Origin of the sequence: Rhodothermus bifroesti (assembly GCF_017908595.1) — a bacterium.
GTDB classification, from domain to species: Bacteria; Bacteroidota; Rhodothermia; order Rhodothermales; family Rhodothermaceae; genus Rhodothermus; species Rhodothermus bifroesti.
This window is the reverse complement of record NZ_JAGKTL010000004.1, coordinates 342284-399706: the sequence shown is the minus strand read 5'-3', so window position 1 is coordinate 399706 and position 57423 is coordinate 342284. Positions and strand designations below refer to the sequence as shown.

Genomic DNA, 57423 nt, shown 5'->3' with positions numbered 1-57423 from the left:
GCGAGAGATTCTCGGCCGCGTAGGGGTAGATCCCAACACACGTCCCAAAGATTGGACGGAAGAGCAGACGCGGGAGATTCGGCGTTTGATTGAACAGGAATATGTCGTCGAAGGGCAGCTTCGAGCCGAAGTGCAGATGAACATTAAGCGGCTGATGGATATCGGCTGCTACCGCGGCATTCGACATCGGTTGGGGTTGCCTGTGCGTGGGCAGCGCACGCGCACCAATGCCCGCACACGGAAAGGGCCGCGCAAAACCGTGGCCGGGAAGAAGAAGGCTCCGAAGAAGTAATCCCGTAGCACAGCCATGGCCAAAAAACAGCGAACATCGACGCGTAAGAAAAACGTCATTGTTGAACAGAACGGGCAGGCGCACATTCAGTCGACGTTTAACAATACGATTGTCACGATCACGGATCAATACGGCAACACCATTGCCTGGTCCAGTGGCGGTAAAGAAGGTTTTAAGGGGAGTCGCAAAGGCACACCGTTTGCCGCCCAGATGGCCGCAACTTCTGCCGCTAAGGAAGCCTACGATTTGGGCCTGCGGCGTGTGGATGTGTTTGTTAAAGGCCCTGGTTCTGGCCGGGAGTCGGCGATTCGTGCGCTTGCCGCAGCAGGGTTGGAGTTGCTCACGATCCGTGATGTTACCCCTGTGCCGCACAACGGCTGCCGGCCGCCCAAACGTCGCCGTGTGTAAGACTTGGGCATAAGTCCGGTCACGGCAACGCAACAGGCGTTGCACGTGCGTTTGTCCTTCATCCATTAACCTGACAAACGAGACCTGAACACCTATGGCCCGTTATCGCGGTCCCAAACAGAAAGTGGCCCGCCGTTTTGGCGAGCCAATCTTTGGGCCTAGTAAAGCCTTAGAGCGTAAGCCATATCCCCCGGGACAACATGGGCGCACCCGGCGCACTAAGGACAGCGAGTATGCCGTCCAGCTAAAAGAAAAGCAAAAGGTCAAACATATTTACGGCCTGCTGGAGCGGCAATTCCGCAACCTTTTTGAAAAGGCGACGCGCAAAAAGGGCGTTACAGGCGAAACGCTGCTCAAAATGCTGGAAGCGCGTCTGGACAATACGGTCTACCGCATGGGATTTGCCCGGACGCGCCGCCAGGCGCGACAGCTTGTCGTGCATCGCCACATTCTGGTTAATGGCCAAGTGGTGAATGTGCCTTCCTACCAGCTTCGGCCGGGCGATGTGGTGGCTGTGCGTCCCAAGAGCCGGCAACTCGCCGTGATTCAAGAAAACCTTAGGCGTTTGCGCCGGAACTTCCCTTGGCTTGAGATCGATCGTAAGGAAATGCAGGGGAAGTTTCTGGACTACCCCAACCGGGAAGACATACCTGAAAACATTCGTGAACATCTAATCGTCGAGCTCTACTCCAAGTAGTCGACGAAAACGCTGGCGTGCACCGAAGCGCTCGAGGCTTCGGGCTTTCACGACCGCAAATAAACCATCTGACTAACCATGAGCAACTACATGGTTCAACTGCCCGAAGGTGTACGGGTGGAAGAGGCAAGCGAAACGTTCGGGCGTTTTGTGATTCAGCCGCTTGAGCGGGGTTACGGTGTTACGATCGGCAATGCCCTGCGGCGCGTGCTGCTTTCTTCATTGCCGGGAGTGGCCATCACAGCGGTGAAAATCGATGGGGTGCAGCACGAGTTTTCGACCATTCCGGGCGTTACCGAGGACGTCTCTGAGATCATCCTGAACCTCAAAGGCGTCCGCTTCAAGGCGAAAGAAAGCATCGACGCCAACATTCGGCTTTCGCTTAAAGGTCCAGGCACGTGGACGGCGCGCGACATCGGCGAAGCCACCAGCCATTACGAAGTACTCAATCCAGATCATTATATTGCCACCCTGGCAGAGAATGCCCAGCTCAATGTCGAGCTGCGTATGGGGCGCGGTCGCGGCTATGTTCCGGCCGAGGAAAACAAGCTACCGGAGGATCCGATTGGCGTTATTGCCATCGACGCGATCTTTACACCGATCAAAAACGTGCGCTACACGATCAAACCTACCCGTGTAGGCCAGAAGATCGAATACGAACGGCTGGAGCTGGAAATCACCACCGATGGCTCCATCTCTCCAGAAGATGCGCTCGTGCAGGCCGCTACCATCCTGCGCGACCACATCAATCTCTTCATTAAAATGGAGAGCGAGCCGCAGCCTGAAGTGGTCAAAAAAGAAGTCGACGCCGAAGTGCAGCGCATTCGGGAGCTGCTTTCGCAGCCAGTTGACGAGCTTGACCTTTCGGTGCGTGCACACAACTGCCTTAAGGCGGCCAACATTCGCACGATCGGCGACCTGGTGCGGCGGCAAGAATCGGAAATGCTCAAGTTCCGGAACTTCGGCCGTAAGTCGCTCCAAGAGCTCATTCAGGTCCTCGAAGAGCGTGGCCTGCACTTTGGCATGGACGTGGACAAATATCTGGAAGAAGCGAAGAGCTAAACCGGCGCTGGCCGAAATAAGCGCGTAAGGCCATGAGACATCATAAGAAAGGATTTAAACTAGGGCGGACCTACGGGCACCGACGGGCGACGTTGGCGGCCCTTTCTTGCGCCTTGATTCGTCACAAGCGCATCCGTACCACGCTGGCCAAGGCCAAAGCCTTACGCCAGTTTATAGAGCCGCTCATTACGCGGGCCAAGGAAGATACCACGCACAACCGCCGAGAAGTCTTCCGCTACTTGCAGGATAAGGAAGCCGTTAAAGAACTCTTTGGCGAGATTGCCGAGAAAGTGGGCGATCGGCCAGGCGGCTACACAAGGGTGGTACGCGTCGGATACCGTCCAGGCGACGGAGCTGAAATGGCCATTATCGAACTGGTCGACTACAATGACCTTAAGCCTGCCGATGCGCGCAAAGCACGCAAGCGCACGCGTCGCGGGCGCGGTCGTAGCCAGCGCGTCACGCAAGCGGAACCCGCAACAGCGGCTTCGGAAACTGCTGATAAATCTGCGGCACAGACGCCCCAAGAAGACGAACCTGATAAAAAAGACGAGGCCTAAAGGCTATAGGCAGCACCTCCTCACGCCTAAAGCGCCATTCCGTAGGGATGGCGCTTTTTTTGTTACCGGAACTGGTAGCCAGCCCCGTACTTTAACTTAATAAAAAGAATGCCTCGGGGATGGGAACCCAAGCCTACAATGCCCATGATTCAAACGTCGACCGTCCTAAAGGGGGCTGACCTGAATATCCCGCCGGAGTATCAGGAACGCCTAGAAGCCCTACTAGAAACTTGCCGGGCCCATCTTCCCCGCGTTGATGAAGACCTGATTCGCCGGGCTTTTCGCGTGAGCTTCTGGGCACACCGAGATCACCGACGCATTACAGGCGAACCTTATATTCTCCATCCCCTTGCCGTTGCGCAGATTGTTGCAGAAGACATCAGCTTTGATGACGTCAGCGTTGCGGCAGCACTGCTGCACGACGTTGTGGAAGACTCCGACCTCTCGCTGGAATTCATCCGCGAGGAGTTCGGCGAAACCATGGGGACTATCATCGACGGATTGACCAAGATCCAGGGTGTTTTTGCCTCACGCGAGCTTGGCCAGGCCGAAAACGTCCGCAAATTGATGCTTTCTATGGCCGAAGACATTCGCGTAATTCTGGTCAAGTTCGCCGACCGGCTTCACAATATGCGCACCATTGAAGTGCTGCCACCACCTAAACGCTTAAAGATTGCCACGGAGACCTTAGAGCTGTTTGCTCCCCTGGCCCATCGCTTTGGCCTTTTTAAGCTCAAAAGTGAGCTAGAAGACCTCGCGCTCAAGGTGCTTCAGCCTGAAGAGTATTATGCTATTGTACGCGGCTTAAACGAATCAAAGCGCGAGCGGGAAGCCTATATTCAGCGCTTTATTGAGCCACTCAAGCAGCGCCTACAAGAGGCTGGGCTGGAGTTTGACATTTACGGCCGGCCCAAGAATATCTACTCGATCTACCGTAAAATGAAGCGGCAAAACAAGCCGCTTGAGGAAATCTACGATTTGTTTGCCATCCGCATCGTACTCAAAACGACAGGCCGAAAAGGTAAAGAAGACTGCTGGCGGGCTTATTCGATCGTAACCGACCTGTACAAACCCCTTCCGGAACGGTTTCGCGACTTTATCTCGGTCCCCAAGTCTAACGGCTACCAGAGCTTGCATACCACCGTGCTGGGGCCAGAAGGTCGCAAGGTAGAGGTGCAGATCCGCACGCAAGAAATGCACGAAGTCGCCGAACGCGGCGTGGCCGCGCACTGGCGCTACAAGGAAGGGATCGAAGAAGTTGATCCTAAAATGGACCAATGGCTGCGCTGGGTGCAGGAGATCCTTGAAAACCCTAAACCAGATCAGGCTACCGAGTTTGTTAATGAATTTCGATTGAACCTGTACGATGAGGAGATTTACGTCTTTACTCCTAAAGGCGATGTGCTCAGCCTTCCTCAAGGAGCTACGCCGGTCGATTTTGCCTTTCGGGTGCACACAGAAGTAGGGTTGCACTGCATTGGGGCCAAGGTCAATGGCAAACTGGTGCCGCTGTCCTACAAGCTCAAAAGCGGGGACCAAGTGGAAATTATCACCTCGAAAAAACAGACGCCCAATCCCGATTGGATGAAGTTTGTCGTTACCCAAAAGGCGCGCAGCCATATTCGCCACTGGATCAACGAACAGCGCCGCAAGGCGATCGAATTGGGCAAGGAACTCTGGGAGAAGAAAATCAAACGGCTTGGCTTAGAGGTTGACGAGCGGCAACTGCAGCGTGCTGCTCACCGGCTCAAGTTCCCCTCGCTGCAACAGTTGTTCTATGAGTTGGGCACTGGTCTGTTTGAGGCAGATGAGCTGGTCAAGGTGTTGCGCTCTGGAGAATCCACTGCTGAGGATAGCACGGTTCAAGAGCCTGCTTTGCGCCTGCAGTATGAAAGCTTTCTAGATACCGCCAAGGAGGCTGGGCAGCCTGCCCTGAAAATCGACGGAGAGCTGCATACCGATATCGTTACGTCGTATGCTTCTTGCTGCAATCCTATCCCGGGAGATGAGGTCTTTGGTTACGTCAGCCGCAGTGGGGCTATCAAGATTCATCGCGTAAACTGCAAAAATGCCCCCTACCTGCTTTTGCATCACGCAGACCGCATTGTGCCTGTAGAGTGGAGCCGGCAGAAGGACGTGCAGTTTTTGGCTGCGCTGCGCGTCATGGGTGAAGATCGGGTGGGTATTGTCAGCGATATCACCACCGTGATTTCTAAAAGCCTAAAAACCAACATTCGCTCGATTACGGTGGATTCCGAAGATGGGGTATTTGAAGGAACGATTGTGCTCTACGTCAGCGACCTAGAGCATTTGCGCCGTCTCATTGAACGGATTAAGCGTATCGAGGGCATCTATGGGGTTTACCGATTCGAAGAATAGACCAAGTCCTTAAAAAATTCGATGATGCCCTATCGTTTTCTTTTGCAAAAGCCTTCGTGATTTAATAAAATGCCCCCACGGATCAGGGCAGCCTGCCAATTGCAGAGGAATCGCTGAAAGGCAGGTGTGTTTGAGAAAAGATCTGTTCACCTTAAGGAGTTGCTGGCTATGACACAACGCATGCCGACATTGACCAAGAAAGATGTTGCGCGTCGGGTCGCTCAGCTGATGGGAGAGCCCATCTATAAGTGCGAGCCGTGGGTAAATACCGTCATTGAAGCTGTAGCGCAGTTGCTGGAAGAGGCTGATCCAGAAGTGCGCATTGAACTGCGGGACTTTGGGGTGTTTGAGGTCAAAAAGACCCGTGCCAAGCCGAAAGCACGGAATCCCAAAACAAACGAGACCGTCTTTATTCCTAGCCGGCGTAAGACGCACTTTAAGCCAAGCAAACGCCTAAAGCAGGTACTTCAGCGGCCGCTGGTAGAGCTCAACTACGAGATCCCAGAAGGTAGTGCCGATAAGTTGTTGGCAAGCCAAGCGGCCGAAAAAAACGGCGCGCGTCGCTAGGTGATGGCGCGATCTTGTCCCTGTGCACGCGGACGGACCCTAGGCCCGTCCGCGCTTTGTTTTTAAAAGCTACTAGCCATGCTGCACCCAACGCCCCCACGAATTGTAGCGGTTGACTATGGCCGTAAGCGGGTTGGATTGGCTGTGTCGGATCCGCTGCGTCTGTTTGCTCAGCCCTATGGTACCTATCCGCCAGAAGAGGCATTGCGGGTGCTTCAAGCGCTGCATGACCGTGAAGGCATTGCTACGCTGGTTATCGGTTGGCCACTAACGGCTCAAGGAACGGAGGGCGAAGCTACCGCGGAAGTGGCTCGATTTATTCGGCGTCTTGAACGCCTGCTGCCGGACGTGCCTATTGTGCGCTGGGATGAGCGTTACACCTCAGAACTAGCTCGTGTGCGTTTGCGCGAAGTAGGCAGCTCCGGTAAAAAGCGCCGCGATCGGGGGCGCATCGACCAGATGGCTGCTGCGCTGCTTTTGCAAGAGTATCTGGCTCGGCAGGAACCCAACGCGCCTTTGGCCGAATAACCCCCATGCGTTAATCCAACAAAAGCGCTATGGTGTTGCCGATTCATATTTACGGCGATCCTATCCTTAGAGAACGCACGCAGCCAGTTCAGGCCGATTCGCCGGAATTGCAGCAGTTACTCGACGACATGGTGGAAACCATGCATGCGGCTTCAGGCATTGGCTTGGCTGCCCCACAGGTAGGTCGTCGTGAACGCGTATTTGTGGTCGACCTCACGCCTATGCAAGAGGAGCTAGAGGCTTCCGGGGAAGTACTGGCCCCAATGCCGATGTTCTTTATCAATCCGGAAATTGTGGAAGCTACGCCGACGCGTTGCAGCATGGAAGAAGGCTGCTTATCGATTCCAGACGTTAGAGAGCTGGTTGAACGTCCTGAAGGCGTAGTCATCCGCTATTTGGATCGTCAGTTTCGGCCTCAGGTGCTCGAAGCTCATGGCATGCTGGCGCGGGTGATTCAGCACGAGTACGATCACCTGGAAGGTATTCTGTTTATCGACCGTCTGAGTGCGTTTCGGCGTCAACTTTTGAAGCGCCGGCTGCGTGACATCGCTCGGGGCCAGGTATCGGCTGAATATCCGCTAGCGCTGAGTCGGGTATAAGTTGGGCTTGAAGCAAAGGGGCTGTTGCGCTATTTTTAAAACGTATCCGCCAATTGCAGATCTTCATGCTGCCGCGCATGCGGAAACGGGCTTGGGGCTTGCTGCTGGCCTTTGGCATAAGCACGATCGGGCTTCCGGTGGTGCACCAGGTGCAGCATGCCCGATGGGCCGCTACAGATAAGCCGGTAACCGTTGCCTGGCAGCAGTTGGCTGAGCGCTACCGGGTGCCTGATCCGTGCAGCCTCTATGCCAGCTTGCATTCCTTGGCACCGGTTGGCTGCAGCGTCGGGGTGAAACAACCCTGGTGGGTTGATCTGCCCATACGCTCTCCGCTATCGCCGGCGCTTCCCACGCTTCGCCACCAGTCCATTCGCGCACCTCCAGCTTGGGGCTAACCCCTAGATGCCCTTTCCGTGGTTAGTCCTATTCACCTATTATGGAGGATTGTGCGATGCAGTACGTCAAGCGTTTACTGCTGCTTTTGAGTTTGTTTTTGCTGGTGAACGTTCACGTCTATGGCCAAGCCTTAGAAGGGCGTGTAACCGACGCCGCTACTGGAGAGCCGCTGGCAGGGACTACGGTGCTCGTTACTGCCCTTCAGCTGGGTACCACGACAAATGCAGAAGGCTATTACCGGCTTTCCTTGCCGCGTCCTGGTCGCTACCGTGTACTTTTTAGCTTTGTGGGTTACCGGTCACAAGTTCAGGAGGTTGTGCTGGGTGCCGAAGCTCAAAGGCTTGACGTGGCTTTGTCCGCTACCACCTTGGAGGCTCCTGAGGTGACCATTACAGCGAAAACCCAGGCTACGGATATTCTGGCAACACCTCAGTCTGTTGCTGTGCTCGAGGGCGATCTGCTGCGCCTTGGGCGAGGGGTAACGGTGGCGGACGCGTTGGCGCAAACGCCAGGAGTACATCTGCTGCATACGGGCCCTGGCGTAGCCAAACCGGTTGTCCGCGGGCTTTCTTCGCAACGCGTGCTCGTGGTACAAGATGGCGTGCGCCAGGAAGGCCAGCAGTGGGGAGACGAGCACGGCGTAGAGATCGATGGCGCAGCAGCCGAGCGTCTCGAAGTTGTCAAAGGACCAGCAAGCCTGCTTTACGGATCCGATGCCCTAGGCGGGGTGGTGCAGATCACTACCAGGAGTCCTTTCGCCTACGAACGCCCACTGCACAGCGAAATTACCCTGGAAGGCGCCAGCAACACCCGTATGGGGAGCGCCCACCTTGAGCTGGGTGGACGCCAGGATAGCTGGGCCTATGCTGGTCGCTTGGCGCTTCGCCAGGGCGGTGCCTATAGCACGCCACGCGGGTTGGTGCCCAACACAGCGCTAGAAGTTGCAGATGGGGCACTTCAGCTGGGTTACCAGAAGCAGGACCAGCAATGGCTGCTAAGCTATGGTCGATACCAGGCAAAGCTGGGGTTTTTTGAGCCTGAGACAGATCAGGATGAAGTGCCGCAGGCGCATGAGGACCGCTACGACATCGGTGAACCTTACCAGCGCCTCGTGCATGATCGCTTGCAGCTTCGCGGGCGCTGGCCGTGGGGCTTAGAGCGACTGGAACTCAACCTCGCCTGGCAGCAAAACGACCGCCGGGAATTTGGTCACGCTCACGACGGAGCAGGGCACGGGCCAGAAGAAGAACCAACATTACACTTACGTCTACGTACCCTGACGAGCGACCTGCGCATGCACCACCGTCCGCTGGGTCCACTTTTTGGTACAGTTGGCCTGAGTGGTTTTTTCCAGCGAAACGAGACGCTTGCCGAAGAAGCGCTGATTCCAGGCGCTCGGGTTTGGAACGGGGCCATTTATGTGTTTGAAGAGGTGTATTTGCCCCAATTGACGCTTAGTGGCGGTCTGCGATGGGACGTGCGACGGCTTTCGGTAGAGGATAACGAGGAGCTGGGCGTGCTTGCGCAGAAGCGCACCTATCGGGCACTAACGGGTGCGATTGGGCTTGCCTGGCAAGTGCGCTCGGACCTTTCGCTGGCAGTGAACCTGGGACGTGCCTGGCGGGCACCTACGCTGAACGAGCTCTTTTCGCGCGGTGTGCATGAAGGCACCAGTCGCTTTGAGATCGGCAAACCTACGCTTGAGCCCGAGCAGAGCCTTAGCCTCGACGGTACGCTTCGCTGGTTGCGGGAGGCCGTGTATCTGGAAATGAGTGCCTTTGTTAATCACGTCGACCGGTTCATCTTTCCGCGGCCTACGGGACAACGTGATCCAGACTCAGGTCTTTGGATCTATGCCTTTGATCAGGCTGAGGCCCGGCTTTGGGGAGGGGAGGTGCTGCTTAACGTTGGGCTATGGCCCTGGTTGCACTTGCACCTTGGGGGTGATCTGGTGCGAACACGTAACCTGGAAACCAGAGAACCATTGCCGCTTACGCCGCCACCGCGGCTTGTGACCGCAGTGGAGCTGCACTGGGAGCAGTGGGGCGCTGCACGTGAAGTAATGCTTCGGGTAGGTCCTACCTGGGTAGCTGCGCAGCGGCGGGTAGCCCCCGAAGAGCTGCCTACGGATCGCTATGTGCTCTGGAACGCAGCCGTTTCAGCCCAATGGCAACTGGGGGCCTGGAGGCTCACAACAGACCTGGCCGTGGACAACTTGCTAAACCGCGCTTACGCCAGTCATTTAAGCCGTTTGCGGCCGTATGGCGTTTTGGATCCTGGGCGAAACGTGCGGCTGCGCGTCGAGGTGCAATTACCTTAAAGGTAAGGGGCCCCAGGGGCCCCTTACCTTTAGGTTATCGCGGCCAGCGAATCACAATGGTGTCGACACGGCGCTGCACTTGGCATCCAGGGCGGTCTTCTTGGGGACAAGGTGGGGGAAGCTCGCCCAAACCGCGAAAGATCAGGCGCTCGGGCTCAATGCCCTGGCTTTGATAGTAGTTATAGACCGTTAGGGCGCGTCGTAGCGAAAGCAATGCGTTGAACGCCTCACCGCCTACGTAGTCGGCGTAGCCAACCAGTTGCACTACTAGATCTGGACAGCTTTGCAGTACGCGGACGTTTTGGTCCAGGGCTGCCTGTGCCGCTTCACTGAGCGTGCTTTGGCCAAAGGCGAAGCTTACCGATTCCAGCTGGGTGATTAAGTCGCACGTATTCGGCTCAACGACGATGCGAACAGAGGCAGAATCTTGCCCTAAGTCGTTGCTTGCTGTGAGCGCAACGGTGTATGTCCCTGCTTTGTTAAACCGACGGCTTGTGCGGGCCTGCACGGCCATGAGGCCCATTGCCTGGCCTTCTTCAAACTGGTACTGGTTTTCTGCAGCAAAGCTGCCTTCCCCATCGCCGAAGTTCCAGCTGTAGCGGATGTTAGGGCTACCCTCCACCAGGGCTTCGAAGCTTACTGTGGTGCCTCGGGATATGGTGTCGGCACTGGCCTCAAGCGATAGGATGCGCACAGGCTGCGGCATCTCGCCGACCTGTACCAGGTGGGTAGCGGTTCGCACAACCCCAGCAGCATTCTGGGCTTGCACCTGGATTTCGTAGCGGCCTGGCAAACGGTAGCGATGCTCGACAACAGGCCCGGTGTACTGGCTACCATCGCCCATGAGCCAGAAAAACGACACCGGCCGTGAAGCGGCCTCATCGACCCGGGCAGTGAACGTACCGTACTGGCGCCGTTCTAACTGGCTTGGCCCTTCAATCAAGAGCGTTTGAATAGGAATCGGCAGCGGCCTCAGCGTTACCCGAAAACCGATGCCGAAAAATCCCAAGCCATCAAAAGCAGCTCGCCCACTTCGGAGGTTGTCGGCTGCTCGGTCAGGGAAAACCCCGTTCGCACTGGCCTCCACAAAAAAAGCCACATTCCGGGTCAAAACGTAATCGGCACCTAAGGCTGCGTTTAACCCAAAACCCGTCTTATAGCCTCCCAGGGTGATATGAGGGCCAATGTTGAAATAATGGCTTAGTCGCCGATAGGGAAAAACACGCCAGCGCAGCTGCCCTTGAATAAGGTGAAACTGGTGATAATCTCGGCTCACTTTGGGGTAGTTCCCCCCTTCGTATCCGATGCCAATGCTTAGACCCGAAAGAAACTGATACCCAATATTTCCTTTGAGTGCATATGGCTCGACGGCATAGGTCGAATGATCTGTTTCACTCAGCGAAGGGCCTATGCCAAAGCGCAGATAAGGCCCTGGGGTAATCCAAATGCGCTGGGCTACTGCCGGACAGGTGGCCCCTAAACTTCCAAGCAAGAGCAAGGTCCTTAGCAGTCGCGATGGGTTCATATGCATACCAATTGGTCTTTTAGAAGGCCAAGGATGACGGTTAGGGGGCCCGACCGCTTTTTGCGTAAATAGGGAGTATACAAAAACTATCACGCGAAAAACAGGTAGAAGACGCGCTTTCGTGAATCCGAGCGTTAAGTTCTGGCGTTTCCGCCTATGGTGTTTTGACGTAGGGTGATGGTTATGAGCTCAGCACGTTCTGCGAAGCAAGGGGGATGGTTATGGGATCGGTTAGGCATATGGCTTTCAGGCATCTGTCTTGTGCATTGTCTGCTGCTGCCGATAACCTTGTTTTTGCTCCCTTTGGGCGCTATGCTGCTTACTTGGCATGAAGACGTGCACCTTGCATTTGCGTTACTGCTCGTGCCTACAACGCTGTTGGCGTTTTACCAGGGTTACCGGTGTCATCATCAGAAACGGGTGTTGGGATGGTTTGGCGTGGGGTTGAGTTTGGTGCTGCTGGCAAGCTTTCCAGGGCACGACGTGCTGGGCGTTATCGGAGGTACAGCAGTGACCATGCTGGGTAGTGGCTTGCTCATTTGGGGCCATTGGCAAAACTGGCGACTTCGCGCCCATTGCGATGTAGTGCTGGCTCGAGAAGAAGACCCCTAGATCCAAAAGCCCCGCCCTAAAAGGACGGGGCTTGGCGTGAAAGACAGGTTTAGGCCCCGTCAGGACGCAGTGTTACGGTTTCAATTTCGGGCGTTACGGCTCCATTGCTGCTTTCCGTAGCTGTCGACGCGCGGCCTATAAAACGCTGCACGTGTGTAGCTAGGGAATCGAACGAGGAGTACAGCACTGGCATGATCACAAGCGTCAGAAACGTGCCAAACGTCAGCCCGCTAATGATCGCTGTACCCATGGGGCCCCAAAACTGCGTGTTTTCAGATCCGATTTGAAAGGCAGGATCCCAGTTGGCCAGTAAGCCCACGAAGTCTACGTTAATTCCAAGCGTAAGCGGCACCAACCCGATCACTGTGGTTAGCGCGGTTAGGATCACTGGGCGCAAGCGGGTTGCTCCCGCTTCGATGATCGCCTCACGCTTGCTGTAGCCGCGCGCGCGCAGCTGCATGATGTAGTCAACCAGCACAATGTTGTTGTTGACCACAATGCCCGCTAGCGAAATCAGGCCAATAAACGTCATCAAGCCAAAGGCTGTGCGCGTGAGCAGCAAGCCCAGCAGGACCCCAATTAGGCTAAGTCCTACAGCAACCATAATCAAAAATGGGCCACTGACCCGATTAAACTGGGCGATCATGATCAAAAAAATCAGCGCCGATCCAATCAGCAGGGCTGTGGTTAGAAAGCTAAACGATTCCTGTTGCTCTTGATTTTCGCCGGTATAGGCTAAGTGGTAGTTTGGAGGGAGCGATTGCTCGTAGTCGGCTAGGTATTGGCGTACTTGCTGCAGCACGACCTGGGCATTGTAGCCAGGAGCAACGTCGCCGGTAACGGTAGCTACGCGTTGCAGGTCTAGCCGCGTAATGGCGCCTAGCCCGTTGCCTAATTCGAATGTGGCCACCGCTGTAAGGGGAATTTGCTGTCCTTCGTGCAAGATGGTCAGGCTGCGCAGGCTTTCCAGTGAGCGGCGGTCAGCTTCTTTAAGGCGTACGGTGATGTCATATTCGTCTTTGCCTGCGCGATACTGGCTGGCTTCAATGCCGTTGATGGCTGCGCGCACAGTAGAGGCAATTTGCTGGGTATTGAGCCCAAAGCGTCCTGCCCGCTCGCGGTCAATGCGCACGCGCAGTTCAGGCCGTCCCGTGTTTAGGTTGTCAGCAATGTCGACCAGTCCGGGAATGCGGCCGGTCTCAGCAGCCTCAATGAGGCGCTGCTTGACTTCTTGCGTAATGCGTACAATTTCCTGGAAATCAGGTCCAGAGATTTCGATGTTGACCGGCGGGCCGGTGGGTGGTCCAGGGTTGTCCTGGTCGATTTCCAAGGTTACCCCAGGGAGCCCCTGGAGTTGCTGGCGCAGCCGGTCCATTGTTTCCCGGCTCGAAACGGCACGCTTTTCATAGTCAACCAAGTCCAGCGTGATCGTGGCTACTTCGGGGCGTGTCGATCCGCCCCCAAAGAGGCGGTCGCCACCGACACCCACATTGACCTGGATATGCTTAACATTGGCGCGATCTTGTGGATTTTCGGCCAGGAGCTGTTCGATGCGGGCAAGTGCCTCGCGGGCAATCTGGTCCGTGGTTTCTACGTTCGTGCCTAAGGGAGCCGTTAGCCGAACTTGGATCTGGTTGGGATCTGTTTTGGGAAAGAACTCGACCCCAGTAGGGGTGATGGCAAACATGGCCAAAATGGCCAAAAGTGCGCCGAGTACACTGTTGAGCAGACGTGCCCGGTTGTCGGTCAAAATCAAGTAGCGACGTCTGTTTCGGTTAAAAAGTGCGCCTAGGAGGCCTGCCCCAATCACAACAGCTGGCAGCAACAAAAGCTCAACAAGGGTCGTGAGGGCTACTTCACGGGAGCTCAGGTACATGAGGCCGGTAACGACCAGAACTACAGCACCAAATCCTAGGCCTCCACGCACCGTCGCCCACCCGCCTAAGAAAAGCGTCTCTAGCGTATGCAACACCACGCCCAGTAGACCCACGATAGCTAAAAGCGCACCAGGGATTAGGAGTACCATGCCTGCCGGACCACCTAGTAGGGCAGCGATGCCCCCGCCCAGTGCCAGCAAAATGACTCCCAACGTCAGACTACCCAGCGTAAACGTGTTGCGCAGCAGGGCATGGGGTACCGAATAGTCACGTTCTAGCATCCAGTTTAAAAAGGTGCGATAGCGGCGGATGAGTCCCGGCAGGCCATTGCGAATAAACCGGTTGCCAAGCGGCTTAAAGATGAATCGGTGTAGCCCATAGATGGTCGGTATAGCTACAACCAGCACCACCAGCGTTTTCCAGTTGGCTAAAGCCAATATCAGGCCAAGTGCCAAAATCACACCGGCTAGTACCATCCGTACCCGGCGTGGCATTGGGGCAGAGGCTTCGCCCTCCAGTCGCATAAAGTAGGCCGTGAGCACTGGATTGATGACCAGTGCGACAAAAAGCGAGGCGGTCAACGTGATGATGAGCGTAAGCGGCAAGAAGCTCATGAATTCCCCAATGATGCCTGGCCAAAAGAGCATGGGAACAAAGGCGGCCACCGTAGTAGCGGTTGAAGATACCACGGGCATGCCAACCTCTGCTGTGGCTAGTCGAGCTGCTTCAAAGCGGCCATATCCCTGCTCGCGAAAGCGATAAATGTTCTCGACAATGACGATGGCATTGTCGACCAGCATGCCCAGCGCAATGATCAGCGAAAACAGAATCACAAAGTTAAGTGCGTAGCCTAGCGCTTGAAACACCAAAAACGAGAGTAGCATCGATAACGGGATGGCAACGCCCACCAGCGTAGCTGTGCGTACACCCAGGAAAAACAGCAGCACGGCAACGACAAAGATGAGCCCACTGATGATGTTGTTTTCCAGGTCGCGTACCAGGGTGCGCACGTTTTCGCTTTGGTCACCGGTAATTACCACCTCGGTTCCTGTGGGGAAGGGGAAACGGTCGAGTACGCGCTGGATGGCCTCGGTCGTTTTTAAAATATTGGCTCCGGAGCGTTTGCGGATGCTTAGGCTCACCACCTGCAGCGGTTCACCGTTTGTGCGATGCACTGCAACCAATTGACCGTTTGCTTCCCGCTGCAGCACACGCAGATAGGCGTAGCTATCCCGCTCTTTGTAGCCAAAGATTACTTCGGCCACATCTCGCACGTAGATGGGCTGGCTGCCTACGGCTTTGATGACCAGGTGGTTGATTTCCTCAGGTGTTTTGAATTCCCCGTCTACGCGCACGAGATAATTGAGCCGATCCACATCAATGGAGCCGCCAGGCAGGTTAACGTTTTCACGCCGGATAGCATCGACCACATCGTTAAAGGTTAAGTTATAGGCTTGCAGGGCGGCGCGGTCTACGTTCACTTGCACCTCGCGCTCCAGTCCCCCGACGACAGTGGCTTCCAGAACGTCGGGCAGTGCTTCGAGCGCATCCGATAGATCTTCCGCCACCTCTTTCAGTCGGGAGAGGGCATATGGAGCAGCCAGGTTAATGGTCATGATCGGTAGCTCCGAAAGGTCGATCTCGCTAACGATCGGTTCTTCGACATCGCTGGGCAGATTTGCTTTGGCTAGGTCGACCTTGTCGCGTACTTTTTGAAAGGCCTCGTCCAGCGTGATTTGGTCTGGCAAGAACTCAACCACAATGGTCGAAACGCCTTCGGTAGAGGTAGATCGGATTTCTTTGATGCCAGTAATGCCCTGCAGCTCTTCCTCAATCGGTTGAGTTACCAGTGCTTCAATATCTTCAGGACTGGCTCCAGGATAGAGGGTCGTGATGACAATATTGGGAATTTCGATGGAGGGGAATGACTCTTTAGGGATGGTGAGGTAGCTGATGAGTCCCCCGATTGACAGCAGCACGGTGAAGACCAGTACCGTGGTGCGTTGGCGTATGGCGAAATTGGTAATTTTCATGGCCATCCCTGATTGAGTTAAGGCGTTTGCGCTGCTGCGGCTGTGGTGTCGCTCAAGACGCTAGCAGCCTCACTGGCCGAGCGATAGGTTTGCAAGATTTCAAGCAGATCGCCGTCGGTTAGGTTATTTTGCCCGAGTACGACGATGCTTTCCCCTGCTTGCAGGCCCTGGTTGACGACGACCAGTCCATCGGCCGAAGGGCCGAGCGTTACGGTGCGGAAGCGGGCTGCTGGCCCTTCGGCCGTGCTGTCGACCACGAACACGCCTGTCCCCGTCTCGCTACGCACAATAGCCGGAAGGGGAACGACGACCACGCTGTCGAGTGTTTGCCGAGCCAGGCGCAGGCGAACAACCATTTCGGGCTTAATCTGCCCATCGGGATTTTCGAGTGCGATCTCGATAGGGAAAGTGCGGCTAGCCGGATCGATGGCATTCCCGACAAACGTGATGCGCGCGTTGCGGGAGGCCAACCCATAGGCTTGAAAACTTAACGTCACGGGCGTGCCCGGACGGACATCCCGCGCGTAACGTTCGGGAACCCCGGCCCGCACCTTAACCTGCTGTAGGTTTACCAGACGCACCACGGGTTGTCCTAAAGCAATCTGTTCCCCTTGGTTTACGAAATGGGCTTCTACCGTACCCGGAAATGGCGCGCGGATTACGGTGTGCGCTAGTTGCTTGCGCGCTTGCTCTAAGGCAGCTTCGGCAAGCCGCAGCTGGGCTTCGGCTTGGTTGCGCTGCGCACGGACGTTTTCAAACTCAAGCGGACTGATGATCGAGTCGCGAAAGAGGGGTTCCTGTCGCCTAAAGTTGTCAAGCGCCAGCTCGTAGGCAGCTCGGGCGCTGGCCAGCTGGGCTTCGGCTTGCTGCAAGGCAGCTTGTGCCAGCGTCTGGTCCAGCTGCGCCAGCACTGCACCGGCTGCAACACGCCGGCCCAGGGGTGCAAGGTATTCCACTGTGCCCGAAGCCTGGGCCGAGAGCGTGGCGTCCTGCTCAGCTGCTACTGTGCCGGTAAGATCGATCCAGTCCACAAACCGTGTTAGCTCTAGCTGAAGCACTTCGACACGCACGCGGCGTTTAGAGGCTACCTGCGCTGCTTCGGGGGTTGGCGCCGAAGCTTCAGGGGCCGTGCAGGCCGGCAGTAGGCTAGCTATGAGCACAGCCGCGCAGTAAGCCTTCAAAACAGGTGTATGCATGGCATTTTCTCGGTTAGAAGGTGAGGAAACTACCGGGGTTCATGCTGCAGCGTCAGCTTGAACTGATCCTCCTGGCCAGGGGGGAGAATGAGTCCAACGGCGGCCTCGAAGGCACTTTGGGCCGTGAGGTAATCGTAGATAGCCTGGAGATAGTTCAGTCGGCTCAGGTCGAGTTGCTGGGAAGCTTCCCGTTCTTCGAGCGGGCTAGCCACGCCTTCGCGCAACCGGATGCGGGCGTGCTCATAGTTGAGCTCGGCGCGTTCAACGTTGCGTTCCTGGCTGACCAGCCGGCGGCGTGCGGCCTCCAGGTCGCGTAGCGCCTGCAGCACCTCTAAGCGCACCTGTTCCAGCTGCTGAGCGTAGTCGAGTTCGGCTTGCTTAAGGGCAAGCTGGCGTTGCTGTACCCGAGCCGAGGTCTGAAATCCGGAAAAGATCGTCCACGTTAGGCGCAGGCCTACACCTATCGAGGGGTTCCAGTAATCCCGGGAGAAAAAGTTGTTCGTGCGTTGGGAAAACGTAAACGGATCATCCGGGTCTGAAAGGATCAGGCTGCGGTAGTCCGGTACGTTACCGATATAGTTCAGGTTGGCGAAGGCGCTTAGCCGAGGGTAACGGCTTGCTTGGGTCAGTTCCCGATCAATTTCGCGCAGCTTGATCTCGAGCCGAAACTGCTCCAGGTCGGGCCGACGCTCGAGAGCCATCGCCAAGGCGTCTTCTAAAGAGACCTGTTGGTAGCGGCTTACGTCGGGAGCTTCAAGTCGGCCACGCAACCTAATCGGCTGCTCGATGGGGATGCCTAGCAACAGCTTGAGTTGATCTTGGGCCTGGGCCGCTTGGTTTTGAACCTGAATGAGTTGGGTTTCTAGGTTAGCTAGCTCAACCTCAGCGCTCAGGCGCTGAAATTGGGGTGCAACGCCTTGGGCCACACGCTGGATCGTCTCCTGAAGCGTTGCTCGCGTGCGCTCGACGCTTTGCGCTACCACATGCACGTGTTCTTGAGCCAGCAACGCCCCATAGAAGGCTCTGCGCACTTGGTCAATCAGCACCTGCTCTTGTCGCGCGACGCCTTGCTCACCAATCGCTTTGAGTACTGCTGCACCTTTAATGGCTGCAAAAGCAGTTTTGCTAAAGAGCGTTTGTTCAATGCTGAGGCTACCAACGAACTGGTTGTCCACAGCGAATGGATTTTCACTGGCGCGTACCCGAATGCCAGCTTCTTCCAGCCCCTGTTGTTGACGATCTACGAACTCACTAAACGAGATCGGCTCCGTAGTCGGGTCGTCGTCGGTGCGGGCACGCTCGTTATAAGCCAGCCAGTCAATAAAGCCCAACGAGTTAAACAGATTGCCTGCACTTGAACCCGCAAACGGGTTGGCACTTTTGACATTGCGCGTGTAGCTTGCGCTCAAATTGACCTGCGGCAGCACCTGCCCCCAGGCTTCGCGTACCTGCGCCTTTGCGTTTTCCACGCCGAGGCGCACGCGCTCAAGCGCCCGGTTTTGCACCAAGGCTATCTGAATGGCTTCCTCTAAGGTTAAGGTTATGGGCTGCGGGCGCGCCTCAGGCGTTAAGATAGGCTGTGCAGCAAGCGGAAGCGGGAGAAATAGCAAAATCTCTAAAATCACGCGACGCATAACGCTTTTTTCTGATTTTTACGGCTTCAGTAGACCTTCGAGCAGCAACGTGCAGAGAAAGTGCGCAGCGGCTTCGGAATCGATCAGCGCCTGACGCTGCGCAGGAAGATGCTGGCATGCTTTCAGCATAAGATGCATATGAATGCCATGCAGGTTGCCTATGAGGGTATGGGCTACGGCTTCTGGTGGTAGTGGCTTTACTTCGTTCCGCTCAATAGCCCCCTGAATATGACGGCTCAGGTGCTGCACAACGCGGTTGTATTGATCCTGGAAAAAGGCAGCCCGCTCGGGCTCCGGGCTTAGCAACATACGCTGCGACTCGCGCATAACCAGCAGCAGGACTTCGTGGTGCTGCGCAAAAAAGGCAAAACTGGCACGTACAAACGCCTCAAAGCCTTCACGAAAAGACGCTGCTGGCGTAAAAGCTGCATCGATAAGCTCCTGGAATTGTGCAAATACCTCCTCAAAGACAGCAAAAAACAGCTCATCTTTGCCCCCGGGAAAGTAGTTGTACAAGGTGCCCTTACCGAACTCGGCCCGCTGGGCTATTTCTTCCAGCGTCGCGTTGGCATAGCCCTTTTCGGCAAAGACTGCGCGCGCAGCCTCCAGCATGGCCTGCCGGCGCATCAGCCGCTCGCGCTCTTTGCGGGATAAGTTTGCGGAATTCATGAATGTATGGTCAAAAAGTGACTTACTAGTCAACTTTTGACCTATACGTCAAATTTCCGTGTGGGATGCGCAGTTGGTATTAAGACGGTGTGAAAAGCAGAAAGCGTGTGCGTGGGAAGGTGTGTTTGTGTTGTTTCTCAGAGGTGGTATGCTGCGCTTGAGCGCACGCGGGGTTTGGGGCTTAAAGCGGGTTAGGCGTCTTGTGCCTGCCAGCCGAACGTCAACAAAGGCAGTACGCTTTCGGTAAAGCGGACAACTTGCTGCGTAAAGGTGGGTTTGAGTACGGCTTCGTTGGGGACGTCTTGGCTGACCAGGAAGGAATTCCAGCGCAGGTAGGGGGCCACTGGGGAATGGGCGGCATCTTCGAAGCCGCGCGGTAGGCGTTTGCATGCGGTGTCGGTTTCCAGTATCAGACCTTGGGCTTGAAGATGGTGCACCAGGGCTAAGAAGGTATCGGCTTCTTGGAGGAGGTGTTGGCGCCAGCGCCGCAGCAAGCGCGCGTCGGGTTTCCAAAAACCTGCGCTCAGAAACGATGCGTCGGGTTCGATGTGGATGTACACGACGCCTTGTTCGTTACGGCTGCCGCTGCGGGAGAGCACGGCCCCGATATGGGTTTTGTAGGGCTGCTTGTTTGGGGAAAAACGCGTGTCGCGATAGATCCGAAACAGTCCCTGTTCGGGGTCGCCGCGCAGCGGCAAGCCCCGTCGAGCAAGCTCGCGGCCTACTTCGGCAAGGAGACACTGCATTGGCCAGCGCAGCTCATCTTCATAGATGGGCTTACGAGGTCGAAACCAGGCGCGGTCGTTGTGCTGCTTTAGTTGGCGCAGGAAAGCAAGCGCTTGGGGTCGAAAGCCAGGGAAGGGGGGAAAATCGTGCAGATTGGTCATGGGGCTGACTGCAAGTAGCGCCAGGTCAGGTAGGCCATAAAGCCTGGAGCAATGCGCAGGGCTTCTTCATCGATCGTAAAGCGTGGCGTATGTAGGCCGCTGGTGATGCCTTTTGCGGGGTTACCTGTGCCGATGCGATAGAAGCAGCCTGGACGTTCCCGCAGAAAATAGGCAAAGTCTTCGCTGGCAAACCAAGGCTCAAGCTCTACGACACGGTCGGGTCCTACGTACTCACAGGCAGCTTGGCGCACCAAAGCTGTGGGATCTTCGTGGTTGTAGAGTGCTGGGTAGCCTACCACAATCTCTACGTCGGCCTCGGCACCATGGGCTTGGGCGGTATGCTGCACAACGCGTTGGATTAGCTTGTGGGCTCGGAAACGCCAGTCTTCGTCCATGGCGCGGAAGGTGCCCTCAAGGCGTACGGTAGCGGGCAACACATTGGTAGCCCCCTCGGCAAGCACGCGTCCGATGGAGAGTACCGAAGGGACGTCGGGTGGTGCATGGCGACTGATGATGGCCTGGAGCGCTATAATAATGTGCGCAGCCACAAGCACGCCATCGGCTTGTAGCCGGTGAGGTGCAGCGGCGTGCCCTCCTTCGGCCCGAACGGTGATGTAGAGCTCGTCGGCCGAGGCCATGTACATGCCGCTGCGCACGCCGATTGTGCCAGCGGGCAAATCCGGCTGCACGTGCTGGGCAAAGACAACTTCTGGGGCTGGAAGGTCGTTGGTGGCTTCCAGCACGCCTTCACGGATCATGGCTTGGGCGCCACCAGGCAGTTTTTCTTCGCTGGGTTGAAAAACCAGTCGCACCTGGCCGCGCAAGCGCGTGCGCAGTTGGGCAAGGATCATCGCTGTGCCCAGCAGCGAAGCCGTGTGCGCGTCGTGGCCACAGGCGTGCATTTTGCCTGGGTAGCGTGAGCGAAAGTCAAAGTCGTTTTCTTCGTGAATGGGCAGCGCGTCCATGTCGGCCCGAAGCAAGACCGTTGGACCTGGCGCTGCGCCACGCAGTGTGGCTACGACACCTGTGCGGGCTATGCCGGTTTGGATTTCTACCCCTAGTGGTTGCAGCGTTTCGACAACCAGTCGGGCTGTTTCGTACTCCTCAAAGGCAAGCTCCGGATGAGCGTGAATCACGCGCCGCAGGCGTACGACCTCTGGAAAAATTTCGTGGCTAAGCGCTTGAATTTCTTTCAACATATCCCTTTAGTTGAATCCCGTTCCAGTTACAGCAGGGCGCGTTTCCTGGTTGGCCACTTGCCAGGCGGTACCGAAAATGAGCCGGGTGATGCGTGCCATGCGTTCATAGTCGATCTTGTGCGGCTCGTCGCCGGTGCCGTGATAGTCTTCATGGGTACCGGTGAAGAAGAAAATAAACGGGATGCCGTGTTTGCCAAAGTTCCAGTGGTCTGAACGCGCGTAGAACCGGTTGGGGTCGTCCTTGCTGTTGAAGCGCTCGTCGAGCACAAGTCCGATACCGGTGCGTTCGTTGACGCGCACGTTGATCTCGTGCAGTTCTTGCGAAATCAAGTTTGAGCCAATGATGTAGACGTAGTTTGCTTCGCCTTGCCGCGTGGGATCATGACGGCCGATCATGTCGATGTTCAGGTTAGTAACGGTCTTTTCCAAAGGGAAGACCGGTTCTTGGTCGGCGTAGTAAGCAGAGCCTAGCAGGCCTTTTTCTTCGCCGGATACGTGCAGAAAGAGGATAGAGCGGCGGGGCGCGTAGCCGTCACTTGCGGCCTGCACGAAGGCCTCGGCGATTTCAAGCAAGGCAACCGTGCCGGTGCCATCGTCGTCGGCACCGTTGTAGATGTGGTCTCCCTCTGCTAAGGGGTCAATGCCCACGTGGTCGTAGTGGGCCGAAAGGACGACCACTTCGTCTTTAAGCAAGGGATCAGCGCCCTCAATGTAGGCCAGGACGTTTTCGGTTTGGGCTTGGAAGGTTTCTTCGGTGATGGTGCCTTCGAGCATGACCTGGGGAAGGCTAAGCACCACAGGACGACGTGAGGCGTCGATTTGCTGCTGCAGCTCGGCAATGGTGTAGCCGCTGGGGGCAAGCAAGGCATCGGCCAAGCTACTGCTGATAACCCAGATGGGCGGGATGGCCATGCGGGTGCTGCCAGGGGTAAGCGACAAGCGGCCTACGTGCGCGCTAAGTGCCTGTGCCAAACGCGCAGCGCGTTCTGCAATAGGCTGTCGGTTACGTGGGGAGCGGTCTCCCACAATGAGGATGCCGGCTACGCCGGCTTCTAGGGCTCGGCGCAGCTTGCGGTAGGGCTGCGTGGTCCATTCCGAAAGCTTCCCGTCTGGCGTTAGACGGCTTGTGGTGTCGTTGGCCAAAGGCTCATCGGCCAAGATTAACAGCCAGCGCCCCCGGAGCGCAATGCTATCGGCAGCCAGCGCAGCATAGTCGTCGTAGCCCAGTGCTGGTGCAGCAATACCGTAACCTCCAAAGACCAGGCTCCCCGCAGTGCCTTCTTGGCCACCTAACCATAGGTAGCCTTCAGTTGCAGGGTGCCCTGGGCCAAACCGCAGGTCGGCTAGCGTGTCAGCAGCTTGCCTAGCCACCAGACGAGCTTCAAGCAGGCGCTGTCCGTAGACGGTAAACGGCTGAAAGTAGGCTTCAGGAGCATAAGGATGGCTGGTCTTTTGCGTGCCCGCTGGCCGAAGCCCGAGCTTTCGGTATTGGCTTGCTAGGTAATAAGCAGCCAGCTTTTGGCCTCGCGTGGTGGTCTCGCGACCCTCAAAATAGTCTGAAGCCACGATAAATAGGTGCGCAGCCAGGTCTTCCGGTGTGATGGTGGCTTGGTAGCGCGCAACCAAAGCCGGATTTTCGAATACGGTTGGCGTACTGGCCGGCGTTGCCTGCTGGGCATGCGTGGTGCTAACTCCCCAAAAGCCTACGATCAGCAACCCAAGTAACCTCAAAGCACGTAGAGCCGTCATGATGCGTTTTTCTTCGGAGCGTGAGAAAATAACCGTTCTAAAATAGGCAAAGTGAGCGCATTTTTGCATAGGATTAGCTTAGGCGTTGGCGTTTGTTCAGGTAGGCCATGAGGGCTGCGTCGTAAGGTTGGGCGGTGTCGAGCTCGACAAAGTCGATGCGGTGCTCTAGGCAGCGGCGGCGGAAGTGCTCGGTAAACTGCTGTAGGGCTTGGATGTAGGCCTGCCGAAACTGGGCCGGGTGCAGAGTGAGCGTTTCGCCTGTTTCCATGTCGACAAGCCGGAGTGGTCGGTCGGGGAGCTCCAAGCGTCGCTCAGTGGCGGCTTCAAGCACGTGAAACACCAGCACTTCGTGGCCGCGGTGACGCAAGTGACGCAGCGCTCGTAACAGCTCTTCGTGGGCAGCTGCATTGTCAAACAAATCTGTGATGAGCACTACCAGGCCGCGGCGCGGCAGCCGCTCGGCGACTTCGTGCAGCACTGGAGCCACAGCAGTGCGGGTCGTCGTGGCATTACCCTCGGCGCGAACCAGCCGTTCCAGATGGGCCAGCAAAGTATGCAAATAGCCCGGCTTGCTCCGAGGGGGAAGTAGCGTGTGCACGCGCTCGTCGAAAGCAATCAGCCCTGTGGCGTCGCGCTGGCGCAACATCAAAAAATGTAGCGCAGCCGCCAAATAGGCGCCATATTCCAGCTTCGTTAGCGGACTGCGATAGCGGTAGCGCATCGAGGGCGACGTGTCGAGCACGACGTAGTGCCGCAAGTTGGTTTCCTCTTCGTACTGCTTGACGTAAAAACGATCTGTCTTGCCGTAGACTTTCCAGTCGATGCGGCGCAGCTCATCTCCAGGGTTATAGGGTCGATGTTCTGCAAATTCGACAGAAAAGCCGTGATAGGGGCTGCGGTGCAGTCCGGTAATGAACCCTTCGACGATCAAGCGTGCCCGCAGCTCCATGTTTTTAAGGCGCGAAAGCACGCTCGGGTCTAGGTACTGCAAGGTGGGAGGGCGGGTCACCGTATCCGATTGATTGTGTGCGGAAAGCTGACCCCTTTTAGCATAGCAAAAGCTAAGGGTTCCATATGGCTCTTTTGGAGGCCAGGACGCTTTCCTACCTTGGCCTATCAGCTTTAGCCTACGAAAAACTGCTTTCCTTGAGGGGTAGGCGGGATCCTTTTACCCCTTGCAGGCGTGTGGGCCGGCAGCTGCTAACCTTAAGCCACACGCATGGAAGCCCAGGATCGCATCAAAGCGCAGCTCATGGATGCGGCCGATCTGGACCGAACGCTCGAGCGTATGGCCCGGCAAATTATCGAGCGGGCTGCGCTCGACGCTACCAGCGAAGGCCGCCTGGCACTGGTCGGAATGCAGACACGCGGCGTCTACCTCGCCCGCCGCTTGCAGACCAAAATTCAGGCTGCAGCTGGCTTAGAAGTGCCTGTGGGCATTCTGGACGTAACAATGTACCGCGACGACGTTCGGCTCCGCGCCCGGCAGCCTGTGGTGCGTCCTACGCACATTCCGTTCGACGTCACCGACCGCTACTTGGTCCTGATCGACGACGTGATCTATACGGGTCGCACAGCCCGAGCTGCACTCGATGCGCTGATGGACCTAGGTAGGCCTGCTGCCGTCTATCTGCTCGTCATGATCGACCGCGGGTTGCGCGAACTGCCGATCTGCCCCGACATCGTAGGTCGCCAGGTACCTACATTGCCCGGTGAAGAGGTGCGCGTGCGCTTGCGCGAAGTGGACGACCGCGAAGGTGTTTGGCTGGTCGAAACTGCGCCTACTCTGGTATAAACAACATCCCTTTGAGCATGCAACGTCGCATGTTTGGCTTAAGCGCGGTCGCGCTGCTCGTGCTTCTCAGTGCTGGATGCAGCAGCAAAAAGACCGCCCAGAACCCTGTCGAGATCCAAAACCTGCGCTACCAACAATGGTCCGACGGCACGCGGGTCGTAACTGGCGTGGTCCGCAACCGGACCAACCAAGCCATTGCTGACCTACAGCTTGAAGTTGGTCTCTACGATCAGCATAACCGCCTGGTAGGCACCATGCACGTCTTGGTGCAGGATATTCCGCCACGCGGGCGCAAGCGTTTTCGCCAGGTGGTCGATGCCAAAGAAAACGTGCAAGGCGTTCGTGTGCGCAGCGTACTCCTGCTTTAAGCCATGATCGTGGTGGTCATGGGCGTCTCGGGCGCGGGCAAAACGACCATCGGACGCGCCTTGGCCCAAGCACTTGGCTGGCCTTTCTACGATGGCGACGACTTCCACCCGCCGCAGAACATCGAAAAAATGCGGCAAGGCATTCCGCTCACCGATGCCGACCGTTTGCCTTGGCTGGAAGCCTTGCACGCACTTATGCACCAATTGCTGCTTAGCGGCCAATCGGCGGTGGTAGCCTGCTCGGCCCTGAAGCGTAGCTATCGCGACCTGCTACGCCGCGCTGGTCCCGAAGTACGCTTCGTCTACTTAGCAGCCGATCCCGAGCTCATCCGTCGGCGCCTCGAGGCGCGGCGCGGCCATTTTTTTGATCCTCAGCTGCTGCAAAGCCAGTTCGAGGCGCTTGAAGCGCCTGATGCTGAGGAAGCCTTAACGGTTGCGGCAGACCGCTCCGTCGATGCCCTTGTGTCAGAAATTCTGGCAGCGTTGCGCCAGCCCTAAAAGCTAGCATGCAGCGCTAAGCAGTCGCTTTGGACGCTTGCCGCAGGGAGCCTTTGGGGGCTTGCACTTCACAGGTAGGCTCCTGATCTTGAGCCACGCTCTAGTCGTTTTCTGCTGCCAAACTGATGAGCACTGTAGCACTGACGGGGTTGGCTTTGCTGGCCATAGCCGTTTTGCTTCTCCTGGTCCTTTGGATGCGGGTGCACGCTTTTGTGGCCTTAATGCTTACAAGCTTGCTGACCGCATTGCTTGGCGGTATCCCTGCTGACCGCATTGCCGATGTGCTGCGCGAAGGCATGGGCAGCACGCTAGGCTACATTGCGGTAGTGATCGGGCTGGGTGCCATGATTGGGGAAATGCTTCAGCAAAGCGGCGGAACGGCACGCATTGCCCAGTCGCTGCTCAAGCGCTTTGGCGAGCACCGGGCACCTTGGGCATTGGCGCTGACAGGCTTTCTGGTAGCGATCCCGGTTTTTTTTGACGTAGCGCTGATCTTGCTCCTGCCGCTCGTCTACAGCCTGGCGCACCGCACCGGCCGATCGCTGCTTTACTATGCCCTTCCGTTAGCGGCTGGGATTGCCGTGGCGCATAGCTTCATCCCGCCTACGCCAGGTCCAGTGGCCGTTGCGGGATTGCTGGGAGCCGACCTGGGATGGGTCATCCTCTTTGGGGTAATAACCGGCCTGCCCGCTACCATCGTCGGTGGCATCTGGTTTGGACGCTGGATGGCTGGCCGCCTCCACGTACCCGTGCCCCTGCACTTGTTTGCAGAACCAGCTGCCCCAGAGCAACCGATGCCTTCGTTCGGGCAAGCCGTAGGCGTCATCCTTCTTCCACTAGGGCTCATTCTGGTAGGCACAGCTGCTAGCGCTTTCTTGCCCCAAGAGCATATGCTCCGGCCTTGGTTGCGCCTGCTTGGCCATCCCTTTACTGCCTTGGTGCTCGGTACGCTTTGGACTTTTTATGTGCTGGGCTTGCGGCTGGGCTATCCGATGCGCACCGTGCAGCAATGCGCCACGAAAGCCCTGGAACCTACCGGACTGATCCTGCTGGTGACCGGTGCTGGCGGCGTCCTTAGCCGCGTGCTTGTGGAAACCGGCGTAGGCCAAGCCATGGCCGAAGCGCTGGCAGCGACACGCCTGCCGGTCATTGTGCTGGCCTTTGGCATTGCCCTGGCCGTTCGCATCGCCCAGGGATCGGCCACCGTGTCGATGGTGACCGCTGCCGGACTCATTGCACCCCTCCTCCAGGCCGGTACTTATGCGCAGCCCATGCTGGCCCTAGTCACGCTTGCCATTGCCGCCGGCGCAACCGCCTGCTCGCACGTGAATGATTCAGGCTTTTGGCTCATCAGCCGCTATTTGGACCTTTCGGAGGCCGACACGCTGCGCGTGTGGACGGTGCTGGAAACCATCTTAGGCTTGAGCGGCCTCGCTGCTGCTTTGCTCCTCAGCCTATGGGTGTGAGCCTTTTTCGTTTTTGCTTGAGCGGTTACCTATTGTAATGCCCAAGGCCCAATGCCAAAAGGCAGGGGAGGGTTCATCCTGCCTTTAAAAACGCCATTTCTGAGCAAAAGGGGGCATTTTCCATTTGTCGACATTGTCTGGCACGACGTGTGCACCGCTAGAAACCCAGCCTTTGGGGAAAAAGCCCTAGCCAAGCCGAATAAGTAAGTGCTTAAAGATTGCTCTGGCAGGGCCGATACTTCCCCGGAAGCTCGCCCTATGAAAAAACCAAACCGTTCATCATCAAACTAACGGAGGCACGTTATGGGTCAGCAACAACTTCTGCTCCTAGTGCTCGGTATGGTGATCGTTGGGATCGCCGTGGTGGCCGGCATCCAAGCCTTCTCGGAGGGGAAGGCTAAGGCCGATCGAGACGCTGCTGTCAGCGATGCGATGCGGCTCATTTCTGACATTCAGGCATGGAAGCTGAAGCCTAGTGCGTTTGGCGGTGGCGCAAATGCGCAAGGGTTTAACGGGGTTAGCTTTAGCGCCATCGGCATCAGCGATACTACTGCCGGTGGTAAGTACAAAACAGTTAATGGTTGCTATGAACTTACAGCTGGGACGAATGCTACGTTGAAAATTTATGCGGATACTACTGGTAACTGTAGTAATCAAATCGCTACTGTAACCATTAGTGGTACTACAGTACGCGACATTCAATGGCAATACTAAACGAAAATCTCCCGGCGGCGTCCTTTGGTGGGGCGCCGCCGGCTTTTCTGCTGCTTGCTTTTAGCCGCTATCAAAAGCCCTTGAGGGTGGCATGCCTGTCCGTGAGTTTCGCTTTAGCGGCGTGAGCGTCAGTGGGGTGCCGGTGCAAGGCACGGTGCTGGCGCCTTCGGTGCGGGCAGCCCGAAAGAAGCTGGCCGAGCTTGCCGAAAAGCACGGCTTCCGTCCTCAGCTGTTGCAGCCGCGCCGGACGTTTCTCTACAAAGTACGCCATCCCAGCGGCCGCATTATTACAGGCGAGCAGAAGGCCTACACGGCCGAGGAGCTCACCCAGGCCTTGCGCAAAATGGGCCTCGAGGTGATACGCGTCGAGCGCAAGGTGCTGGATTTCCAAATGAAGCCGCCGCGCACCGACATCATCATGTTTGTGCGCCTGGCGGCAAATTTGCTTCGGGAGAAGCTGCCCTTCGACGAGGTCCTGAACCTGCTGGTCAACGATGTTTCTTCGAATTCGCTGCGCCAGGTGATTCGGGACCTCAATGCCGACCTGAAAGCAGGACTGGAGGCGCAGCAGGCCTTTATGAAGCACCAGCACGTGCTGGGTAAGTTCACGGCCTATATGCTAGGCCTAGCCTCCAAAAGCGGCAACATGGCCGAAATCTTTGAGTCGACAGCCCGCTTTCTGGAGCGCCAAAACGAATTTCGCAAAAGCGTCCGCAGTGCCATGATCACGCCAGCGATTACAGTCATTGCGCTGGTGGCGACGTTCATTTGGTACGTGTGGTACATCTTCCCAATGACAGCCGGCCTTTTGGCCGACCTGGGCATGGAGCTGCCCCCTATGACCGCCGCAACGCTGGCTTTCTCGCAATGGCTCGACCGCAACATCCTCTGGCTGCTGTTGCTCTCGTGCGCGGCCATGGGCGGCTTTGTGGCCTTTGCACGCTCCGAAAAAGGCCAGCTGGTGGTGCATCGCTGGCTGATTAAGCTGCCGATTATCGGCAGCCTGTTGCACAAGCTGAACATCGAAATCTTTTGTCGGGTGTTTGCCATCCTGTATTCCAACAGTGGCGAAAACATCAGTGTGATTAAAATTGCTGCCGAGGCGTGCGGTAATCGCTACATGGAGCACCGGATCAAAACGATCACGGTGCCGCTGATGGTAGCGCAGGGTATGGACCTAGTGCGGGCCATGGAAGCTAGTGGCGTCTTTACGCAGATGGCCTTAGCGCGCTTCCGCAGCGGCTCGGAAACGGGGAATGTGCGCGGGGCAGCCGAGCAGATGGCAAACTACTACGAAAGCGAAACTTCGCTCAAGCTAAAGGCGGTTGTCGAAGGCATTCAGACGATCATTGCTATCCTGATCACGATCGCTATTGCGTTACTGACGGTGATTTCGTCGGAGGTGGCCTTGATTCAGCCTTCGTCGACCGACTTGATGCGCATGGGCCAATAAGTCCCCACCACGTGTTCCTTGAACCTCCCGAGGGTTTCCCTGATAAGCCCCGTGTTGCGTGGGCGCTTCTTCAACAGCCATCGGGTGGTGCCTTCCCCATGGGCAGGCCTTGGCCTGCTCCTCATAGCCCGGTAAAAGATCAAGCGTATGAGCTGGAGTGATCTCTTCGGGCGTCGTCGCTTGCTTCGGGAATGGAACGAAGAGCTGCGGCGGCTGAAATTGGAAGCCGAGAAATCCGCTAAGGCTGCCAATAGTGATTCAGATTTGAAGGGGCAAGAAGCGTTTGCGCAGCACGTGCCGAGCGGCTGGCCGTTGGCTGCAGGTGATGGGGCAGAAGCTGATCTGCCAGCTTTGGCGAGCGAAGCTGCCGACGAGGCACTGCCGGTCCAAGCTTCAGCGGAGGAGGCTGAGGCTTCGCTGCTGGAGACGGCAGAGGCTAAGCTGACTTCGGCAACGCAACAGGCAGAAGGCATGCCGCAGGCCAGCGCCTTGGACGCAGCTGGCGACGCAAAGTCCTTCACGAACGGTCAAGGTAGCTCCTCATCGGGTGGAGAAGGCCTATCGCCTGCGCGTGGAGGCAGTGAGCCTCCAAGCGCACCGCGCAACAACTTGCCTGAAGGGTCTTTTGCACCGGAGTTAGCTGAGATGTTTGAAGACGATGTTGTACTAAGCCTTCTCTACCATGGTGCGCTGCGGCTCGACCAGATTGCACAGGCGATTGCCGAGCGGCGGCAGCAGCCCGATCAGCCGCTTTGGCGCGTACTGCTGAACCAAAATGGGGTAGACCGCGAGGCTATTTTTGCCGAAGCTGCTCGCGTGGCCGGGATTGAGCCTGCACCGATCGATGAGACGCGTCCTTCGGTTGAATTTATCCGAGCCATTCTGCTGCTTTTCCCCGCCTCTGTACAGCAGCAGCTCTTTGCACATGGGTTGTTGCCTTGCGGTTTTACAGCAAACCCTGCCTCAGGCCAGCGGACGCTGCTACTAGCCACCTTTGACCCTACGCGGTCCGAGCTGGCCGCGGTGTTGCACTTGCTGGGCATGCCGGCCGCATTGCGTTACGCGCCGGAGCGCATTATTCAAAAACGCCTAGGAGAGCTAAGACTGCGACCGCCTGAATCCGCTGGGCTATCGAAGCCAGCGGGAACAGAAAAGCGTAGCGAAACGCCTTTGCCTGCGGAGCCTAAGGCCCCCGAGCCGCCCCCCTCGTTGCGGCAACTGGCTTGGGAGATAGACGAGACCGAACCTGAAACTCCGGAACCCGTAGCCGACGAGCCCGAAGACCTAGACTGGCTGCCGCCTTTAGCGCAGGATGCCGATGCGCCTGCTAGCTCGGCTGCGGCGGAACCCGAAACGCCTAGCTCAGCCGAAGGCCGTGGGCCTGATAAGGCACTTCCGGAAGACTGGGAGCAAAAGCCTCTGCGTGCACCAAGCGAGGCGCATCCAGAGCCGCATGCCGAAGCTCCGGCGCTGGATCCGGAGACCATTGTGGCGCTAGAGGCTATCGAGACTACGCCAGGCGCATTCGAAGGCGATGAAGAAGCCGACGAGACCGACAGCATCGACGAAGCTGTACCGCCGCCGGTGCAGATCGTGCTCGACGACCTGCCGGAGCTGAAAGAAGCGATTGTTCGCGACCGCGTCGTAAGCCGATTGGTCGAAAAGGGTGCGGTACCGCTGCACGTGGTCTACCAAGCTTACCAGCGTCAGCAGGAAGAACAGCTCAAAGAGCCCCTTTGGCGCGTGCTAGCGCAGCACGAACAGGCGCCCCAGGAAGCGATCTATGAAGAAGCAGCCCGGCTGTATGCCTTTCCGATTGCGCGGCTGGAGCCCGGCAAGCCCAGCCCCGAGTTTGTCCGCTCTGTCATGGATACCTTTGAGGAGGAAGTGCGCGAGCGGCTTATTGACCTACGTGTGATTCCTTTTGAGGTCGATCTGGATGCGCAGACCGGGGCAGTCAAGCTCGTGCTGGTGACCCACGACCCAATGCGGCCTGAGGTACACCGGTTGGTGCAGCGGCTTAAGCTGGAGCGTTTTGAGTTGCAGTATGCGCCACGTGGCCTGATCACCGCTGCCCTGCTTGAGGCCTATCCGCGACGCAATGAATACCTGGAGCGCGTGCGCGAAGAAGCTGCCTTTGACCTAGGCACCAGCTACGACACCGAAACCGAGCTGATCGACGAAGAGGCCCTCGAGGCCGAGATCAACCGCTCCAAGCTGATCAACCTCTTCGAGGCCACGCTGGTGGAAGCTGTCCGCCAAGGCGCCTCCGACATCCACATCTTCCCCAATAATCAGAAAAAAGTTGAGATTCACTTTCGCATCGACGGCCGGCTGTCGCGTTGGCATGTCGAAGACAAAGTGCATCCTGAGGCGCTGATTGCGGTCATTAAAGACCAGTCGGTGAACGTCGACCGTTTTGAGCGCGATGCAGCCCAGGATGGCTTTATCCAACGCTGGATCGATGACCACCTGATTCGCTTCCGCGTCTCGGTACTGCCCATCGCCAATGCGCTTGAAGATCTGCGCTCCGAGTCGATTGTCATTCGCGTGCTTGACGACCGCAAGGTCATCAAAGACCTGCGCCTGCTTGGGCTAAACAAAAAAGCCTTAGAGCGTTTTGAGCGGGCTATTCGCCAGCCGCATGGTATGGTGATCGTCACGGGGCCCACCGGTAGCGGCAAGAGCACCACGCTCTACGCCGCCCTCCACCAGGTCGTCAGTCCTGAGGTGAACGTGCTGACGATCGAAGATCCGGTGGAGTACATCATTCCTGGGGTGCGGCAGATCAAGCTCAACCACAAGCTGGGGCTTGAGGATGCCCTGCGGGCAATATTGCGGCACGACCCAGACATTGTGATGGTGGGTGAGATGCGCGACCGGCAGACGGCGGAGCTGGCCATCAAGCTGGCCAACACAGGGCATTTGACGTTTTCGACGTTGCACACCAACGATGCGCCCAGTGCGGTGAGCCGGCTTTACAAGATGGGGATTGAGCCGTTTTTGATTGCCTATGCGATCAATCTGGTGGTAGCCCAGCGCCTGATCCGAAAAGTGTGCCCAGCCTGCAAGGTGGAAGACAAAGACCCCGATTACGTAATGCTCCGAAAGCTGGGCTTTACCGACGAAGAGATTGCGCGCACTACGTTCTACAAGGCAGGCCGTAACCGTCATTGTAAGGTATGCAAAGGCGTAGGCTACAAAGGTCGGCGGGCGATTGTAGAGGCCATGTATTTCTCGCGGACGATTCGCCACATGATTGTCGAGGCTCAAGGAGCGATCGACGAAGACGCGCTGCGCGAGCAGGCCATCAAGGAAGGCATGCAGACGTTACGCGATGCTGCCCGTGAAGTGGTGCTCTTAGGCGAGACCACTGTGGAGGAAATGGTACGCGTTACAACCACGGAAGAATAAGGCGTACGAAGAGCTTGCTGTTTAGAGCAATAAATCTGCAGGCTGCTAGACCAAAGCGGGGTAAGTTATGGCGCAGTCGTTTTTTGCCTTGCTGGCGCTGGTGGTGGCCGTAAACATGGCCCTATCGGTAAATAGCTGGTACGCTTCGTTGCAGCGAGCTACCATTTTTCGCGAAGTGCAAGAGATGGCCCAGTCGGTTGCTGTGGAGACGATCGAGATTGTCCGGGTGCGCGCTTTTGACCAAGCCGTCGTTGATGGACTAGTAACCGGTACCAGTGCGGACATTTTGCTGTTTACCGATCCGGCGGCGTTTGGCACGCAAGGCAATGCCCTCTGCCAACCGTTTGGAGGGACAGCTACGTGTGATGATTTGGATGACTTTCATGGGCAAGTTGCCCGGAGGCCTTTTGTGATGGGACGGGATACGGTCTGGTTTCAGGTGCGCCTAAGTGTGCGTTATGTCAACTACGACCCCACCACACAGGCGATTACGGCAGCTACGGGAAAGACGGCTTATAAGGAGGTGCGTGTCGAGGTGCAAGACGACTGGGGTGGTGCGATGACGCCGTTTATTCACGTTCCCATCTATCTGGAGCGTGTTTTTGCCTATGGATTTTAGCGCTAAAGGCCTATGTGGTTCATTTTCGACAATCTGAACGCGCTCATTGTGGGCGGCATGCTGTTTTTGATGATGCTCACGGTGCAGCAGCGCCTAGCCGAGATCAACCTGGAGCAGACGGTGAACTACATGGTCAAACGCCAGGCTGGCGATTTGGCCACATGGCTTGAAGATGATCTGCTGCGGCTGGGGCGGGGTGTGGATTGGTCCAGCGAAACCCCATTTGAGAATCCCGTTGACTCGGCGGGGGTGACTGTCCGGTTTGTGTTTTTCCACGATTCGACCGATGCCGCCGGAAACGCCCTGCGCGTTTACGTGCGCTATCGCTTGCAGGCTGCAGGACATCGGGTGATCCGGAACGACAGCGTTTCTGTTTACCGGCTGCAGCGCGAAGAATGCATCGGCAGCAGTTGTCCTACAGGACCGTGGCAAGCCAGTGGTGAAAGCCCAGGGCTGTTGAGCTATTTCAAGATCGACTTGCTCGATCGCGATGCGCGGCCGATTGCAGATCCGAAAAATAACGCTGCGTTGGTGCAAAATACGCGGGTGCGGTTTACTATGGCAGCGCCTTTTGAAGTGGCGCGCGCCCAGGTGCTCCGTCAGGTCTATTACGGTTCGACATTGCTCATTGATCGGTATGCAGGCAGAAGTGGCGGTTCATAGATGAACCCTGCAGTTACATAACGTAACCATCTGTGGGATAAAAAGTTGTGCAAAATGCTGTTTTGGTGGTAGGCACGGTTTTCGAAGCTATGCTAAACAAATCAGCCAATCGCTGTAAGGAGGTCCTATGGGCAAGGCGATTTTGCTTCTCGTAGCGGCCGCTGCTATAGGCACCAGCGTTTTACTCCTGCAAGGGAGTTCTAATCGCTTGCAAGCCGATGAGCGGCAGGTGGCCCGTCAGGAAGAGGCCTTAGCGCGGGAGATTGCGCGCTCGGCTTACAACCTGATTATTTCTCGTGCGCGTCAGCTTGAGGCAGCCAATCCGACCTGGACGCTGACGCAGCTGGTCAATGCTGTCAATGGCTCCAGCGGGAAGCTTGCGGGACATCTCAAGGGAGGCTCCTATGAAGCCTGGGTTTATCCAATCGGTGCGTCCTCCTACGGAGCGGTTGCCATTGGGCGTTACGGAGAGGCTTCCCATCAAATGGGGACCCATCGGGTGCTGCAGCGTATCTTGGAAGTGCCCCCGAATCAGCCCAGCCGGGTCAAGGTAACGTTTTTGGAATCAGTCGCCGGCTATTGTTCGGCCATTTACTTGCAGCGCTACGTACCGCGCAACAACAACGGCATGGGCAATAATCCAGGTAGGTGTGATCCCAGCAATCCGGCGCACGGCAGTTCGTGCGAAACCCAAGAAGATATCGAGCTGCGGGGTAACGACCGGTACGTAGCCCTTGAGCCTGAACTGATCTTTCCCCCGGGGCATAATCGGGACAATGCCAGTGCAACCAGTACGGTGGTCTTAAATCCAGGTGAGCGGGCCAACTTCATTTTGGCGGTCGACAAAGACTGTAGTCTACGGGGACGCACGGATGTGCTGGCAAGGGTAGGCAAGAAATACTTTGACTATTTGCGGGATGCGCTGATTAAAAGCACAGATGATTTTGCGCAAATGCAGGAGGGGCCTTATGTCATGATTCAAGCCCACCCCACAAAGCCCAACACCTGGCGCTTGGCTTTTGAAGACCTCAACTTTGATACTGAGTTTATGGGGATGGATAAGCTCGCCGATGTCAAGCGCTATAGCTATGGAGATATGAAATGGCAGATTCGTAGCGGTGCAAGCTGGGGTGAGCGTAATGGAAAATACAGCTATGGCGGTTCGGGCTGGTCTCGAGTGGATCAGTGGGGCTATTATGAGACGCGCGACTATTACATGGTTGAGGGGAAGATTGTACCCGATTTTGACGACCAGGTGATTGAGGTAGAGCTCATCCCAGAGCCGGCGGTCTAGCCGAATATCATTGCAGTCCTCCAGGCGGCGTTGCGGCGGAAGCAGATTTTCCGAAGCAACGCCGCTTTTTTTGGACCTGACTTAAGCCTGTCCTAAGGTGCACGATACTAAGAAAGCCAAACCTGCGATGCGACATGTCGAGCGTCAATCCTGCTCTGGCTGAAGTGTTGGCGCAGCATGCCAGTGCTGCGCAGCAGCGGCCGCGCCTGCGGCCTGTGCCCCCGTTGCCCAAGATTTGCAAGACCGTACTGGATTCGGTACCGCCCTCTTTGGTCGGTGAAGACCGTGCGCGCTATCTGGCCGAACAGGTCAATGCCCTGTTAGATAAAGACCGCACGGCGTTGCGAGAGCACATGCAGCTGCTGGTTAAGCGCATGCTGGACCTTAATGCCAGCGACCTAGATATGGGGGGCCCGGCCTCGAACGGCTATGTGTGGTACCGTGTGCATGGCGATAAGCGGCCCTACGAAGAAATGGGCACCTATACATGCGATGAGGCCAGCTTGCTTATCCTGAACCTGCTTACCGAGCGGCAGCTGCAGCTCTTTTTTGAAGAATGCTCGCTAGACTTTTCCTACGAGCTGCCCATTGAAGGGCGCAACGGCATGCCCAGGCGCTTTCGTGCCACGGTCTACTTTGATATGGACCATGTGGCGCTGAACATGCGCGCCATCAGTGACGAAATTCGCTCCCTCAAGAGCCTGGGCTTTCATCCCCTTATTGAGCGGGGATTAATGTTTCGTCACGTGCGGGATGGGTTGACGCTGGTTACCGGGGTCACGGGGTCGGGTAAAAGCACTACGTTGGATGCGATCATCGATGCCAACAACAACGATGTGCACGCGCACGTGGTGATCATCGCACGGCCCATCGAGTATGTGCATCGGTCAAGCAAATGCTTGATCCGTCACCGCGAGGTGGGGCGCGACGTGCGCACCTTTAAGGATGGCATTGTGCAGGCCCTTCGCCAGGACCCCGACATTATCGTGATTGGGGAGATGCGTGATCCCGAAACGATTTCGGCGGCGCTAGAAATCACGGACTCAGGTCACAAGGTTTTCTCTACGCTGCACACCAGTTCGGCCGTAGAGACCATCGATCGCATTGTGGCTGAATACCCGCCTGAAGAACAGGATCGCGTGCGCAACCGGTTGGCTGATGTACTCCGCTGCGTGATTTCCCAAAAGCTTGTGCCCAAGGTGGGGGGTGGGCGCATCTTGGCTAAAGAGGTGTTGTGGATGACCCCCTCAGCCCGTGCGGCTATTAAAAACAAAAACACGAGCGAAATCTACCAGATGATGTGGGAGGGAGGGGCCCTAGGGATGACCACCCTGGAACAGGATTTGTACCGCCTGGTCACCCAGCAGCTAATTACGCCCGAAGTTGCCTTTGATTTTGCGAATAATAAGCGACGCTTGCAACAGCTGCTTGGGTAGTTGCTCGTGCTGCGTTCCTGAATGATACGAAAAAAGGTAGTTCTGTAACGCTATGAAGTCTGCCAAGGCGATCCACACCAAAGCCCCATACGTTTTGGGCCTGAGCGTAGCTGGTCGCACCCTCTACGGTGTTTTGTTGCAGCATACGGGCGAAGGGGTACGCATTGTGCGTCAGTTTACCCGGCAACGCATAGCCCGTTTTGCTACAGTGCAGCAAGGGGTGCCCGAAGTCAAGGGCCAGGAGTCGGCCAGCGACTTTTCGATTCAATTTGGTGGCGGGCAGACAACCAGCCTATTTCTGAAGTCGGAATTCGATGTCAGTGGGGACGGAGCAAGTACTCAGACGCCCGCGGCTGCGCTGTTTGTAACCGAAGTCAGCGACGTGCTGAGCGAGTGCCGCGAGGCAGGCTATGGTGATCCAGAGGTTGCCTTTTGTTTGCCTTCTGCAGAGTTGGCCTACGTCGAGCTACGCCTCCCACGGCGTGCCCGCTTCAAAGATCAAGACACCGGAGAGCTCGACCGTAAAGCCTTGTTGGAGCTGCTTGAGCAGCAAAATCTCGTTTTTGACCCCAACCAGGTTGCTTTTTTAGCGCTGACGCCTTCGGACAACGAAACGCATCGTTTTTTAGCCGTTTTACCCCGTCCTACCGAACCGATAACGGCCACGCTTAAGGCGCTTAAAGCCGAATCGAACCGAAAGCTACCGCGCACGCGGCTTTTTGAGACCGAGGTGTCGCTTTACTTAGGGCTAGCTCGTCGGGCACTGAGAAGCTTCTCGGCTGCAGAACGACCCCAGCGTTCGCTGGTACTGCGGGTGGGGCACGAAGACACGCTCATGCTATTTTTGCAGGATGAGACGCTTCACCATGTGGAGAGTCTGCGTTCGCTGAGCGTGCACGACACCCCCGAAACCATCTGCAGCCGTGTTTTGCTGCTGCAGGACGAGTACGGCATTGGCGAAGTTGAAGCCATTTTTTTGCTGAGTGAACAGAGCGAGTCGGATTTGCAGCGTGGTTTTGAGGTGTTTTTCCCTAAAGCCCGCGTTGTTTCGCTGCGCCGCTATGTGCCCGTTGAGGCAGAGGTGCATGGTGCAGGATTCCTGGCTGCCTTACTGGCGGCACTGCGGTTGCAGGCCGACCGGTCGTTTCTGGAGACTTTCGAAACGGTCAATCTTTTCCCACCTAGCTTGCGACGGCGTTGGACGTTGCCTTTTGGCTGGCACGTCTGGGCCCTTTATGGACTACTGTTTGTAACCACGTTGTTTTTCGTTTGGCGCTATCTAGAGCTAAACGCAGCCCTAAAAGCCCGTCAGGATGTGCTGCGGCGCTTGCCGCCTGCAATTGCCGAGACCGATGCCAAGGCGCTTGAGCGCCGTATCGACAGCCTCAATGCCCGCACGCTGCAGGCTTTGCAAGCGCTGGAAGTGCTCGACTCGCTGCTGGTGGGAAGTGATCGTTGGAGCCGCTCGCTGGCACAGCTTTCGCGCGAAGTGGCTGCCGTAGGGGGTATCTGGGTCGATAGCTGGAAACCCCAATCCACAGGTGTTCAGCTGGTAGGCAGCGCTTTAGCTCGCGAGCGTGTTGTTGAACTAGCCCAGCGTCTGGAGGGCACCATCCGAGAGCTGACGTTTGCTGAGATACGGGAATGGCCTGTGTATGCTTTTGTCATTGAAATTCCGTTGCCTAACGAACTGCCTGAGCCAGCCCGCTACTTGCGGGAGCGCGTTGCTACTGCAGCTGCCCAGTCAACGACAAATCCGTGACAGATCATGTGGAAAAAGTACAACAACGCCCTTTTGCTCGTTGTGGCTTGGCTCCTGATTGCCGGTATAGGAAGTTATCTAACCTTTGTCAAGCTGCCTCGCGAGATTGAGCACGTAGAGCGGCTGGAAAAACTGGCCCACATGCGTGAAAGCGAAATTGGCTCGCTTTTGGCCGAGTATGCGGCCACCGAGCAACGGGCCCGGGAGGTTGAAAGCCGCTGGCGTTCGCGCTATCGCTACATTCCAGCCAAGCTAGAGACTCCGGATGTGGTTGCCCGTTTAAATGCACTCACCCGTCAAGGTTTTGAAACCTTCAACGTCCGTCTGGTCGGTTTGACCCAAGAGCCCAAGGTTACCTATTACACCTTTAGCATCGAAGGCCGAGGTTACTTTCACCACCTGTATCGCTTTGTTTGGGAGATTGAAAATACCCCTGAGCTTTACCGGATCCAAACGCTCTCGCTCGACCATATCGACCTGGTCAAAGCCGACCGGCAAAGCGGGCGCCAGCGGATGATGGTGATGGTCTCCTTCACGATGCAGCTTGAGGCTTACTATGGCGGTCCGCCAGATTTACAGGTTGCGCACATGGCCGACAGTCTGTATCGTCAGTTGCCGCGCGCTGTTTTTCCAGAGAGAAATCCCCCTGTCAACCCGTTCTATCCCGGTATTTTGGAACAACTGCCTCCTAACTCGGACAACCTGATTGATATCGAAAAGGCGCGGTTGGTTTCGATTGTTGGCGGGAGGGCTGTTTTCCAAGACGAAACTGGGCTGCGCAGTGTGGGCGTTGGCGAGAACGTCTACTTAGGGCAGATCACTGCCATCGATCCCATCGAAGGACGTGTGGTCGCACGTCTAAACCGAGGCGGCATTCTGGATGAAGTGGAGTTGCACCTGGAAACAGGAGAGCGTTATCGCCAGGCTTTAGGACCGGTGTTGCTTAAGCCTTTCCATGAAGAGTAAAACCTTGTAGAGCTATGGAGCGCGTGCGTATAGCTACTTGGATGGCGCTACTGGTAGGATGGCTGCTGATCGGCAGCCTTGTAGCCTGGCCAGTATCGGCGCAGGTTCAGCCTCCCCAGCGGGTCATGCGCACTTATGTGCCGCCAGACCAGCTGGTGTCATTTTTGCCGACAACGCCGCTCAAGCAATTCTTTGAGCTGCTCAACCCTATATTTCAACGCGTGACCGGAAAACAGATCGTAGATCCCCAAGACCGGAGTGATCCGATTGGCATCTCGATTTCGGGCATGCACTTTTTTGATGCCTTCGAGCTGGTGCTCCAGACCAAAGGCTTGATCTACCGCGAGACAGAGAAATTCTTTATTGTCGAGCCTGCACCACCAGGCCCTAACCTTGTGGTGAGCACGCAGCAGCAACCTACCGAAGGCAGAGCCTCTACAGTCGTGCAGCCAGCTACACCCCAGACGCGAGAGATCCAAATTAACGCGATTCTGTTTAACCTCAACCTGAGCAAGGCGCGCGACATCGGGATTAACTGGGATCAATTTTTTGGACAAACTACCGGCACCGGAACTGGAAGTGGCGGAACCGGAAGTGGTACGGGCAGTACTGCGCAAGGCAACGTGCAGTTCTTCCTTAAGACGGAGAAACTCTTCGACCCGCTCCAGCCCCTTATTGAGGCTCCCGATCGCATCAATTTCCGCGATTTAACCAACTTCTTGCGCTTTTTGGAAACCGAAGGCATTGGCGAGACCATTGCCAACCCTCAAATAACCGTGCAAAGTGGCGAGCGCGGGCGTATCCAGATTGGCTCGGACGTGCCCATTCAAACGCGCGACTTTGCAGGCAACACAATCACGCAGTTTGTCTCGACCGGCATCATTATCGACGTTACTCCCACATTGATTGTAGCCCCAACGGCCGATACGGCCGGGGCCCCGCTTTTGGAGTTTGTGCACCTAGATGTGATGGTGGAAAATTCCAGTGCTACCCCAACGGGTGCTGGACCTATTGTCGACCGCAACACCGCCGATACGCGCGTGTTGCTCCTCGACGGTGAGCAAACGATTATCGGCGGCCTTTATTCGACGCGGGAATCCGTATCCCGCAAAGGGATTCCATTTTTGAAAGATCTACCCGGATGGTTCTTTGGGCTGCGTTACATTTTTGGTCGTACGCAGCGAACCGTCACGCAGACCGAGCTTTTGATTGTGCTGCAGGTGAACGTGCGTGACCCCCTGGAAGCGCGGGCACGGCGTCCCTTCGAACAGGATCTCCTCGAACGCAGCCGTGAGCAGCTGCGCGAGCGACTGGAACGCTTTAGCGAGCAAACGGCTCGCCAAACTCCACTACCACGACGTTAAGCATTCGAAATAGGTTCAAAAACCCGCAAGGCCCCCGGGTCTTGCGGGTTTTTTATTTTGCGCAACATCCCCTAAGGATCTGCACCATGCGTACAGTTCGGCTTATCGGTTTCTGGGGCGCTTTCGGGGGACTGCTCGCGATTGCGGCCTGCACGCCGGCGGGGTCGCTTTCGGTGTCGGAGCCTGCATGGCGCGCAGTAGCAGGCGATTCAGCACTGCTTGCCGAGCATATCCAGGTGCTGAATGCATCGGAAGTGCTGCCGCGCCTAACGGGATCGCTGGAGCTAGCACGAGCGGCAGCATACGTGGCCGACCGGTTGCGATCGTTGGGTATTGGGCCAGCTTTAGGGAACCAATATCAACTGGGTTATACGGCCAACGTCTACCTGCCTTTGGGAGCTATACTCAAGCAGGGGGCAGCTGAAGACACGACCACTTTCTTTCTAGGCTTGGAATTCTGGCCGGATGGCCAAAGTGATACTGGGCGGGTGACCATTACAACACTTACGCTATGCCCAAGTGCAAAAGCCTGCCCCGTTGCCGAGGCCTTGATGGCTCCTTTTGCACAAGGTACCCCCGCACAACTGGCGCGTTGGCGTGCGCAAGGCTACCGGGTTGTGTTTCGGGTGGGCTTGCTTGAGCCTTCACTGGCCGAGCGGCCCTTACAGGGGCTTTTGGTGGTGCAGCTTACGCCAGTAGCAGCCGCACGCTTGCTGGGTTGGAAGGCCGATAGCCTGGAGGCTGCGCTGGCCGGTGAACAACCGCAGCGGTTGGCCCTGCGGCATCCGGTGCATGTGCACGTGCAAGGCAGGCGCGAAACGGTTGAGGCGCTGAACGTGCTGGGCTTTATTGCCGGGAAAGATCCCGTGCTGCGTCACGAGCTGGTGATTGTTGCTGCCGAGCTGGACGGCATCGGCTTGCCTGGCAGCCGGCTGGTCGTTGATGGCCGCCACATGGGCGAAGGTGTAGCTGCATTGCTGGAGCTGAGCCGTTTCTACCGTGCGCTTGCGAGCTACTGGCCTCTTCCACAACGCAGTTTGCTATTTGCCGTATGGTCTGGCGCGCGCCAAGGACATCAGGGCCTAAAGGCTTATTTGGAGCGGCCGTTGTGGGACCTGCGTGCTACGCGCACAATGCTTTACCTGGATCCGCGGCCAGAAGATATCCCCACATTACAGCACTTAGCCGCGCGCTATGGACTGACGCTGCAGCCGGTTAGGCTCCCCGATGCGCTTCAAGCAGAGCGAAACGTGTGGTTTCAGGTTCCAAGGGCATGGCAACAGACTTATGTACGGATCTATGGAGGCTTGGCGCTCGTTTCTCCACCAGCGCCCTCGCAGCGCTTGGGTGGAGCGGTAAAGCGCGCCCAGGCACTGGTACATGCTGCGCAGAGTTTGTTGCTGCCCGAGGTGATAACGCCAACAGCTTGGCAACCGGTAGTGCCCGATTCCTCACCCTTGCTGAAGCAAAGACCATGACTACAGCATTGCTGACCGATACGGTGACGACCGACCTGGACCGGGCATTGTATTTCACCCTGCTTTGGGGCTTAGAGGCTGTGGAATTGCGTACGGTGGGAGGTCCTTCGGATCGGGTGCCTTTTGTAAACGAGGAGAAACTGCGTCGACGTTTGGCGGAGCATGAACTGCCTGTAGTGGCCATTGTGCCAGGCATGTTTGAAGGGTCGGTGCACGACCGGCGCGCTTGGCTGAACGAGATTGCTGCATTTGACGAAGTGCTGGCTTTCTGTCGCCGGATCCAGTGTCCCCGCGTGGTGGTTTCGGCTTTTGCCGCTGAGCCTAATGATGCTAAGGAAGCCGCTGTCGAAGCGCTACGGCGGGCGGGCGATAAAGCTGCGCGGTACGGCATTACGCTGGCTGTACTTAACGAAGTAGAAGGGGCTTTCCCGCGCGGCGAAGCCCTTGCCGCGTTACTTGCAGCTGTAGCCCATCCCTCGGTGAAAGCAGCTTGGAATCCCGGTGCAGCATTGCAAGTCGGCGAAGACCCACAGGTGGGATTGGCTGCCTTAGGCCCCTACGTAGCGCTGGTTCGCTGCACCGATTGGCGGTGGAATCCCGAACGAGCGGGGTGGGAACCCGCACCCTTTGGCGAAGGTGCCGTTGGCTGGCTAGCGCAGCTACGCCAATTGCATCGCTTGGGCTATGCAGGTCCACTGAGCTTGGAGGTGCAGGGCACGCCGCGACCTAAGCGCGGTTTTCGTGATGCCAGCCAGCTTATAGCGCTTCTTCGTCAAGTGCAGCATGAGTTAACGTCTGCCGCATAACCCCTTGAATCTATGGAATCGCCACTGACCCCGATTTTGGCACCTGTGCCTGTCCAAACCCCACTGGCAGATGCGCCGCCGGCTACGTGGTCGACGCGGCTACATTTTGCCTGGTTTGTGCTTATGGGGCTGCTCAGCACACTGCTGATTGCGCCGCTGCAAGTGCTCACGCATCGCTTCCGACCTACAGCAGCCAACTTTAAGAAATGGGCACGCCGGTGGGCAGGTCTTATCCTCAAGGGATGCGGCTGGCGCGTGGCGTGTGAGGACCGGGCGCAGCTTTCTTTGAACCAACCCTATCTGTTTGTGGCCAATCACCAGTGCGCCTTGGACATTCTGGTGCTGGCCTATGCTTTGCCCTATCCGTTTGGCTTTGTAGCCAAGGCCGAGCTGGAACGGGTACCCGTGCTGGGCTGGGCGATGCGGCATTCGGCTTCGCTGTTTATCGATCGTAACGATCCGCGCCGCTCGCTGGAAAGTCTGCAACTGGCCGGTGCACGCATCCGCCAAGGACATTCCGTACTGATGTTCCCCGAAGGTACGCGCGGCTACCGACCTGAACTGCGTGCCTTGAAGAAAGGGGCATTTCTGCTGGCTATTGAGGCCGGTGTGCCTATTGTGCCCGTGGTGATTCGCGACAGCTATCGTTACTTGGACGAGCGTCGGAAGGTAGCACGTCCGGGCACGATCCATATGGTGATCGGCAGGCCTATCCCGTGCCAAGGGTTGCGACGGCGCGATCTGCCCAACTTGATGGCCCTAGTGCACGACCGCATGCAAGCACTGCTGGCGGATTAAGCTCGGAAACTTGCTCCTGCTGCTCAACGTAGCGCAGAAGCCCTACGTTTGCTATCTTGACCTCGATCCAAAAATAACCTTTGTATCGGTATGGCCATTTCGATCGACGAAGTGCGCTACATTGCGCGCTTGGCGCGCCTGGAGTTTACCCCAGCGGAAGAGCAGCTGCTCGCTGAGCAGATGAGCAAAATTCTGGATTACGTAGCTAAGCTGAATGAGCTAGATACGCGCAACGTCCCGCCTATGTCGCACGTGCTAGATCTGTACAACGTGCTTCGGGAAGATGTGGTCGAGCAGCGCATTTCGCACGAAGAAGCCCTGCGCAATGCGCCTAGTGCCGATAGCGACTACTTCCGGGTGCCTAAAGTAATTGAATAAGCTACCGATGGCTGCTACACCTGCCCGCTCCCGCCAAGTGCGAAAATCTCCCCTCCAACCTCTACCAGCTTGGCATACCCGCTGGGGGCAGTTGCCAGCCTCGCGTCAGCACGCAATTTGCTTGCTTTTGCTGCTTGTGCTGTCGCTAGTTTTCTTTGCTCCCATTCACTTTGGCGGAAAGCAGCTTATCGGCAGCGACACGGTCAACTGGCGTGCTATGGCCCAGTCGATGATTGCTTACCGAGATTCGACTGGGCACGAGGCGCTTTGGTCGACGAACGCCTTTGCGGGCATGCCGGGCTATATGATTTCTTATCCAGCCTTGGTGCCGCAAGTCGACACGCTGCTCAACTGGCTGCGGTCGTGGCTTTGGCCTACGTCGCACTTTTTTGCGTTGCTGGCAGGCACCTATGTGCTTTTGGTATACCTCACGCGCAATTCTTGGGCAGGCGTATTGGCAGCGGTTGCCTATGGCCTGACCACGTATATCCCCATCCTTCTGAAAGTAGGCCACAATTCAAAGTTTATCGCGTTGGCTTTTGCACCCTGGCTGGTGCTGGCTTTTGTGTATGTGCTGCAGCAGCCGCGGCTGTTGTCCGGGCTTTTGTTTGCTATAGCGCTAGCGGCCAACTTGCGTGCTGGGCACGTGCAGATCACCTACTACGTGGCGTTTTTGCTGGGACTGTGGTGGCTTGCCAGGGGTGCAGGTGCGTGGCGAAGCCGCCAGCTTAAGGCATTTGCTCAGGCTACCGGCTGGCTGGCTCTAGGAAGCGCGTTGGCGGTTTTGATGGTAGCCCAGCCTTACTGGCCTATCTACGAATACAAGCAGCACACCATCCGTGGCGGTCATGAAGCTGCAGGTGGGGGAGAAGGGCTCGACTGGGAGTATGCGATGGGCTGGAGCCAGGCGCCCGGTGAGCTCGTGACGCTGCTTGTTGCCGATGCGTATGGCGGCGGTAGCCCAAGCTATTGGGGACCTAAGCCGTTTACCGAAGGCCCACACTACGTAGGGGGCATTGTGCTTTGGCTGGCGCTGCTGGCACTCTGGAAGCGGCGTGAGCAGACCGTATGGGTACTCGGGCTTGGGGCCCTACTCATGATCCTGTTTTCGCTAGGATCCTATTTCCCGCTGCTCAACCGCTTGATGTTTGCCTACTTTCCCTTGTTCAATGCTTTTCGGGTGCCCGAAACGTGGCTGAGCACTGCGGCCCTGTTGCTGGCCCTTCTGGCCGCATTGGGGGCGGCAAAGCTTGTCGAAGCGGCTGCTGAAAGGCAAGACCTGCTGCGGGCAGCTTACCGGCTGCTCTTCGGGTTGGTAGCGTTGGTGCTGGTGCTGTGGCTGGCGCGTGGCAGTTTGTTTGCGTTTGAGCGGCCTGGTGAAGCTGCCCAAATCGCTCAGCAGGTGGCTGCAGCAAACAACATCCCTGCAGATGATCCACGGCTTTTGCAAGCTGTGCAGCAGTACGTAGCGCAGCAGCGCGCCGAGCGCTCAGAGCTCTTTAGCCGGGATGCTCTGCGAACGCTGGCTTTTCTGGTGCTGGCTGGCGGATTTTTGTGGCTCTATGATCGACAGCGGTTGCCCGGATGGGGACTGCTGGTCGGGCTGGCCTTGCTGGTAACCATCGACCTCTGGGGCGTAGGGCGCCGCCACCTTAACGCAGAAGCAATGGTCGAAGCCCAAGAGATTACCGACTTGATCCCTGCGTATTCGTTTGATCGGTTTTTGCTCGAGCAGCAGCAAAAAGCTGGCGGCCTTGGCCACTTTCGCGTGTTGTCTCTGGAGCGCGGTAGCCCAATGACCAATGCGCGCCCTTCGTATTACCACGAGTCCATTGGCGGCTACCACGGCGCCAAACTTCGGCTGTTTCAGGACTACATCGATCATATTTTTGTAGACCCAGCTACTGGCCTGCCGCGCAAGCGCGCGCTCGACTTGCTTAGCACGCGCTATGTAGTGGTGCCTGCTGGTGCTGCACTACCCGGCATGCATGTAGTATATGAAGACAACCAGTGGCGCGTGCTGGAAAATCCTGATGCCCTGCCCCGAGCCTTTCTTGTCGGCCGTTATGAGGTTGTGCCCCAGCTTGAAGCCCATCGGCAGCGGCTGCTCGATCCAACGCTCAATTTGCGAGAGACCGTGTTGTTACGCGAGGACCCTGGCTTGGCTGAGGCGCCTATCGACTCGGCGAGCACAGCACGCGTGCGTCTTGAACGCTTTGGGCCACGAATGATCGTTTGGCAGGTGGAGACCGATGCTCCCCGCCTGCTGGTCGTTGATGAGCTCTACTATCCAGCTGGATGGCAGGCTACCGTAGACGGGCAGCCTGTACCCATCTTACAAGCCAACTACCTCTTGCGCGCGGTGCCTGTGCCTGCAGGACAGCATACCGTAGTGATGAAGTTTGAACCCCAGAGCCATCGCTGGGGTCTGCGCATTGCGGCCATAACGACAGTTCTCGTTTATGGCGGCGTATTGCTGCTTTTGGGGCTAGCTTGGCATCGGCGACGGTAGGGTTCAGGCTATGCGGTGCGTACTGCTGGTGACGTACTACTTTCCGCCGGCTGGCGGAGCAGCCGTACAGCGGTTTTTAAAGTTCACCCGCTATTTGCCAGAGCAAGGTTGGCAACCCGTAGTATTGACGGTAGCTCCTGAGTCGGCCGCCTATCCGGCCTTGGATCCTGCACTGGTAGAAGAAATCCCTCCCAATGTGCCGGTTGTGCGCACGCGTTCTTGGGATCCGTATGCAGCCTACGCGCGCATGATGGGACGCTCGAAAGCGGAGACCGTCAGCGTAGGTTTTGCCGGCAGTCCGCATCACAGCTGGAAAGAGCGTCTGGCGCGTTGGATTCGAGCAAACCTGTTTTTGCCTGATGCGCGGGTGGGTTGGGTTCCCTTTGCGCTGCGCGCTGCAGTCCGGGTGCTCGAGCAGTATCCCGTAGAGGCTGTGGTGACAACTGGACCGCCCCATTCCGCGCATCTTATTGGCTATGGGTTGCGGCGACGTTACCGCCTGCCTTGGATCGCCGATCTCCGAGATCCCTGGACAGGCATCGACTATTACGACATGCTTCCGATGACGCGGCTGGCACGTTGGCTAGATGCACGCATCGAACAAACGGTGCTGGCTAAGGCAGAGGCGCGGACGGTCGTGACCCCCGCAATGCAGCGTATGTTTGCAAGGCGTGGGTTGTCGACTTTGCTGATTCCTAACGGCTATGATCCAGCCGATTTTGCCGATCTGCAGCCCCAGCCTGACGGCCGATTTTGGATCACGTACGTGGGTAGCATGAATCCCACGCGCAATCCTGAAGCGCTTTGGCAGGCGCTCCGGCAACTCCCAGAGCTTACGGCACTGCGGGTTCGGCTCATCGGTACTATCGACCAAAGCGTGCAGCAGGCCATCGCTCGGCATCACCTTGAGGATCGGGTCGAGGTGTGGCCTTTTGTGTCCCATCGACAGGCATTGAAGTCGCTGCTCGAAAGTGCCCTGCTGCTCCTGGTCGTAAATCGCGTCGCCGGCAATGAGGGGATTACCACAAGTAAACTCTACGAGTACATCGGAGCCGGGCGTCCCGTGCTTGGCATTGGTCCTGTGCAAGGAGATGCCGCAGCCCTGCTAGAAGAGACCAAAGCCGGTAAGATGTTCGACTACGAAGATGTTGCGGGCCTATGCGCGTACCTGCGACAGCACTATGAGGCTTGGGCAGCCAAGCAGCCTTTAGCCGGTGCACCACCAGAGCTAGCCCGCCGCTACAGTCGTCCCGTCTTGGCTGGGGCATTGGCACGGCTGCTTGATGAGGTAACCTGTAGCATGCCATGCGCGTCTGCAGTATTGTAGGGGCAAGGCCTCAGTTTATTAAGGCAGCTGTGGTGAGCCAGGCACTAGCCCAGGCTGGGATCGAAGAGATCCTCGTGCACACTGGCCAGCATTACGATATCCAACTAGACCGGATTTTTTTCGAAGAGCTGGATTTGCCGGTACCCCACGTGCATCTGGGTGTGGGGTCAGGTACGCACGCGCTGCAGACGGGCCAGATGATGATCCGCCTGGAGGCGGCTTTGTTGGAACTGCAGCCCCCACCCGATTGGGTGTTGGTCTATGGCGACACCAACAGTACACTAGCGGGGGCTTTAGTAGCTGCTAAGCTCAAGCTCCCGCTAGCTCATGTTGAGGCAGGCCTGCGCTCGTTTAACCGGCATATGCCCGAAGAAATTAACCGCGTGGTGACCGATCATCTGTCGCAGCTCTTGTTTGCCCCAACGCAGACAGCTGTCGAAAATCTTCGTCGCGAAGGGATCACGCAGGGCGTGCATCTGACGGGCGACGTCATGCTCGAAGCGGTGCGCACCTATGCAATCGTAGCGCAGCGGAAATGGTCCCTTGGGCAGCTGATTCCCTATGCGTCTGGTACGTACTACTTGGCCACCGTGCACCGCGCCGAAAATACAGACAATCCCGTCCGTCTAAAGGGCATTTTTGAAGGATTAGGAAGGTTAGATGGGCCGGTGGTGCTCCCCTTGCACCCGCGCACCCGGGCCCGACTGGACGGCAGCATCCAGATTCCCGCAAACGTCAAGCTACACGAGCCCGTAGGCTATCTGGCGATGCTCTTGCTGATCCAAAATGCCCGGGCGGTGCTGACCGACTCGGGTGGTGTGCAGAAGGAGGCTTTCTGGCTAGGCGTGCCCTGCGTGACGCTTCGAGAGGAGACCGAATGGGTGGAAACGCTAGAAGGAGGGTGGAATCAATTGGCCGGTACAGATCCCGACCGCATTGCAGCAGCTGCTAGGGCACGTCCTTTAGGTCATCCGGTTTCCCTAGACATCGAGTCCGCTAGCACCCATATTGTCCGGTTGTTACAAGAGACGCCCCGATGAAGCCGCGCCTACTATTCGTGTATTTGCAACCAAGCCCTTTTGTGCTGGAGGACATAGCGCTTTTGAGTGCACACTATGAGGTGCGGCCATTTCACTTTGATGCCCGCCGGGCACGTTCGGTCTCGGGGATGTTGCAGCTGCTTCAGGCACAGTGGCAATGGTTGCACCGTGAGCTTGCACAAGCCAAGCTGGTGGTGGGGTGGTTTGTAGACTACCATATGGTATTGCCGGTTGCTTTGGCACAAAGGTGGCAGGTGCCCGTAGCTGCTATCTTGGGTGGTTTTGATTGTCGATGTCTGCCGCCAAAAGAAGGGGTATTTTGCAGCCGTTGGCGTGCAGCCCTGGCGCGCTATGTGTATCGCCGAGCCTCGCTGTTGCTGCCAGTTTCGGCACGTTTGATGGAGATGCCGGCAACGGCCTGGACGGATGGCCTGGCCCAAGGCGTTCGAGCCTGGGTTAGTGGGCTACGCACCCCTTTTCGCGTAGTACCTACAGGCTATGACCCTACCTCTTGGCCCATGGGTCCCGAGCAACGCCCGTTGGTGGTGCGCACCGTCGCGTTTGTGGACTCGGAGCGGGTAGTGTACTGCAAAGGCATTGATTTGCTCTTTCAGGTAGCCCATCAGCTTCCAGAAGTTCTGTTTGAAGTAGTGGGTGTTGCGCCTGAGTTACGGTCCTATGTGCAGCGGCGGTATGCACCGCCCTCCAATGTGGTCCTGCAACCGCCGGTGCCTCGCGCGGCACTCGCGGCTATTTATGCAGCAACTTCCGTGTACGTGCAGCTTTCCCGAGCCGAAGGGTTGCCTAACGCACTCTGCGAAGCGATGCTTTGCGGGTGCATTCCTGTAGGTAGTCCAGTTTTCGGGATTCCGGAGGCCATCGGCGATGCCGGTATCGTGGTGGAAAGGCCCGATCCTAAGGCCATTGCCTTGGCTATCCAGCAGGCGCTTTCGCTAGGTCCTGAGTGGCGACATCGTGCCCGTGAACGTATTGCTACGCACTTTTCGCGTGAGCATCGGGCAACGGCTCTTCTGGAAGCGCTAGCAGCCCTATGCGAGCGAGGGTAAACATGGCTACTACTCCAACGGCTAGCATGGCACGCTTGCTGCAGCAAAGCAGCGTTTATGCACTGGGCAACTTGCTTCTGAAGGCCAGTGGTTTGGTACTAGCACCGCTATACTTGAACACAGCTTTGCTATCCCAGCTGGCCTATGGGCAACTGGTGCTGCTAGATGCCACAGCTCAACTCTTGCTGCCCTTGCTAGGGTTAGGGTTACCTCTAGGCCTTTTGAAATTTGCGACCGACCCTGCGCAGCGTGCGCACCAGGAGGCGCTGCCGTTTACGGTCTTGAGTGTTACGAGCATGCTTAGCCTTGGCGTTGTGGTTGTGAGCTGGTGGGGTGCACCTTTGCTGAACCAATGGTTAGGCTGGTCTGAGGGCGTTGAACTTGTTCGGCTGTTTGGGATCTATTTGGCCGCTAAGCTGCTTAGTGGGGTTCCCTTGGCGTTTTTGCGGTTGCGTGAGCAGACAGGGTGGTATACGACAGCTGTTTTGGCTGAAGCCCTCTTGCTTATTGGGGGTGTGTACTACTTTTTGGTCCATCAGCGACTGGGGCTAGTGGGCGTGCTACTCGCCATGGTGTTATCTGCTGGATTAAGCATGGTGGTGCTGATGGGTAGCATGCTGCGCAGCGTACCTCGTCGCTGGGACCGACGTCTGCTGGCTGCGCTCGTGCGCTTTGGACTGCCCCTGGCGCTGTCTGGCGTTGTGCTCCCTGTGCTGCATGTAGGCGACCGCTATTTGCTCAACTGGCTGGCCACTACCGAAACAGTTGCTGTCTACGGCTGGGCAACCCGTTTAAGTGGCGTGCTCAATATGTTGCTGGTTCAGGGATTTCAGCTGGCTTTTGTGGTGATTGGCCTAAAGGCGCTCGGAGAGCAACCCACAGGCGAAGCCTTTCTGCACCGGCAAACGTTCCGGCACTACAGCATTTGGGGCAGTTGGATGGTGTTGGCCTTGTCACTAAGCGCTTATGACGTGACCGCGCTGCTAGCTACTGATGCTGCCTATCTTAAGGCCGATCCGCTTGTACTGCCGCTTAGCTTGGGCTATTTAGGCTATGGACTGTACATTATTTTTGTGAATGTACTCTATGCGGCAGGTGACAGCCGTTTTATTGCCTGGAACGTGGTAGCTGCTACTGCCCTCAACGTACTCTTAAACCTTTGGTGGATTCCCCGTTGGGGAGCTATGGGTGCAGCTTGGGCAACGCTGGTGGCCTACAGCCTGCTGGCTGCCGGTGCTGCCTGGCGAGCCCAGCGGCTGCGCCCGACGGTGTATCCCTGGGCAGTGCTGGCTGGAGCCGTAGCCTTAGCGCTTGGGCTGGCCTGGCTGGGACAAGGGATGCTTTCATGGCCAACGCTGCTGCGCCTACTTGGACGAAGCGTGCTGCTTGTGCTCTACCTGCCCCTGGTTGTGGCCTTACGCTTTTATCGATGGGAAGAACTGCGGGAAGGCTGGCGCTGGGTGCGCAAGCGCCTGCCCATGGGATAAAATTGCAAACCTATCTGCCCCGGCTCTATATTGGCCGGGTGCTGCAACGTGCGAACAGACCGACCGTGTGGAGCGAAGTAACGCAACGTTTCCCCTTACTTCAAGAAATCTTTGGTCGGCAACCGGCAGCGTCTGCTGGGCGCCGTCCCGAGGGTGGCCCTTCGAAGGGGATGGTCATTACCATCTGCGTCCTGATCTCCACGCTGCTCTGGCTCACCTTTACGCTGCAGGAGCTCTATACCGCCACGCTGGAGCTGCCTGTAAAGATCACCAACTTGCCAGCCGACCAGGCCCTAGCTGTAGCCCCACCGGCCACGGTGCGTGTGCAGGTACGTGGCGAAGGTTATCCGCTTGTGCAGCTTTACTTTAATCCACCTTCTCTCACGCTGGACGCCAGGCAAGAGCGTATAGACCTGTCGACGGTAGACTTGGTTTTACCCCGAGGCGTGATCGTGGAGAGCATTACCCCGCCGATCATCGAGCTGCGCAAAGAACCCCGCGTCGAGCGCCGCCTACCAGTTGCATTGCGCGTTACGCTGGAGACGCCTCCAACGCACGATTTGCTCTATCCGCCGCGGCTAGAGCCCGACAGCGTGACGGTTTCCGGAGCTGCATCCATTTTGCAAAACCTGACGGCCTGGCCTACGGTTTCCATGCGGCTTACAGACGTGCGGGATGTGGTCAAGCTGCGCGTGCCCCTAGCCGATACGCTGCATACTCTGGTTACAGTTTTCCCCGAGGCTATATGGCTTTATGCACAAGCTGTGCCGTTTACCGAAGGCGTACGTGAGCTCCCAGTGCGCGTTACGGGTATTCCACCTACGGAGCGCGCAGTGACCCTCGAACCCTCTGTCGTACGCGTGCAGTTTCGGGTACCGCTAGCGCAGTACGAGGCGGCCATGCAGGCTCCCGACTTTTACGCTACTGTCTCCTACGAGACCATCCGCACCGATACCACCGGACGCGTGCGTCCTTTGGTGCATTTGCCCGAAGGCGTTGTGCTACGCGACCTAGCGGTTTCCCCACCTGTGCTCCGATACTACAACGTACTGATGCCCTAAGATGGATTTATCGCTTTTTGCTGAAGGTGAAACAAGGCCAACCCCCTCTCGTTGGAGCGAACGACCTTGCTGCCTAACGTGCCGGTAAAGCATGCGCGCGCCTACAGCTTACTATGTGGACACGCCACGGGGCATTTTTACAGCTGCCGGGACATGGTTTCGTACAACCGAAGCGCTCCTGGAAGCTTATGCGGCCCCATTGCTGGCACGCAAGCCGCTAGTGCACTGGCTCGAGCAGGCCGATCGGTGGCTGCAGTTGCCGCTTTTGGTCTTTTTGTGGACGCTGCCCGTGCTCGCTGGATATTTGGGGCCACTTACTGCCTTAAGCATTAGCCTGGGGCTTTATGTGCTTACTGGCGCGTTGCTCCCTTTGGTGATCCTGCCCCAAATGGCCAGTCTGCTGCACCTGCTAGCTAAGCCCTGGCTGATTGGGCTTTACTATGTGGTGATCCTGAGCCTGCTGGCCTGGCAGGGGATGCAGGAAGCGGTTTGGACAGGACTGGCCGGCTTTGTGCTGGGGCGCTGGCAACTACTGGAACGTTTGCTGCGGCCCCTTTGGGACCGAGGGCTCCAAGCTCTCTACCGGCTGCCCTTACCCGACCGGGTATTGCGGGCTGTACTGGTGCGGGCAGCTTTAACCGAGCGTGTGCCCTTGCCTGAGCTGCAGGCTATGGAACGCGAAATGCTCCATCACCTACGCGCCCAATTCCGGAAGTAGTTTCATGCCGACCACGACGTTGTATCTTGTGCGCCATGGCGAGACCGACTGTAATCGTCAGCGCATTGTGCAGGGCCGCGGTGTTGATGCACCGCTAAATGCTACCGGACGCCGCCAGGCCGAAGCGCTGGCTCGCCGGTTTGCCCAGGTAGCACTGGATGCACTCTACAGCAGCCCACTACAGCGGGCCGTCGCTACCGCTGAGGCCATTCGCTGCTACCATCCCCAGATCCCCTTTTACGTGATGGCCGATCTAGAAGAGATGGATTGGGGATCGCTCGAGGGGAAACCCTACGCCTTGCCCTATGCCGAACAAATCGATTACGCTTATGCCCGTTGGCGAGCCGGCGACTATGGCTACCGTATCCCAGGGGGCGAATCGATCCTCGAAGTGCAGCAGCGGGCGTTGCGCGCACTTGAGCAGATCCTGGAAGCACAAGCCGGCCGCACGGTGCTCGTCGTAACCCACGGCCGCTGGCTGCGCATCCTGCTGGCTTCAATTCTGCCGGCCTATGGTTTGGCACGCATGGAGCAACTGTCGCATGCCAACACCGCTGTCAACCAGATTGTCTACGATGGCCATAGCTTCCGCGCTGTGCAGCTTTGTTGCACAGCGCATCTCGAAGAAGCGGCTGTGGATGATTCCTTATGGACGGAGGTGGCTGCATGACCCGAGCGGAACATCCTGTCTGCATGCCCGATCAGTTGCCACGCGCGCTGGAAGACCGCATGCACCGCTTGCTGCGCCGGTCTGCTGAAGATCGCATTGTGCGGCTGCTTTTCCAGCTGCCTTCCATAGACCCGCTGCATTGGCTGGCCGCACAGACCCTGCCGGTGCAGTTTTATTGGGCAGACCGAGACCGTACGCTTACAGTTGCCGCTGTAGGCACACTTGAGCAGTATGAAGGCATGGGCATCGAACCGGTGCGCGCTTTGGAAAAGCGCCTGCACCAGGCTGATGTGGGCGTGCGTTTCTTTGGAGGTGGCTGCTTCGATGTCCAAGCTGCGCGTGCCGCTTACTGGCTGCCTTTTGGGCCATGGCGGTTCTGGCTTCCTCGCTTTGAACTATGGCGGCAAGGAAGCCGCTGCTGGCTGGCGTGTAATTTGATTCCCGCACGCGATCGGGATGCCGAAGCGCTGTCGGGTAGCTTATCTTGGCCTGAAACACTACCGGCCGCACCCCTACCGCTGCCACTGGACCGCATCGATTTGCCCGACTATAGGGGGTGGGCGCACAACGTGCAGCAAGCCCTGAAAGCTTTTCAGCAGGGTAAACTGGAAAAAGTCGTGTTAGCACGCCAAGTATGCTTTACGTTTGGCGAGCCGCTCGACAGCCTAACACTTATGCAACGCCTTGAGGAGGCTACACCTGGCTGTTTTCATTTTTACTATCAACCTGAGGTCGGCAAAGCTTTCTTGGGCGCTTCACCCGAGCGACTATTTCGCCGAGCCGAGGGACAGGTATGGACCGAAGCCGTAGCTGGCACGCGACCCCGCGGCCAAACCGAAGCCGACGATGCCCGCCTGGCTGCCGAGCTGCTGGAAAGCGAAAAAGATCGACGTGAGCAATACTATGTGCAACAGAGCATCCTCGAAGAGCTGCGTCCTTGGTGCCAAACGCTGGAAGTAGACACGCAGCTCTCTGAAATGACGCTAGCCCGCGGCCGTCACCTGTACACCGGTATTCGCGGCCGGCTGCATGCGCAGGTGCCGACAGCAACCTTGCTGGAAGTGCTGCACCCCACTCCCGCCGTGGGAGGATACCCACGACAAGAAGCCCTGGCGGCCATCCGTGACTGGGAGCCGTTCGACCGCGGCTGGTATGCCGGTCCGATCGGCTGGATCGGCGCCGAAACGGCCGAGTTTGCTGTGGCGATTCGCTCTGGTCTGGTCGATGGGACCCGGCTATATCTGTACTCAGGGGCTGGCATTGTCGAAGGTTCGGTGCCAGAGCTGGAGTGGGCTGAAATTGAACACAAAATCAGTGACTTTGTGAACGTACTAGGCCTTGAGCTGCGACGCTCGTAATCAACAGCAATGGGCTGACCGCCTGATTGATGAGCTGGTGCGCTGTGGCGTCGAGCTGTTTTGCCTGGCGCCCGGCTCACGCTCTACACCCCTGGTCATGGCCATTGCACGGCATCCGCAGGCCAAAGCCGTGATGCATTACGACGAGCGCGGGGCAGCCTTCCTCGCTCTGGGCTACGGACGCGCCACTGGCCAACCGGCCGCATGGGTTACTACGTCGGGCACGGCCGTGGCCAACGGTTTCCCTGCGGTTGTCGAGGCAAGCCAGGACGAAGTCCCGCTGCTGCTTTTAACCGCCGATCGGCCCCCAGAGCTACGTGATACTGGAGCCAACCAGACCATCGACCAGGTCAAGCTTTTTGGAACCTACGTGCGTTGGCAATTCGAGCTTCCTGTGCCAGATGCCGATCTTGACCTGCACTTTTTACAGACGACCATCGATCAAGCCGTCTACCGCAGTCGCCGCAGCCCAGCCGGACCCGTCCATTTGAACTGTCCGTTTCGGGAACCATTGGTACCAGAGCCCGAGCAGCTAGAGCGTTCGATCACGGCGGCTTCCCATGTACCCTATACGTACTACGCCATGCCGGTCACTGCACCTGATCCGGAAATGGTGGATCACTTGGCCGGTCTGTTCCGAAGCGTGTCCCAAGGACTCCTGATCGCAGGCCGACTGCGCAGGGCTGAGGCTGCAGCTGCTCTGCAGCAACTGGCGTGGCAGCTGGGCTGGCCGCTACTACCCGACATCACTTCAGGACTTCGGCTAGCCCCAAGCGGGTTCCCACAAGTGCCCTTCTACGAACTGCTGCTTTATGACCCCCTACGGGCCGCCGAAGTCCTGAAACCCGAGGTCGTCGTGCACCTGGGCGGTCGTTTTGTCTCCAAACGCCTGGCACAGTTTCTGAAAGCGGCACGTCCACGTTGTTACGTTCATGTGCACGACAGTCCCGTGCGGCTCGATCCTGATCACCAAGTAACGCATCGCCTGGAGGCCGATGTAACCTTGTTTTGCCAGCAGCTCGCTGAAGCCTTGCCCCCTGCACACCCCCCTTCGGCCTGGGCGCAACACTGGCATGCCGCCAATGAGGCCCTGCAAGCTACCCTTGAAGTGCAGTTTCAGCAGGAGATGCTGCTTGAAGAGCCAGACGTTGCCTGGCATTTGGGGCGTTGGCTACCCCCTAGCCATGGCTTGGTGCTTGCCAGCAGTTTGCCCGTACGGCTTATGCAAGCCTGGAGTGCTTTGCCTACAGCGCCACCGCCCGTGGCAGCCAACCGCGGTGCTAGTGGTATCGATGGCACCGTAGCTACAGCCGCCGGCTTTAGCATAGGACTCGCGCGACCGGTCACGCTGCTCATTGGCGATTTGGCACTGCTGCACGACCTCAATAGCCTAGCCCTGCTGCGCGAGCAGCCTGTTGTCGTGATCGTACTGAACAACAACGGCGGTGGCATTTTTTCGTTTTTGCCTATTGCTCGGCATACCGAAGTGTTTGAGCCGTTTTTTGGCACACCGCACGGCCTGCGCTTTGAACATGCCGCAGCGCTGTTTGGGCTTTCCTATGCTGCACCTCAGACGCTTGCTCAGCTGGAACAAGCGTACACCGAAGCATGCGCCAACGCGACACCCACACTCATTGAGGTGTGTACCAAGCGCGCACGTACAATTTTGCGCTGGCAAAAATTGGAAGCGGCACTGCAACCGGTGCGACAAGCGTTTTACAG

Annotated in this window: 50 protein-coding genes (3 of these 50 cut by a window edge); 40 read left to right on the top strand and 10 right to left on the bottom strand. The window is 57.3% G+C overall.

Annotated features, from left to right (window positions below; genetic code table 11):
- The 11 genes from rpsM to J8E65_RS10835 form a co-directional block, all read left to right on the top strand.
- A protein-coding gene (gene rpsM, locus J8E65_RS10885; protein ID WP_210375824.1) for a 30S ribosomal protein S13 crosses the window boundary here: on the top strand, positions 1-292 show its 3' portion. Its footprint begins 89 nt before the window's first position; only the last 292 of its 381 coding nucleotides appear in the window; its start codon lies off the left edge, out of view; the stop codon is at positions 290-292.
- Between the two features lie 15 nt (positions 293-307).
- Positions 308-700, top strand: coding sequence for a 30S ribosomal protein S11 (rpsK, locus tag J8E65_RS10880; protein ID WP_210375823.1), 393 nt, complete (start codon positions 308-310; stop codon positions 698-700).
- Positions 701-794: 94 nt separating this feature from the next.
- A complete protein-coding gene (rpsD, locus tag J8E65_RS10875) occupies positions 795-1397 on the top strand; it encodes a 30S ribosomal protein S4 (RefSeq protein ID WP_210375821.1) in 603 nt (200 codons plus the stop codon).
- A 78-nt stretch (positions 1398-1475) separates the two neighbouring features.
- Positions 1476-2459: a DNA-directed RNA polymerase subunit alpha gene (locus tag J8E65_RS10870; RefSeq protein WP_210375816.1), complete on the top strand. Its 984-nt coding sequence runs from the start codon at positions 1476-1478 to the stop codon at positions 2457-2459.
- 32 nt (positions 2460-2491) lie between these two features.
- Positions 2492-3019 carry a 50S ribosomal protein L17 gene (gene rplQ / locus J8E65_RS10865; RefSeq protein WP_210375814.1) on the top strand — a complete coding sequence of 176 codons (528 nt, stop codon included), beginning with the start codon at positions 2492-2494 and terminating at the stop codon, positions 3017-3019.
- 144 nt (positions 3020-3163) lie between these two features.
- Entirely contained in the window at positions 3164-5398 is a 2235-nt protein-coding gene (locus tag J8E65_RS10860; protein WP_210375812.1) for a RelA/SpoT family protein, read from the top strand.
- A gap of 168 nt (positions 5399-5566) precedes the next feature.
- Positions 5567-5965: an HU family DNA-binding protein gene (locus J8E65_RS10855; RefSeq protein ID WP_210375810.1), complete on the top strand. Its 399-nt coding sequence runs from the start codon at positions 5567-5569 to the stop codon at positions 5963-5965.
- A gap of 78 nt (positions 5966-6043) precedes the next feature.
- Positions 6044-6493 (top strand): Holliday junction resolvase RuvX, encoded by a 450-nt coding sequence (ruvX, locus tag J8E65_RS10850; protein WP_210375809.1) that lies wholly within the window; start codon positions 6044-6046, stop codon positions 6491-6493.
- Between the two features lie 29 nt (positions 6494-6522).
- Positions 6523-7092: a peptide deformylase gene (gene def, locus J8E65_RS10845; RefSeq protein ID WP_210375807.1), complete on the top strand. Its 570-nt coding sequence runs from the start codon at positions 6523-6525 to the stop codon at positions 7090-7092.
- A 65-nt stretch (positions 7093-7157) separates the two neighbouring features.
- The gene (locus J8E65_RS10840; protein WP_210375805.1) at positions 7158-7487 is read left to right on the top strand and encodes a hypothetical protein; all 330 of its coding nucleotides are present in this window, start codon (positions 7158-7160) and stop codon (positions 7485-7487) included.
- A 41-nt stretch (positions 7488-7528) separates the two neighbouring features.
- The gene (locus J8E65_RS10835; protein ID WP_237181938.1) at positions 7529-9808 is read left to right on the top strand and encodes a TonB-dependent receptor; all 2280 of its coding nucleotides are present in this window, start codon (positions 7529-7531) and stop codon (positions 9806-9808) included.
- Between the two features lie 34 nt (positions 9809-9842).
- On the opposite strand, the gene J8E65_RS10830 is transcribed toward J8E65_RS10835, so the two are convergent.
- Complete coding sequence (locus J8E65_RS10830; protein WP_210375803.1) at positions 9843-11333, bottom strand: PKD domain-containing protein; 1491 nt, start codon at positions 11331-11333, stop codon at positions 9843-9845.
- Positions 11334-11510: 177 nt separating this feature from the next.
- Here J8E65_RS10830 and J8E65_RS10825 point away from each other — a divergent pair, with 177 nt between their 5' ends.
- Positions 11511-11945, top strand: a complete 435-nt coding sequence (locus tag J8E65_RS10825) for a MerC domain-containing protein (RefSeq protein ID WP_341481761.1) — start codon at positions 11511-11513, stop codon at positions 11943-11945.
- Positions 11946-11994: 49 nt separating this feature from the next.
- Here J8E65_RS10825 and J8E65_RS10820 read toward each other — a convergent pair whose 3' ends face one another.
- From J8E65_RS10820 to J8E65_RS10785, 8 genes are all read right to left on the bottom strand, one after another.
- Entirely contained in the window at positions 11995-15855 is a 3861-nt protein-coding gene (locus tag J8E65_RS10820) for an efflux RND transporter permease subunit (protein WP_210375798.1), read from the bottom strand.
- Positions 15856-15872: 17 nt separating this feature from the next.
- Positions 15873-17051, bottom strand: a complete 1179-nt coding sequence (locus J8E65_RS10815) for an efflux RND transporter periplasmic adaptor subunit (RefSeq protein WP_210375797.1) — start codon at positions 17049-17051, stop codon at positions 15873-15875.
- Positions 17052-17080: 29 nt separating this feature from the next.
- Positions 17081-18685 carry a TolC family protein gene (locus J8E65_RS10810; RefSeq protein WP_210375795.1) on the bottom strand — a complete coding sequence of 535 codons (1605 nt, stop codon included), beginning with the start codon at positions 18683-18685 and terminating at the stop codon, positions 17081-17083.
- Positions 18686-18703: 18 nt separating this feature from the next.
- The gene (locus tag J8E65_RS10805; protein ID WP_237181936.1) at positions 18704-19354 is read right to left on the bottom strand and encodes a TetR/AcrR family transcriptional regulator; all 651 of its coding nucleotides are present in this window, start codon (positions 19352-19354) and stop codon (positions 18704-18706) included.
- A 191-nt stretch (positions 19355-19545) separates the two neighbouring features.
- The gene (locus J8E65_RS10800) at positions 19546-20241 is read right to left on the bottom strand and encodes a DUF2461 domain-containing protein (RefSeq protein ID WP_210375792.1); all 696 of its coding nucleotides are present in this window, start codon (positions 20239-20241) and stop codon (positions 19546-19548) included.
- Complete coding sequence (locus J8E65_RS10795; RefSeq protein WP_210375790.1) at positions 20238-21440, bottom strand: M20 metallopeptidase family protein; 1203 nt, start codon at positions 21438-21440, stop codon at positions 20238-20240. Before J8E65_RS10795 ends, J8E65_RS10800 begins: the two co-directional genes overlap by 4 nt.
- Positions 21441-21446: 6 nt before the next feature.
- Entirely contained in the window at positions 21447-23189 is a 1743-nt protein-coding gene (locus J8E65_RS10790) for a M28 family peptidase (RefSeq protein ID WP_210375789.1), read from the bottom strand.
- 73 nt (positions 23190-23262) lie between these two features.
- On the bottom strand, positions 23263-24138 hold the full coding sequence (locus J8E65_RS10785) for a DUF58 domain-containing protein (protein ID WP_237181935.1): 876 nt from the start codon (positions 24136-24138) through the stop codon (positions 23263-23265).
- A gap of 270 nt (positions 24139-24408) precedes the next feature.
- On the opposite strand from J8E65_RS10785, the gene pyrR reads away from it, so the two are divergent.
- The 28 genes from pyrR to menD form a co-directional block, all read left to right on the top strand.
- A complete protein-coding gene (gene pyrR, locus J8E65_RS10780) occupies positions 24409-24984 on the top strand; it encodes a bifunctional pyr operon transcriptional regulator/uracil phosphoribosyltransferase PyrR (protein WP_210375786.1) in 576 nt (191 codons plus the stop codon).
- Positions 24985-25001: 17 nt separating this feature from the next.
- On the top strand, positions 25002-25352 hold the full coding sequence (locus tag J8E65_RS10775; protein WP_210375785.1) for an FxLYD domain-containing protein: 351 nt from the start codon (positions 25002-25004) through the stop codon (positions 25350-25352).
- A gap of 3 nt (positions 25353-25355) precedes the next feature.
- Entirely contained in the window at positions 25356-25850 is a 495-nt protein-coding gene (locus J8E65_RS10770) for a gluconokinase (RefSeq protein ID WP_210375783.1), read from the top strand.
- Between the two features lie 125 nt (positions 25851-25975).
- Positions 25976-27316 (top strand): GntP family permease, encoded by a 1341-nt coding sequence (locus J8E65_RS10765; protein WP_210375781.1) that lies wholly within the window; start codon positions 25976-25978, stop codon positions 27314-27316.
- 303 nt (positions 27317-27619) lie between these two features.
- Positions 27620-28030, top strand: coding sequence for a hypothetical protein (locus J8E65_RS10760; protein ID WP_210375779.1), 411 nt, complete (start codon positions 27620-27622; stop codon positions 28028-28030).
- Positions 28031-28121: 91 nt separating this feature from the next.
- Positions 28122-29483 carry a type II secretion system F family protein gene (locus tag J8E65_RS10755; RefSeq protein WP_237181933.1) on the top strand — a complete coding sequence of 454 codons (1362 nt, stop codon included), beginning with the start codon at positions 28122-28124 and terminating at the stop codon, positions 29481-29483.
- Positions 29484-29630: 147 nt separating this feature from the next.
- The gene (locus J8E65_RS10750; RefSeq protein ID WP_237181932.1) at positions 29631-32897 is read left to right on the top strand and encodes a GspE/PulE family protein; all 3267 of its coding nucleotides are present in this window, start codon (positions 29631-29633) and stop codon (positions 32895-32897) included.
- A gap of 67 nt (positions 32898-32964) precedes the next feature.
- Complete coding sequence (locus J8E65_RS10745; protein WP_210375778.1) at positions 32965-33516, top strand: hypothetical protein; 552 nt, start codon at positions 32965-32967, stop codon at positions 33514-33516.
- Between the two features lie 12 nt (positions 33517-33528).
- The gene (locus tag J8E65_RS10740; protein ID WP_210375776.1) at positions 33529-34179 is read left to right on the top strand and encodes a hypothetical protein; all 651 of its coding nucleotides are present in this window, start codon (positions 33529-33531) and stop codon (positions 34177-34179) included.
- A 127-nt stretch (positions 34180-34306) separates the two neighbouring features.
- On the top strand, positions 34307-35473 hold the full coding sequence (locus J8E65_RS10735) for a hypothetical protein (protein ID WP_210375774.1): 1167 nt from the start codon (positions 34307-34309) through the stop codon (positions 35471-35473).
- 134 nt (positions 35474-35607) lie between these two features.
- Positions 35608-36909, top strand: coding sequence for a type IV pilus twitching motility protein PilT (locus J8E65_RS10730; RefSeq protein WP_210375771.1), 1302 nt, complete (start codon positions 35608-35610; stop codon positions 36907-36909).
- Positions 36910-36961: 52 nt separating this feature from the next.
- Positions 36962-38671, top strand: coding sequence for a PilN domain-containing protein (locus tag J8E65_RS10725; protein WP_210375770.1), 1710 nt, complete (start codon positions 36962-36964; stop codon positions 38669-38671).
- 6 nt (positions 38672-38677) lie between these two features.
- Positions 38678-39637, top strand: coding sequence for a hypothetical protein (locus tag J8E65_RS10720; protein WP_210375769.1), 960 nt, complete (start codon positions 38678-38680; stop codon positions 39635-39637).
- 14 nt (positions 39638-39651) lie between these two features.
- Positions 39652-41001 (top strand): type II secretion system protein GspD, encoded by a 1350-nt coding sequence (locus tag J8E65_RS10715; protein WP_210375768.1) that lies wholly within the window; start codon positions 39652-39654, stop codon positions 40999-41001.
- Positions 41002-41087: 86 nt separating this feature from the next.
- Complete coding sequence (locus J8E65_RS10710; protein WP_210375766.1) at positions 41088-42479, top strand: zinc-binding metallopeptidase family protein; 1392 nt, start codon at positions 41088-41090, stop codon at positions 42477-42479.
- Positions 42476-43285 (top strand): sugar phosphate isomerase/epimerase family protein, encoded by an 810-nt coding sequence (locus J8E65_RS10705; protein WP_210375765.1) that lies wholly within the window; start codon positions 42476-42478, stop codon positions 43283-43285. The genes J8E65_RS10710 and J8E65_RS10705 overlap by 4 nt, the downstream gene beginning before the upstream one ends.
- A 12-nt stretch (positions 43286-43297) precedes the next feature.
- The gene (locus J8E65_RS10700) at positions 43298-44083 is read left to right on the top strand and encodes a lysophospholipid acyltransferase family protein (protein WP_210375763.1); all 786 of its coding nucleotides are present in this window, start codon (positions 43298-43300) and stop codon (positions 44081-44083) included.
- A 90-nt stretch (positions 44084-44173) separates the two neighbouring features.
- Positions 44174-44461, top strand: a complete 288-nt coding sequence (gatC, locus tag J8E65_RS10695) for an Asp-tRNA(Asn)/Glu-tRNA(Gln) amidotransferase subunit GatC (RefSeq protein WP_210375762.1) — start codon at positions 44174-44176, stop codon at positions 44459-44461.
- A gap of 7 nt (positions 44462-44468) precedes the next feature.
- The gene (locus tag J8E65_RS10690; RefSeq protein ID WP_210375761.1) at positions 44469-46973 is read left to right on the top strand and encodes a YfhO family protein; all 2505 of its coding nucleotides are present in this window, start codon (positions 44469-44471) and stop codon (positions 46971-46973) included.
- A 10-nt stretch (positions 46974-46983) separates the two neighbouring features.
- Positions 46984-48300, top strand: coding sequence for a glycosyltransferase (locus tag J8E65_RS10685; RefSeq protein ID WP_210375760.1), 1317 nt, complete (start codon positions 46984-46986; stop codon positions 48298-48300).
- Positions 48279-49340 carry a non-hydrolyzing UDP-N-acetylglucosamine 2-epimerase gene (gene wecB, locus J8E65_RS10680; protein ID WP_210375758.1) on the top strand — a complete coding sequence of 354 codons (1062 nt, stop codon included), beginning with the start codon at positions 48279-48281 and terminating at the stop codon, positions 49338-49340. Before J8E65_RS10685 ends, wecB begins: the two co-directional genes overlap by 22 nt.
- On the top strand, positions 49337-50407 hold the full coding sequence (locus J8E65_RS10675; RefSeq protein WP_210375757.1) for a glycosyltransferase family 4 protein: 1071 nt from the start codon (positions 49337-49339) through the stop codon (positions 50405-50407). The genes wecB and J8E65_RS10675 overlap by 4 nt, the downstream gene beginning before the upstream one ends.
- A gap of 26 nt (positions 50408-50433) precedes the next feature.
- Positions 50434-51894 (top strand): lipopolysaccharide biosynthesis protein, encoded by a 1461-nt coding sequence (locus tag J8E65_RS10670; protein WP_237181930.1) that lies wholly within the window; start codon positions 50434-50436, stop codon positions 51892-51894.
- Positions 51837-52955: a CdaR family protein gene (locus J8E65_RS10665; protein ID WP_237181922.1), complete on the top strand. Its 1119-nt coding sequence runs from the start codon at positions 51837-51839 to the stop codon at positions 52953-52955. Before J8E65_RS10670 ends, J8E65_RS10665 begins: the two co-directional genes overlap by 58 nt.
- A gap of 91 nt (positions 52956-53046) precedes the next feature.
- On the top strand, positions 53047-53673 hold the full coding sequence (locus tag J8E65_RS10660) for a hypothetical protein (protein ID WP_210375753.1): 627 nt from the start codon (positions 53047-53049) through the stop codon (positions 53671-53673).
- A 4-nt stretch (positions 53674-53677) separates the two neighbouring features.
- Positions 53678-54343 carry a histidine phosphatase family protein gene (locus tag J8E65_RS10655; RefSeq protein ID WP_210375752.1) on the top strand — a complete coding sequence of 222 codons (666 nt, stop codon included), beginning with the start codon at positions 53678-53680 and terminating at the stop codon, positions 54341-54343.
- Between the two features lie 23 nt (positions 54344-54366).
- The gene (locus J8E65_RS10650) at positions 54367-55701 is read left to right on the top strand and encodes an isochorismate synthase (RefSeq protein WP_237181919.1); all 1335 of its coding nucleotides are present in this window, start codon (positions 54367-54369) and stop codon (positions 55699-55701) included.
- Positions 55682-57423, top strand: the 5' portion of a protein-coding gene (gene menD / locus J8E65_RS10645; protein ID WP_210375749.1) for a 2-succinyl-5-enolpyruvyl-6-hydroxy-3-cyclohexene-1-carboxylic-acid synthase. It continues 16 nt past the right edge of the window; 1742 of the gene's 1758 nt are visible here — the first part of the coding sequence; it begins with the start codon at positions 55682-55684; its stop codon lies off the right edge, out of view. The genes J8E65_RS10650 and menD overlap by 20 nt, the downstream gene beginning before the upstream one ends.
- Positions 57418-57423: the end of an MBL fold metallo-hydrolase gene (locus J8E65_RS10640; protein WP_210375747.1), read on the bottom strand. Its footprint extends 891 nt past the window's final position; the window shows 6 of its 897 coding nt (coding positions 892-897); its start codon lies beyond the right edge, outside the window; the stop codon is at positions 57418-57420. The two genes, menD and J8E65_RS10640, sit on opposite strands and share 22 nt — an antisense overlap.

Bases quoted from the DNA above. Each gene is read 5' to 3' on its own strand.
- J8E65_RS10685 (WP_210375760.1), top strand. From the start codon at position 46,984: ATGCGGTGCGTACTGCTGGTGACGTACTACTTTCCGCCGGCTGGCGGA.
- rpsK (WP_210375823.1), top strand. From the start codon at position 308: ATGGCCAAAAAACAGCGAACATCGACGCGTAAGAAAAACGTCATTGTT.
- J8E65_RS10710 (WP_210375766.1), top strand. From the start codon at position 41,088: ATGCGTACAGTTCGGCTTATCGGTTTCTGGGGCGCTTTCGGGGGACTG.
- J8E65_RS10870 (WP_210375816.1), top strand. From the start codon at position 1,476: ATGAGCAACTACATGGTTCAACTGCCCGAAGGTGTACGGGTGGAAGAG.
- J8E65_RS10770 (WP_210375783.1), top strand. From the start codon at position 25,356: ATGATCGTGGTGGTCATGGGCGTCTCGGGCGCGGGCAAAACGACCATC.
- J8E65_RS10750 (WP_237181932.1), top strand. From the start codon at position 29,631: ATGAGCTGGAGTGATCTCTTCGGGCGTCGTCGCTTGCTTCGGGAATGG.
- J8E65_RS10725 (WP_210375770.1), top strand. From the start codon at position 36,962: ATGAAGTCTGCCAAGGCGATCCACACCAAAGCCCCATACGTTTTGGGC.
- J8E65_RS10655 (WP_210375752.1), top strand. From the start codon at position 53,678: ATGCCGACCACGACGTTGTATCTTGTGCGCCATGGCGAGACCGACTGT.
- J8E65_RS10810 (WP_210375795.1), bottom strand. From the start codon at position 18,685: ATGCGTCGCGTGATTTTAGAGATTTTGCTATTTCTCCCGCTTCCGCTT.
- J8E65_RS10830 (WP_210375803.1), bottom strand. From the start codon at position 11,333: ATGAACCCATCGCGACTGCTAAGGACCTTGCTCTTGCTTGGAAGTTTA.
- J8E65_RS10785 (WP_237181935.1), bottom strand. From the start codon at position 24,138: ATGGAGCTGCGGGCACGCTTGATCGTCGAAGGGTTCATTACCGGACTG.
- J8E65_RS10650 (WP_237181919.1), top strand. From the start codon at position 54,367: ATGCCCGATCAGTTGCCACGCGCGCTGGAAGACCGCATGCACCGCTTG.
- J8E65_RS10835 (WP_237181938.1), top strand. From the start codon at position 7,529: ATGGAGGATTGTGCGATGCAGTACGTCAAGCGTTTACTGCTGCTTTTG.
- rpsD (WP_210375821.1), top strand. From the start codon at position 795: ATGGCCCGTTATCGCGGTCCCAAACAGAAAGTGGCCCGCCGTTTTGGC.
- J8E65_RS10805 (WP_237181936.1), bottom strand. From the start codon at position 19,354: ATGAATTCCGCAAACTTATCCCGCAAAGAGCGCGAGCGGCTGATGCGC.
- J8E65_RS10820 (WP_210375798.1), bottom strand. From the start codon at position 15,855: ATGAAAATTACCAATTTCGCCATACGCCAACGCACCACGGTACTGGTC.
- J8E65_RS10675 (WP_210375757.1), top strand. From the start codon at position 49,337: ATGAAGCCGCGCCTACTATTCGTGTATTTGCAACCAAGCCCTTTTGTG.
- J8E65_RS10715 (WP_210375768.1), top strand. From the start codon at position 39,652: ATGGAGCGCGTGCGTATAGCTACTTGGATGGCGCTACTGGTAGGATGG.
- J8E65_RS10735 (WP_210375774.1), top strand. From the start codon at position 34,307: ATGGGCAAGGCGATTTTGCTTCTCGTAGCGGCCGCTGCTATAGGCACC.
- rplQ (WP_210375814.1), top strand. From the start codon at position 2,492: ATGAGACATCATAAGAAAGGATTTAAACTAGGGCGGACCTACGGGCAC.
- J8E65_RS10690 (WP_210375761.1), top strand. From the start codon at position 44,469: ATGGCTGCTACACCTGCCCGCTCCCGCCAAGTGCGAAAATCTCCCCTC.
- J8E65_RS10815 (WP_210375797.1), bottom strand. From the start codon at position 17,051: ATGCATACACCTGTTTTGAAGGCTTACTGCGCGGCTGTGCTCATAGCT.
- J8E65_RS10720 (WP_210375769.1), top strand. From the start codon at position 38,678: ATGTGGAAAAAGTACAACAACGCCCTTTTGCTCGTTGTGGCTTGGCTC.
- def (WP_210375807.1), top strand. From the start codon at position 6,523: ATGGTGTTGCCGATTCATATTTACGGCGATCCTATCCTTAGAGAACGC.
- pyrR (WP_210375786.1), top strand. From the start codon at position 24,409: ATGGAAGCCCAGGATCGCATCAAAGCGCAGCTCATGGATGCGGCCGAT.
- J8E65_RS10700 (WP_210375763.1), top strand. From the start codon at position 43,298: ATGGAATCGCCACTGACCCCGATTTTGGCACCTGTGCCTGTCCAAACC.
- J8E65_RS10825 (WP_341481761.1), top strand. From the start codon at position 11,511: ATGGTTATGAGCTCAGCACGTTCTGCGAAGCAAGGGGGATGGTTATGG.
- J8E65_RS10745 (WP_210375778.1), top strand. From the start codon at position 32,965: ATGGCGCAGTCGTTTTTTGCCTTGCTGGCGCTGGTGGTGGCCGTAAAC.
- J8E65_RS10800 (WP_210375792.1), bottom strand. From the start codon at position 20,241: ATGACCAATCTGCACGATTTTCCCCCCTTCCCTGGCTTTCGACCCCAA.
- J8E65_RS10860 (WP_210375812.1), top strand. From the start codon at position 3,164: ATGATTCAAACGTCGACCGTCCTAAAGGGGGCTGACCTGAATATCCCG.
- J8E65_RS10855 (WP_210375810.1), top strand. From the start codon at position 5,567: ATGACACAACGCATGCCGACATTGACCAAGAAAGATGTTGCGCGTCGG.
- J8E65_RS10740 (WP_210375776.1), top strand. From the start codon at position 33,529: ATGTGGTTCATTTTCGACAATCTGAACGCGCTCATTGTGGGCGGCATG.
- J8E65_RS10840 (WP_210375805.1), top strand. From the start codon at position 7,158: ATGCTGCCGCGCATGCGGAAACGGGCTTGGGGCTTGCTGCTGGCCTTT.
- J8E65_RS10765 (WP_210375781.1), top strand. From the start codon at position 25,976: ATGAGCACTGTAGCACTGACGGGGTTGGCTTTGCTGGCCATAGCCGTT.
- J8E65_RS10775 (WP_210375785.1), top strand. From the start codon at position 25,002: ATGCAACGTCGCATGTTTGGCTTAAGCGCGGTCGCGCTGCTCGTGCTT.
- J8E65_RS10665 (WP_237181922.1), top strand. From the start codon at position 51,837: ATGGGAAGAACTGCGGGAAGGCTGGCGCTGGGTGCGCAAGCGCCTGCC.
- J8E65_RS10755 (WP_237181933.1), top strand. From the start codon at position 28,122: ATGCCTGTCCGTGAGTTTCGCTTTAGCGGCGTGAGCGTCAGTGGGGTG.
- ruvX (WP_210375809.1), top strand. From the start codon at position 6,044: ATGCTGCACCCAACGCCCCCACGAATTGTAGCGGTTGACTATGGCCGT.
- J8E65_RS10790 (WP_210375789.1), bottom strand. From the start codon at position 23,189: ATGACGGCTCTACGTGCTTTGAGGTTACTTGGGTTGCTGATCGTAGGC.
- J8E65_RS10760 (WP_210375779.1), top strand. From the start codon at position 27,620: ATGGGTCAGCAACAACTTCTGCTCCTAGTGCTCGGTATGGTGATCGTT.
- J8E65_RS10670 (WP_237181930.1), top strand. From the start codon at position 50,434: ATGGCACGCTTGCTGCAGCAAAGCAGCGTTTATGCACTGGGCAACTTG.
- J8E65_RS10705 (WP_210375765.1), top strand. From the start codon at position 42,476: ATGACTACAGCATTGCTGACCGATACGGTGACGACCGACCTGGACCGG.
- J8E65_RS10795 (WP_210375790.1), bottom strand. From the start codon at position 21,440: ATGTTGAAAGAAATTCAAGCGCTTAGCCACGAAATTTTTCCAGAGGTC.
- gatC (WP_210375762.1), top strand. From the start codon at position 44,174: ATGGCCATTTCGATCGACGAAGTGCGCTACATTGCGCGCTTGGCGCGC.
- J8E65_RS10730 (WP_210375771.1), top strand. From the start codon at position 35,608: ATGTCGAGCGTCAATCCTGCTCTGGCTGAAGTGTTGGCGCAGCATGCC.
- J8E65_RS10660 (WP_210375753.1), top strand. From the start codon at position 53,047: ATGCGCGCGCCTACAGCTTACTATGTGGACACGCCACGGGGCATTTTT.
- wecB (WP_210375758.1), top strand. From the start codon at position 48,279: ATGCGCGTCTGCAGTATTGTAGGGGCAAGGCCTCAGTTTATTAAGGCA.